The sequence below is a fragment of the Actinacidiphila cocklensis genome (assembly GCF_907177275.1).
In the GTDB taxonomy this organism is placed as follows: domain Bacteria; phylum Actinomycetota; class Actinomycetes; order Streptomycetales; family Streptomycetaceae; genus Actinacidiphila; species Actinacidiphila cocklensis.
Genome location: NZ_CAJSLV010000049.1, coordinates 31,326 through 88,996, shown reverse-complemented (window position 1 = coordinate 88,996; position 57,671 = coordinate 31,326). Strand labels below are relative to the sequence as shown.

The following is a 57,671-nucleotide window of genomic DNA, read 5'->3' as shown; positions in this document are numbered from 1 at the left end:
GTGATCTCGGGGCCGGGCTGCCCGGCGGTCGGCTCCGTCATGGGGCACACGGTACCCGCGCTCCGCGCCGCAACGACAGCACCCCCGGAGCCGCGGGAGGCGGCTCTGGGGGTGCTCCTTCCCGGGGAGGGGAAGGGTCAGGTGGTGGTCCAGACGAAGGTCGCCGAGCCGGTGGCGCCGGCCTGGTCCTTCGCGGTGACCGTGACGGTGTAGCTGCCGGCTCGGCTTGCCGCGCCGGTGAAGCGCCCGCTCGCGCTGAGCGAGATACCGGGCGGCAGCCCGGCCGCGGTGTAGCTGTGCTGCGCGGCGGCCCCGGCCGGGTCGACGACCCAGTCGACTGCGGAGTGCACCGGGCTGCTCATGCCGTGCGGGTTGGGCACGGCCGGCGCGGCTGCGGTGGCGGGCGCCTGCGGGGAGAGGGCCGCGGCGATGGCGCCGTTGACCGTGGTCGGCACGCTGAGCGTGCCGGTCTGCGGCAGGTTGCGGGAGGAGTCGCCGACCAGGATCTGGTAGGTGCCCGCGGCCGTGGTCCAGTTGTTGCTGCCGGTGTTCCAGGAGGCCAGGTCGTGGGTGCTGACCGTGAAGGTCAGCGTCTGCGACTGGCCCGGGTTGAGGGTGACGCGCTGGTAGCCGCGCAGCTGGTGCACCGGCTCGCCGGTGGACGCCGGGTCGCCGACGTAGAGCTGCGCGACGTCGGTGCCGGCCCTCGACCCGGTGTTGGTCACCGTGACGTGGACCGTGGCGTTGCCGCCGCTGAGCGCGCCGACCTGCAGGTTGCTGTAGCCGAAGGTGGTGTAGGACAGGCCGAAGCCGAACGGGAAGAGCGGCTCGATGTTCCTGGCGTCGTACCACCGGTAGCCGACGTTCAGGCCCTCGCTGTACTGCACCTGCCCGTTGGCGCCCGGCCACTGGGCTGCGGTGTTGGCGGGCACGTCGGCCAGCGACTTGGGGAAGGTCACCGGCAGCTTGCCCGACGGGTTGACGTCGCCGAAGATCAGCGCCGCCATCGCCGCGCCGATCTGCTGGCCGGGGTAGAAGCCCTCGAAGACGCCCGCGACCTGGTTCAGCCACGGCATGTTGATGGCCGAGTTGTTGTTGAGCACCACGATCGTGTGCGGGTTCGCCGCGGCCACCTGGGCGATCATGTCGTTCTGCTTGACCTGGCTGCCGCCGTTGTCGGGCAGGTCCAGGGTCGTGGTGTCGTGCTCCTCGTTGCCGTAGTTGTCGCTGGCGAAGACGATCGCGACGTCGGAGCCGCGGGCCAGGGTGACCGCCGCGTCCAGGTTCGTCGCGTCGTTGTATTGCACGGTCGTTCCGGTGCCCGCGACCCGGTTCTGGATGCCGGTGATCGGCCAGACCGTGCCCGAGCTGGTCACGGTGGCGCTGCCGCCGCCGATCGACTGCACTCCGGCGCCGCCGTCCCAGCCGATCACCGCGATCGAGTGGGTGGTGGCCGTGGACAGCGGCAGGATGCCGTTGTTCTTGAGCAGTACGGTGCCCTCCTCCGCGCCCTGGAGCGCGACCTGCACATGCGCGGGAGTGGTCACGGTGGCGTCCCGTGAACCGCTGGGCGTCTTGTCGAACAACCCGAAGGCGAAGAACTGCGTGAGCAGCCGGCTGACCATGGTGTTCAGCGTGGTCTGGCTGACCGTGCCGTTCGCGACGGCCTGGGCCAGGAAGTCGGCGAAGAAGTAGCCGTTGGGCATCTCCACCGTCAGGCCCGCGTTGGCGGACTCCACCGTCGAGTGGGTGCCGCCCCAGTCACTGGTGATGAAGCCGCCGAAGTTCGCCTGGCTGTAGAGCCCGGTGTTCATCAGGTCCGGGTTCTGGCAGGCCGGGACGTTGTTGACGATGCTGTACGCGCACATCGCCGCGGCCGGCGACCCCTGCTGCACCGCCGCCTGGAAGGCGGGCAGGTAGAGCTCCTGCATGGTCCGCTTGTCGACGATGACCGTGCCCACCGGGTTCTCGATGTTGTAGACGGCCACGTGCTTCATCTCGGCCATCACACCCTGGCTCTGGATGCCCTTGATGTCGGCGGCGGCCATCTGCCCGTTGAGGTAGGGGTCCTCGCTGAAGGTCTCGAACGAGCGGCCCCAGCGCGGGTCGCGGACGATGTTCAGCGTCGGGCCGAGCGCCACCTGCACACCCTTGCCCGCGAACTCCGCACCGATCGCGGCGCCGTACTGCTGCTCCAGCGCGTTGTCGAAGGTCGCCGCCGCGGAGTTGGCGGACGGCATCTGGGTGACGCCGCCGAGCCCGTCGCCGACACCGTGCGGGCCGTCCTGCAGGCCGATGTTCGGTATGCACAGCGACGGGATGCCGGTGATGTTGCCGATGTACGGGGTGGCGTTGTTGTTGCCGTGCAGGATGGACACCTTCTGCGCGGTCGTCATCTGCGCCATGACCTGCGCGACGCGGGTGGCGACCGGCGCGGTGGACCCGACCCAGGGGCAGCTGCCGTCGCCGCCGCCGGGCGGCGGGGTGGTGGTGCCGCCACCGGCGGTCAGCAGGGTGAACTCCCACAGCGAGTAGCCGTACTGGGTGGCGCGGGCCGTGCCGTACATCCGCACGTAGCGGCCGGTGGTGTTGAAGGAGAGGTTCTCCACTCCGCCGGGGCCGTTGGCCGTGGAGTAGACGGTGTTCCACGTGGAACCGTTGTCCGAGACCTGGATCTGGTACGCCTTCGCGTAGGCGGTCTCCCAGCTCAACTGGGCGCCGCAGAGCGCCTGCGAGGAGCCGAGGTCGACCTGTACCCACTGCGGGTCGGACGCGGCGCTCGACCAGCGGGTGCCCGCGTTGCCGTCGAAGGCGGCGGAGGCGGGAGTGCCGGCGTTCTCCGTCGAGGAAGCGGTGGCGGGCTTGCCGAGCGCGGCCGTGGTCGTGGCGCACGTGGCGGGCGGGGTGCCGCCGCCGGAGCCGCCGTAGACCTGGAACTCCCACAGGGAGTAGCCCCACTGGGTGGCGCGGGCCGTGCCGTACATCCGCACGTAGCGCCCGGTGCCGGTGACGTTCAGGGTCTGGACGCCGCCGGTGCCCGTGGTCGTGGAGTAGATGCTGTTCCACGTCGAACCGTTGTCCGACACCTGGATCTGGAAGGCCTTGCCATAGGCGGTCTCCCAGTTCAGCACCACCTGGGTGATCGGCTGGCTGGAGCCCAGGTCGACCTGGAGCCACTGCGGGTCGGACGCGGCACTGGACCAGCGGGTGCCGGTGTCGCCGTCGACCGCCGCGCCGGCGGTGAAGGCGTCCTGTACGGACGAGGCGGTGGCGGGTTTGCCCTGGGAGAGCAGCACCGGCGCGGCCGCGCGGGACGAGGTCGCCACGATCGACAGGTACGCCGAGGCGATCATGACCAGGATGAGCAGGACGATGGCCTGCGGTGACTGTCGGAAACGTTTACGGGACAGGGAGAGCCCTTGTGGGGTGACCCTCATGTGTCTGCTCCTACGTGTCGATGCAACTCGATGGTGTGGGGGGTGGTAGGAGGAACCGCCAGCGGGCTGAGAGCGCTCTCTGGCAGACGTGATATCTACGCCCGGCCCTGAGGGGTGTCAACCTTTCTGACACGTAGCGTCCGGTGAAACCGCTTGCCTTGACGGGCAGTTGACCTGGGAGCGCTCCCGTCCCGCACATCGGGCCGCCCGAGTGGCAGCCTGAGGGGATGGACGAGGACAGGGAACGGGACAAGGTCGCCGTCGAGTTGGAGGGCGTCCCCGAGACGCTGCTGTGGAATCTCTACCAGCGGTCCGTGGAGGCCGGGCGCCCCGGCCGCCGGGTGCTGGACGACCCGCGGGCGGTGGAACTGGTCGAGCGGATCGACTACCCCTTCGAGCGCTTCGGCGGCGACGGCATGTCCCAGTGGCACGCGCTGCGGGTCGCCTGCCTCGACGGCGAGGTGCGGCGCTTCCTCGCCGCGCACCCCGGAGGGACGGTGGTGGCACTCGGTGAGGGCCTGGAGACGCAGTTCTGGCGGGTGGACGACGGCCTGGTGCACTGGCTGACGGTGGACCTGCCCGAGACGGTCGCGGTACGCGAGCAGCTGCTGCCGCAGGACCCGCCGCGTCGCCGTACGGTCGCCTGCTCGGCGCTCGACCTGCGGTGGATGGACGAACTCGACGGCGGCACGCCCCCGCAGGACGTGCTGGTGACCGCCCAGGGCCTGCTGATGTACCTGCCGCCGCGCGAGGTCAGGCGGCTGATCGCCGCCTGCGCGGAGCGCTTCCCCGGCGGGTCGTTCCTCTTCGACGCGCTGCCGCGGGGGATGGTGGCCCGCAACCAGGCCGGTGCCATGGACACCTCGGGCGGCTACCGCGCCCCGCGCTGGCAGTGGGGCATGGACACCAGGGAGTACCCGAAGGTGGCGACCGCCTCGCGTCGGATCGCCGAGGTCCGCAGCCTGCCGCTGCCGCGCGGCCGCGGCCTCTACGCGATCGCCCCGATCTCGCATCTGCTGCCCGGGGTGCGCTCGATGCGGATGTCGATCGTGGCGGTGCGCTTCGGTCCGGCCGACTACCGTAACGACGCGCGGGCCTGACGCCCGCGCTGCAAGCGACGGTGGAAGGGCGTGAGTGCGGGTGACCGTGAAGACCGGATCGGGAGCCGGACCGGCAGTCGGATCGGGCGGTGACGAACTGCTGCCCGCCACCCGGCGGTCGCTGCTGCACCGGGTGGCGGTGGGTCAGCGTGACGGGCGCACCCCCTCGCTGGTCGGAGCGGTGGTGCGGGACGGGGCGATGGTGTGGTGCGGTTCGCGCAGCATGATCGAGGGCCACGCGCCCGACGCTGACACGCAGTACCGCATCGGCTCGATCACCAAGTCCTTCGTCGCGGTGCTGGTGATGCGGCTGCGGGACGAGGGGCTGCTGGACCTGACCGACCCGCTGAGCCGCCATCTGCCGGAGACGGCGGAGGCCACGGCCGAGACGGCGGCGGGGGGCGCGGCGGCCGGAGCGGACCCGGGTGGGTCCGGGCTCGACGCGGCGGGGCTGCGGGCCGCCGGGCGGCTGACGGTGGGCCAGCTGCTCAGCCACACCTCGGGTCTCGCCTCGGAGACCCCTGCTCCCTGGTGGGAGCGCACTCCGGGCTCCCTGCGCCCCGAGCTGGCCGATGTGCTGGGCGCCGACCCGGTCAAGCACCCTGCGGGCCGCCGGTACCACTACTCCAACCCCGGCTTCGCGCTGCTCGGCGCCCTGGTGGAGCAGGTGCGCGGAGTGCCGTGGGGCGAGGCGCTGCGGACCGAGATCCTCGAACCGCTGGGCATGACGCGGACGACGCTGCTGCCGCAGGCCCCCGCCGCCGGCGGCTTCGCCGTCCACCCGTGGGCGGACGTGATGCGGCCCGAGGCCGTACAGGACACCGGGCGGATGGCGCCGGCCGGGCAGTTGTGGTCGACGGCCGGCGATCTGGCGTGCTGGGCCGCGTTCCTGATGACGGGTCGGGAGGGAGTGCTGAGCGCGGCGACGCTGGAGGAGATGCGGCAGCCCGCGTCGCCGCCGGAGGCCGCGGACATGGACAGCGGCTACGGGCTCGGGCTGCAGCTCAGCCGGCGTGGCGGGCGCCTGCTGGTCGGCCACGGCGGTTCCATGCCCGGATTCCTGGCGACGGTCTGGGTGAGCGTCGAGGACGGTGTCGGGGCGGTCGTGCTGGCGAACGCGACCTCGGGGCCGCAGGTCGGTGCCGTCGCCGCCGACCTGCTGGCGATCACCGCCGACGCCGAGCCGGGGCTGCCTGTTGCCTGGCGCCCCGCCGACACGCTCGGCGCGGAGCTGCTGGAGCTGACGGGGCCGTGGTTCTGGGGCACCAGCAGCTACCTGCTGCGGGTCGACGCCGAGGGCCTGCCGAGGCTCGCGCCGCTGACCGGCCAGGGCCGCGCCACGCGGTTTCACGTGGAACACGACGGCACCTGGACCGGTCGCGAGGGTTACTACGCGGGCGAGACGCTGCGGGTGGTCCGCGGGGCGGACGGCCGGATCAGCCATCTCGACCTCGGGTCCTTCGTCTTCACACGCGAGCCGTACGATCCGTCGGCACCGGTGCCGGGCGGCTTCCCCGGCTGGCACTGACCTGCGGGGCGGCGCCGGCCTTCGGGTCGGCATCGAGCCGGTCGGCGGCCGCGGAGGCCGGTGACGGGGTGCCCGAGCCGGAGCCCGCGCTGCCTCCCGGCGCCCTGAGCAGCACGGACGCCGCCAGGGTCGCCACCGCGAGCAGGCCGGCGGCGACCAGGAAGGCCAGATGGTAGCCGCCGGTCAGGGCCGCGGCCTGCGAGTGGCCGGCGGCGGTCAGGTGATCGGTGCGGGCCGATGCCAGGGCGGCGAGCACGGCCAGGCCCAGCGCGGCGCCGATCTGCTGGGCGGTGTTGAAGACGCCCGAGATCAGACCGGAGTCGGCCGGTGTGGCATCGGACATGCCGAGCGTCATCAGGGCCGGCATCGCCAGGCCGAAGGCCACCCCGAAGACCAGCGTCGCCGGGAGGACGTCGGTGAGGTACGAGGCGTGTCCCGCGGGTACCCGGGCCAGCAGCAGGAAGCCGCCGGCGAAGAGCGCGAGGCTGGGCAGCAGGACCGCGCGCTCACCGAAGCGGGCGCCCAGCCGGGCCGACAGCACGAGCGACATCACGCCGATCACCAGTCCGGTCGGCGCGATGGCCAGGCCGATCCGCAGCGGGTCGTAGCCCAGCACCCGCTGGAGGTACAGGGTGACCATGAACTGGAAGCCGAAGCCGCCGGCCACCATCAGCGCCTGCACGACGTTCGCGCCGGTCACCAGCCGGGAGCGGAAGAGCCGCAGCGGCATCAACGGCTGCGCCGCCCTGGCCTGCCGGACCAGGAAGCCGGCCAGCAGCGCGAGCGAGACAGCGCCGAAGGTGCCGGTGGACGCCGACGCCCAGCCGTGGTCCGCGGTGCCGACGATGGTGTAGACGCCCAGCATCAGGGCCGCCGTGACCAGTACCGCGCCGGGTGCGTCGGCGCCGCGCACCGGGTGGCCCGACCCGCGCGCGGGTCCGTCGTCCGGCAGCAGCCGCAGGCTCAGTACCGCGGCTGCCGCGCCGATCGGCAGGTTGACGAAGAAGATCCAGTGCCAGTTGACGGCCTGCGTGAGGACGCCGCCGGCCAGCAGCCCGAGCACACCGCCCGCCGACTGGACGAAGCTGTAGACGCCCATCGCCCGGCCGCGCCCGCTGGGGTCCGGGTAGAGGGCGATCACCATGCCGAGGCTGACCGCCGAGACCATCGCCCCCGCGGCGCCCTGGACGAAGCGGGCGGTGATCAGCAGCCCTGCGGAGTCGGCGAGGCCGCAGGCGAGCGAGGCGGCGGTGAAGGCGGTCAGCCCGCCGACCAGGATGCGGCGGCGGCCGATGAGGTCACCGAGCCTGCCCGACAGCAGCAGCAGACCGCCGAAGGCGATGAGGTAGGCGTTCACCACCCAGGCCAGCGCCGACTGGGAGAAGCCCAGGTCGTGCTGGATGGACGGCAGGGCGACGGTCACGATCGTGCCGTCCAGGATGATCATCAGGGTGCCCGCGCTGAGCACGGCGAGGGCTGCGCCGCGGGAACGGGAAGACAGTGGCATGAGGTCGCCTCCTGGCGGATGGATTGCCAGGACCGACCGTAGCAGAAGGTTTTGTTGAAGACTATCTATTACGGGCTTACGTGGCCTGCTCGTGCGCGGCTCACGTGCGGGCCTGCCGCGGGCGGCGTACCCCCTGGACGCCTTCCGGGGAGTCGGCCGGTTCCGCCAGATGCCCGTTGACCAGCCGGTTCAGAGCCGAGACGAAGGCCGTGCGCTCGGGTTCCTCCAGGGCGCCCAGCACGTGTGCGTGCACCCGGTCGACGATCTGCTGCCCGGCGGCCAGTACGTCGGCGCCCGCGGGCGTGACCCGGATGATCCGCGCCCTGCGGTCGGTCGCCGAGGGCACCCGCTCGGCGAGACCGGCCCGCTCCAGGTGGTCGACGGTCACCACCATCGTGGTCTTGTCCAGGTCGGACAGCTCCGCGACCTGCGCCTGCGTCCGCTCGGCCTGTGCGGCATGCGCCAGCACGCAGTGCGCCCGCGGCGACATGCCGATCTCGCCGAGGGCGGCCGCCATCTGCGTCGTCAGTACGTGGGCGGTGTGCTGGAGCAGGAACGACACGTCAGGTGCGTCGCCGAGAACGCTCTGGTGGGGCGCGGGAGCGGGAGCGGGGTCCGTGGTCATGAGTCGAGGGTAACAAGATAGGTCCGCTACGGGACGATCCCGTAGCGGACCTATTGTTCGGGGTAGGGGAAGCGAACCGGCGACCGCGACGGCCGGTCGGCGAACCGGCGCCGCGCGCCCTCAGCCCAGCTCGGGGCCGAGCAGTCCGAGCACGGCCTCGATGTTCGCGTCCAGGTAGTGCCGCAGCGTCAGCGGGACGATGCCCACCGAGGCGATGCCCATCCTGCTGAATGGCACCCGCACCACCTCGTACTCCCCGCAGGGGTCGTCCACCTCGGGGCCGTGCCGCAGGTCGAGGTCCATGGACTCCAGCCGGCAGGCGAAGAAGAACTGCACCTTCACGCCGTGCGAACCGTCGTCCGCGATGTGCTCGACGGTGTCGACGAAGGCCGGCACCACATCGGTGATCTTGGCGCCCAACTCCTCGTCGATCTCGCGGTGGAGGGCCGCGATGACGCTGGCGTCGTCGTCCTCGACACCGCCGCCGGGCGTGACCCAGTACGGCGCGATCCCGGGCTTGGTGCGCTTGATCAGGACGAGCTGGTCACCGTCGAAGACCAGCGCACGGGCGGTGCGCTTGACCACCGGGCGGGTGGCGGGGCTGGAATGCGGGTCCGGAGGCATGCCAGACATCTGCCGCGGTCAGACCGGGGGCAAACGTGCCCACGGCGGTCAATCGAAGCGTTCGGCCGGGTCGTGCGCGCCCGGTGAGCACGCACGACCGGCCGGTGTGCGTAACGCACCCGCCGCCGTCACGCCGTCGCCGCCGCGTCCAGCGCGCGCAGCACGTCGACCACGATGTCGTCCGGGTCCTCGATGCCCACCGAGAAGCGGACGAAGCCCGGCGGCACCGCGTCGCCGCCCCAGCGGGCGCGGCGCTCCGCGGTGCTCTGGATGCTGCCGAAGCTGGTGGCCTCCGACGTCATCCGCAGCGCGGCCAGGAAGCGTTCGGCGTGCGCCTGGTCGGGCAGCGTGAAGGACACCACGCTGCCGAAGCGGCGCATCTGCCGGACCGCCACCGCGTGCGAGGGGTCGGTCGGCAGGCCCGGGTGCCGCAGATCACTCACCTCGGGTCGTTCGAGCAACGCCGTCGCGAGAGCCATGGCGTTGCTCGCCTGCCGGTCCACCCGCAGCGCGAAGGTCGCGATCGACCGATGCGCGAGCCAGGCCTCCATCGGCCCCGGGATCGCGCCGACCGTCTTGCGCCAGTACCGCACGCCCGCCGCCAGCTCCGGGTCCCTGGTGCTGACGTAGCCGAGCAGCAGGTCGCCGTGGCCGCTGAGCGCCTTCGTGCCGCTGGCCAGCGAGAAGTCCGCGCCCAGCGACAGCGGTCGCTGACCCAGCGGCGTGGCGAGGGTGTTGTCCACGGCGACCAGCGCGCCCGCGGCATGGGCCGCGTCCGCCAGCCGCCGGATGTCGCAGACGTCGAGCCCGGGGTTGGACGGCGTCTCCAGCCACACCAGCGACGCGCCCTCCAGCGCCGCCAGTTGCGCATCCCCCGCGGTCGGCGCGAGCCGCACGGTCACGCCGTAGGACTCCAGGCGCTCCCGCAGCGCGCGGGTCGTCTGGTAGCTGTCCGACGGCAGCAGGACCGTCTGCCCCGCCTTCACCTGCGACAGCAGCACCGCCGCGACGGCCGCCATGCCCGAGGCGAAGACGGCGGTGCCGACGGCGGGGTCGCCCGGCGCCTCCAGCTCCGAGATCGCCTGCTCAAGGCGCTCCCAGGTCGGGTTGTCGTCCCGGCCGTAGACGTACGGACCCGCCGCCTCACCGGGCAGGTGGTAGTGCGAGACGAAGACCGGCCCGGGCAGCGACGGTTCGTACGCCGTCGCCGGCGGCCGGCCCGCGTGCACGCTGCGCGTGCTGTCTCCGGGACCCTCGCTCGCGGCGCCGCCCCCCGGTCCCTCGGGAAATTCCGTGCCCCCCTGACCGCCGATCACTCGTCGTCCGGCAGGACGACGTGCAGCGCCCAGGACACGATGCTGACGATCAGACCGCCGACCACCGCGGTCCAGAAGCCGTCCACATGGAAGTCCAGGCTCAGCTTGCCCGCCACCCACGACGTCAGCAGCAGCATCAGGGCGTTCACCACCAGCGTGATCAGCCCCAGGGTGAGGATGAACAGCGGGAAGGACAGCACCTTCACGATCGGCTTGACCAGCCAGTTCACGACGCCGAAGACCAGCGCGACCAATATCAGGCTGAGCACCTTGCGGGACGTGGAGTCGCCGGTCAGGGTGATGTCCTTGATCACCCAGATGGCGACGCCCAGGGCTCCGGCGTTCGCCAGCGTTTTGACGATGAAATTCTTCATGGTGTGATCGTCGCAGACCTGATCAGCAGGGCAAGAGAGTGAACAGAACCGTAGCCCGACCGCAGCGGAGGAGTGGCGATGAAGGTGTTCCGGCTGGACGACCTGGACGCGGAGCGGGCCGCCAACCAGGGCGCTTACCTGCGCTTTCTCAAGGAGCCCACCATGTCGGCCGGGCTGTACGCGCTCTCGGCGGGCCAGAGCGACCCGCAGCAGCCGCACGCGCAGGACGAGGTGTACATGGTGGTCAGCGGCCGGGCCGCGATCACGGTGGGTGAGGAGACGACGACCGTCGCGCGCGGCTCCGTGGTCTACGTGCCGGCCGGCACACCGCACCGCTTCCACCACATCACCGAGGATCTCAGGGTCATGGTGGTTTTCTCCCCGCCCGAGCCCTAGGGGAGTCTTCAGGGTCGTATCCGGCGTCCCCGAGCCCCGCACGGGGCAGGAGTGGCTCTACAGTCGAAGTATCGGCGGAGCAACCGCCGGACCGACCCCGGTGCGGGGACGAAGGAGAGTCAAGGCGTCATGGACAAGCTGCTGAAGGGCCTGCCGTGGTGGGTCAAGTGGGTCGCCGTGCCGGTGATCGCGCTGGTGGTCTTCGGTTCCCTGGTCGCGGCCCTGGTGAGCTTCGTGATCGGCCTGCTGTTCAAGGTGATCGTGTTCGTGGTTCTGGTCGGGGCGCTGGTCCTGGTCGTGAAGCGCGTCACGTCCGGCGGGTCCTCGAAGTCGTCGAAGCGCGATTGGTGACGGCCCCCACGACCTCCCGCCCGTTCATTTCCCCCGCCGCCGGTGGCCCCCGCCACCGGCGGCGAGCGTACGTACGGCGCCTCCGTGGCCTCCGCCACGTCCCGTGCTGCGGGCGGACCCCGCAGGCTGCGGCCGGTCCGCGCCGACCACCAGCGCCGCGAGCGCCGTCGTCAGGGGCACGGAGGCGACCAGGCCGATGCTGCCGACCAGGGTCCTGACGATCTCCTCCGCGACCAGTTCGCTGTCCGCCACCTGCAACACCCCGCTGCGGGCGATCGAGAAGAGCAGCAGCAGCGGCAGCGCGGCCCCCGCGTAGGCCATCACCAGGGTGTTGACGACCGAGGCGATGTGGTCGCGGCCGATGCGCATACCCGCCCCGTACAGCTTGCGCCGGCTCGCGCCCGGGTCGGCGTCCTTGAGCTCCCACACCGCCGCGACCTGGGTGACGGTCACGTCGTCCAGCACGCCCAGCGAGCCGATGATCACGCCGGCGAGCAGGACGCCCTTGATCTGGATGCCGGGGTAGAGGCTGTGGATCAGACCGGTCTCGTCCGAGGTGTTGCCGGTCAGATGCGCCCATGAGATGAACACCGAGCCGAGCACGCCGATCAGGAACAGCGAGCACAGCGTGCCGATCACCGCGACCGAGGTGCGGGCGTTGACGCCGTGGCACATGTACAGCGCGATCAGCATGATCGCGCTGCCGCCGACGACCGCCACCAGCAGCGGATCGTCGCCGTGCAGGATCGCCGGGAGGATGAACAGCGTCAGCACCCCGAAGGACACCGCGAGCGCGATCAGCGCCATCAGCCCGCGCAGCCGGCCGACCACGATGACCGCGAGCGCGAAGATCCCGGCCAGCAGCGCCAGCGGGAAGCCGCGCTGCACATCGGTGACCGAGTAGCGCAGGCCGGGCGGTGCGGAGGGGGCGTAGGCCAGGACGACGCCCTCACCCGCGGTGTAGCGCCGGGTCTGGTCGGGCTGCACGATCTCGGTGAAGGTCGTGCCCTTGTCGGGACCCGAGGCCACCTCGATGGTCGCCTTCTGGCAGGCGTCGCTCGTCGCCGTCCCGGCCGCGTCGGTGTCGGGGGCGGCCGCCGCGGCCTTGCAGGAGACCGCGACCAGCTTCACCACCTGGCCCTGCCGGGTCTGCTGGTCGAAGCCGACACCGGTACGTGCGTGCTGCGGCGCCCCGCCCGGCCAGAGCACGACCAGGCCGACGACCACCGCGGCGGCGAAGGGCACCAGGACCGCGGCGATGACCCGGCGCAGCCGCCGCGAGACCGGCGGCACCGGGCCGTGCGCATGGCCGTGGCCATGTACCGAGCCGTGACTATGTACCGAGCCGTGGCCAGGTACGTTGCCGTCGCCATGTACGCCGCCGTCGGCCTGCCCGGGAACGGTGCCGCCGGGCGGCGGGTGGTGCGCATGCTCATGGGGGGAGTCCACGGGCCGATCATCGCAAGGCCCCCTGGTGCCTGTATGCACCCAACCGCTACCGTTGGGGCCACCTTTGCAAACGCGGGAGCTCGGAGCACCGGGCTGAGAGGGCGCTGAAAGCGGAAGCGGCATCACGCCGACGCGACAGCTGCGCCGACCGACGAACCTGTTACCGGGTAATGCCGGCGTAGGGAGTAGGTCTCATGACCACGCAGGACGCACGCACGCGCGAAATCGGCTGGCACAAGGCGTATCTCACCGGGTCACGGCCGGACATCGCGGTCCCGGTCCGCCAGGTGCACCTCACCAACGGGCGCGATGTGACGCTGTACGACACATCGGGTCCCTACACCGACCCGTCGGTGCAGACCGACGTCCGGCGGGGCCTGGCCCCGCTCCGGGAGAACTGGATCATCGGCCGCGGCGACACCGAGGAGTACCCGGGCCGTCCGGTGCGCCCCGAGGACGACGGCATCAAGCACACCGCCCCCCGCGGGGGGCTGCGCAACCTGGACGCGGTCTTCCCCGGCCGCCCGCGGCTCCCCCGGCGGGCCGCCCGCGACGGGCAGCCGGTGACCCAACTCGCCTACGCCAGGCGCGGCGAGATCACCCAGGAGATGGAGTTCGCCGCCCTGCGCGAGAACGTACCGCCGCAGGTCGTGCGCGACGAGCTCGCCGCAGGACGGGCCGTACTGCCGGCGAACGTCAACCACCCCGAGATCGAGCCGATGATCATCGGCAAGCGGTTCCTGGTGAAGGTCAACGCGAACATCGGCAACTCCGCGGTCACCTCCTCCATCGAGGAGGAGGTGGAGAAGATGACCTGGGCCACCCGCTGGGGCGCCGACACGGTCATGGACCTGTCCACCGGGCGCAACATCCACACCACCCGCGAGTGGGTGCTGCGCAACTCCCCCGTCCCCATCGGCACCGTCCCGCTCTACCAGGCCCTGGAGAAGGTCGACGGCCGCGCCGAGGACCTGACCTGGGAGGTCTACAAGGACACGGTCATCGAGCAGGCCGAACAGGGCGTCGACTACATGACCGTGCACGCCGGCGTCCTGCTGCGCTATGTGCCGCTGACCGCCCGCCGCAAGACCGGCATCGTCTCCCGCGGCGGCTCGATCATGGCCGCGTGGTGCCTGGCCCACCACAAGGAGAACTTCCTCTACGAGAACTTCGCCGAGTTGTGCGAGATCCTCGCCGCCTACGACGTCACCTACTCCCTCGGCGACGGCCTGCGCCCCGGCTCCATCGCCGACGCCAACGACGAGGCGCAGTTCGCCGAGCTGCGCACCCTCGGCGAGCTGAACACCATCGCCAAGCGCCATGACGTGCAGACCATGATCGAGGGGCCGGGCCATGTCCCGATGCACAAGATCAAGGAGAACATCGACCTCCAGCAGGAGATCTGCGAAGAGGCCCCCTTCTACACCCTCGGCCCGCTGACCACCGACATCGCCCCGGCCTACGACCACATCACCTCGGGCATCGGCGCCGCGATGATCGCCTGGTGGGGCACCGCGATGCTCTGCTACGTCACCCCCAAGGAGCACCTCGGCCTGCCCGACCGCGACGACGTCAAGACCGGCGTGATCACCTACAAGATCGCCGCCCACGCCGCGGACCTGGCCAAGGGCCACCCCGACGCCCAGGACTGGGACGACGCGCTGTCCGACGCCCGCTTCGAATTCCGCTGGGAGGACCAGTTCAACCTGGCCCTCGACCCGGACACCGCCCGCGCCTTCCACGACGAGACCCTCCCTGCGGAACCCGCGAAGACCGCGCACTTCTGCTCGATGTGCGGCCCGAAGTTCTGCTCGATGCGGATCTCGCACGACATCCGCCGCACCCACGGCGAGTCCGATGCCGAGATCGAGGAAGGCATGGCGGAGAAGTCCAGGGAGTTCGCCGCGGCCGGCAACCGGGTCTATCTGCCCCTGGCTGAACCGGCGCAATGAGCTTCGCCGTTGCCCTGGCCGCGGGTGCCGCGGTCAGGGCAACGGCACGGAGCAGGGCCTCGGTTCGGCGGGCGCGGTCAGTTGGGGTTCACCGGCGGGGGCCAGCCGACGGTGGAGAAGCTGTGCCACAGGCCGAGGGAGATGACGGCGCTCGCGGAGTAGGTCGTGCCCAGGTAGGAGCTGGGGCGGCCGGCGGGGTCGGTGCAGCCGAAGCCCTTGTGCAGGACGATGTCGATGCCGGTGTGGTTGCTGACCCGGTCCACCCCGAGCGGGGCGAAGGCCTGGCACTTGCCGTGCACGGGGTTGCTGATGCTCTGGGCGAAGGTCAGTCCGCGCGTGGCGGTGATCCGGCCTCCCGAGGAGTCCGAGCAGCCCGTGGCCGCCCACACCAGCGGGACGATCGTGCTCAGGACGGCGAGCGTACGGCGGACGCGCATGTGGACTTCTCCCGTCTGACCAGGTACGGGATGAGTCAAACAACGTCCAGGGCCGGGCGCGACCGGGGTCGGCCAACCGGGGCGCCGGGGTCACCCGGGAGGAGGCGTGGCGTCAGTCCTGCGCGTGGTCGGGGCCGCCGAAGTCCGGGCTGCCGAAGTCGGGACTGCTGAAGTCCGGGCTGCTGAAGCGCGGCGAGGTCGGCCGCGGGTCCTGCGGCGAGGAGAAGTCGGGGCGGGAGTAGCCGAGCCGCGGCATGCGCGGAGCGGCGGGCGCCTGGGCCGGCGCTGCGGGGGCCGGGGTGTCGCTCAGCGCGTCGTCCAGGAAGGGCAGCAGCCCGCGGTCGAGCAGCGCCTGACGCCACGCCTCACGGGCCTGCAGCACCTCGGGCGGCATCCGGTCGGGCGCGTCGTGGATGGCGCTCGATCCGTCCCGCAGCGCGGTCAGCAGCAGTCCGATGCCGCCGAGCAGGATCGCCGCGGCGGCGACCGCGGCGAAGAACCAGCCGGCGGTACGCAGCGGCGAGGCGATGCCCGGCTGCGGGTGCACCGCGGCCATCGAGTAGCCGATCAGCAGAAAGATCAGCGCCGCGGCTCCGGCGAGCAGCGGCGTCAGGACGGCGATGACGGCGGCGAGCCCTGCCCCTGACCCGGCGCCGTCCGCGACGCCCATGGCGGCGTAGCTGAAGGCCCGGCTGTCGCGGGACCGCGCGGCCTCCCGCACCGCCTCCCGCGTCCGGGCGCGGATCGTGCGGTAGGCGTCGTACTCGTCGGCCGCCTGCTCGCTGATCTGCTCGGCGGCGGCCAGCGCAAGGGTGCGCAACTGCTCGGCGTTCAGCGGCAGGGCGGTGCCGACCGGCCCTACCGGGCCGCGTGCGCCGTCCTCGTCCAGAACGATGCGCAGGGCCTCGTCGAGTACGTGCCCGAAATCCGGGCGGTCTTCGTTGAGCAGGTGTGGAGCGGTGGTCATGTGCATCCCCCGATGCTCCGACTCCCCGAGCGAGGCCGGTGTTCCGTCAACGGAACGGGCTCGGCCGGCCGGATGCGCGGAGAGCGGTGTGCCTACGGATAGAGCGATGGTAGAGCGGGGAGGTCAGACCGTAACAGGGTGCAACCAGGAAATGTGGAGGCTAGCCAATCAGCGGGAGTTGGGCAACCAGGAGGCGCCCTTCCATCGTGACGCCACCGTCCATCGCCACGGCGAGACTGTCCGCGTAGACCATCGGACCGCTCACCGCGTAACCGCGCTCCCCGCTGTCCTGCGGCACCTCGCCGCCCGCCTCGCCCAGCAGGTAGGGGATCGGGCTGTGGCCGTGCACCACCCGCTGGCCGCCGTAGACGCCGAGGATCTCGCGGGCGGCCTGCGGGCCGTCGTCGCCGCGGTAGGCGAAGCGCTTGGTGAGCTTGCGGAAGAGGTCCCAGCACTCGTCGGCGTCGTTGCGCTGCAGGACGCCGGTGATCGCGTCGTTCATCTCCTCGATGCTGCTGCCGTAGTCCAGATACGCGGTGGTGTCGGAGTGCATCAGCAGGTGGCCGTCGGTGAGGTGCGCGGCGTCCAGCCGGGAGATCCAGGTCAGGTGCCGGTCCTCCAGCCGCTCCATGTCGGAGGGCTGGCCGCCGTTGAGCCGCCAGGCGGCGAGGAAGGACGCGGTGCCGCCCGCGGAGTTGACGGGCGTGTCGCCGAAGCGGTGGGCGCCGAGCAGCAGCAGTTCGTGGTTGCCCATCAGGGCGCGGCAGTATCCGCCGGCGGCGGCGGCCTCCGCGGACAGCTGCATGACCAGCTCGATCACGCCGATGCCGTCGGGGCCGCGGTCGGTGAAGTCGCCGAGGAACCACAGCCGGGCGCTGCCCGCCGCCCAGTGGCCCTCGCCGTCCACGAGGCCGCGTTCGGCGAGCGCGGCGAGCAACTCGTCGAGGTAGCCGTGCACATCGCCGACGACGTAGAGCGGTCCCGGTCGCTCGGGCCGTTCGCCCGCCGTCTCCGCGGGGTCGCCGAGCACCGGCAGGTCGCGGGCGGTGGGCGTGTAGTCGGCGGGGACCAGCGGCGTGTCGCGCTCGGTGGGTTCGTACGGCCGCGGCGGCGCGGGCACGGTCGGGGCGTGCGCGGGCGGGGCGCTGCCGAAGGCGGGGACGGGCGGCGGCGCGGGATATCCGGCCGACGCGCTCTCCTGGCCGTAGGGCGCGGCGCTCTGGTGCTCACCGCGGTAGCCCGCGGCAGGTTCGTGCTCGCGGCCGTAGCCGCCGGCGGCCTCCCGCGGCTGCTCGAAGCCGGCGCCTGCCGGTTCGTGCTCGTACCCGGCGGGCGTGTCGTACTGCGCGGCCTCGGCCGGGCCGGCGTCGTAACCGGCGGCCTCCGCCGTGCCCGCGGCCTGCTCGAACGCGGGCGCGGGCGTGACGCCCAGCGCGTGCTCGTAACCTGCCGCGCGCTCAAAAGCCGCCTCGGGACGCCAGCTCTCCGCGGTCCCGGGCTCGGCCCCCTGACCTGCCCCCTGAGTCATCGACCCCTCCACGATCGCGCCGCCATCCGCCCATCATAGGAATGACGCTGTCGCGTTGTGACATACCCGGGCAGCTGGATTTCGCAGGGTACAGACAAAACACCCCGTAGCCACCACGGCAATACGAAGGCTTGACGAAGGACGGTGCCGCGCGTCGGCGCGCAGCGGCCCCGTCCGGACGTCGTTCCCGGCCCTGATCCAGGCCCTGGTGCGGGCCTGGTTCCCGCCCTAGCCCTCACCCCGGGCAGGGGTGCGGGGCGGGCTGACGGTCGTGCGGTGCGGGCGGCGTTGCGAGGACGTGCGGATGATCAGCTCGGTCGGCATCACCTGCTGCACGGGGTGGGCGGGTCCCACGCCCTCGATGGCGTCGATGAGCAACTGCACCACGGCGGTGCCGATCCGGCGCGGTTTGAGGGACAACGTGGTGATCGGCGGCTCGGTCGCGGCGTAGCCGGTGCTCTCGCTGCAGCAGACGAGCAGCAGGTCGTCGGGCACCCGCAGGCCGTAGCGGCGTGCGGCGGCGAGCAGGTCGGTGCCGTTGGGGTCGAAGAGCCCGTAGACGGCGTCGGGCCGGTCGGGCCGGGCGAGTAAGCGGTCGGCGGCGACGGCGCCGGCACACGGGTCGTGGGCCGGGTAGGCCTCGTAGACCGGTTCCTGGCCGATGCGTTCGCACCACTCCAGGTATGCGGTGGTCGACAGCCGGGTGTACGTGTCGGTGCTGGTGCCGGTGAGCAGGCCGATCCTGCGGGCGCCTGCCGCGGCGAGGTGGTCGAGGATGCCGAGCACGGCCTCCTCGTGGTCGTTGTCGACCCAGGCGTGCACCGGCAGGCTGCCGGCCGGGCGGCCGTCGCTGACCACCGGCACGCCCTGCCGGACGAGTTCGGTGACCACCGGGTCGTGGTCGGAGGGGTCGACGACGACCGTTCCGTCCAGCGCGACATTGCCCCATACGTCGTGCCGCGAGGACGCGGGCAGGATGACCAGGGCGTAGCCGCGGGCGAGCGCGGCGGAGGTGGCGGCTCGTGCCATCTCCGCGAAGTACGCGAACTCGGTGAAGGTGAACGGTTCTTCGCCGTATGTCGTCACCGTCAGGCCGATCAGGCCGGACCTGCCGGTGCGCAGTGTGCGGGCGGCGGCGGAGGGGCGGTAGCCCAGCCGGTCGGCGACCTCACGGACATGGCGTCGGGTGGCGTCGGGCAGTCGGCCCTTGCCGTTGAGCGCGTCGGAGACAGTCGTGATCGAGACGCCGGCGGCAGCGGCGACATCCCTGATCCCCGCCCGTTCCAGCCGGCGTCCGACGGGCCGGCTCGCCTGGTGATTACCTGCTGCTGTCATGGCGTGCCGATATTAGGGCGGCGTTGGTCCGCCCGGCCGCCACCCGGCGAGCCACCCCGAAGGAAGGTTTCTGCATGATCGAAGCCGTTATGCCATGTGGAATATGCAGGCGGCAGGGCGGGAGTTGAAGCGATCAGGGCACGAGGACAGCGATCCTTCGGCCATTGGCCCAATCGAAGCCATGGCGCCAACTCACTCCTACGGGGGAAGCGCGCCACCCCGCGCGCCACCGGAGCATGGGGTGGCGCACGCCTCCGGCACAAGAGCGCGCGCGCCCGGCCGGGTGGGTGCGCGGCGCTTTCGCGCCACCTCCCGCGGGGGTCCCGGCGGGCGGCCCGCGGCAGTGTGCCGGAGGGGCGCTGAGAGCGGTGGTGCACCGCACTCCCCAGGTCGGCGCGGTGCTCGTAGGGTGTGGCCATGAGCCCCGAGACCCCGAAGCTGCGCGCGGAACTGGACGGTATCCCCACCTACAAGCCGGGGCGTCCCCCGGCGGTGGAGGAGGGCGTGCCGGCCTTCAAGCTGTCCTCGAACGAGAACCCGTACCCGCCGCTGCCCGGTGTCCTGGAGGCGGCCACCGCCGCCGCGGCGTCCTTCAATCGTTATCCGGACTTGTCCTGCTCGCGGCTCACCGGCGAGCTGGCGGCGCGGTTCGGGGTGCCGGCCGAGCACGTGGCGACCGGGACCGGCTCGGTGGGAGTGGCGCAGCAGCTGCTGCAGGCGACCTCGGGACCGGGCGACGAGGTGATCTACGCCTGGCGGTCCTTCGAGGCCTATCCGATCATCACCCGGATCAGCGGTGCGCGTCCGGTGCAGGTGCCGCTGGACGCCGCGGAGCGGCACGACCTGGACGCGATGGCCGACGCGGTCACCGAGCGGACCCGGCTGATCTTCGTCTGCAACCCCAACAACCCCACCGGAACCGTGGTGCGCAGAGCGGAGCTGGAGCGCTTCCTCGACCGGGTGCCGGGCGATGTGCTGGTGGTGCTGGACGAGGCCTACCGCGAGTTCATCACCGACCCCGACGTGCCCGACGGCACGGACCTCTACCGGGAGCGGCCGAACGTGGCGGTGCTGCGGACCTTCTCCAAGGCGTATGGCCTTGCGGGCCTGCGGATCGGTTTCGCCATCGCGCACGCGCCGGTCGCGGAGGCGCTGCGCAAGACGGCGGTGCCCTTCGGGGTGAGCCAGCTCGCGCAGGACGCGGCGGTGGCGAGCCTGCGGGCCGAGCCCGCGCTGCTGGAACGGGTCGCGGGCCTGGTCGCCGAGCGGACCCGGGTGGTCGACGAGCTGACCGGGCAGGGCTGGACGGTGCCGGAGACCCAGGCCAACTTCGTCTGGCTGCGGTTGGGGGAGCGTACGGAGGCCTTCGCGGAGATGTGCGAGCGGTCCGGCACGACGGTCCGGCCGTTCGCCGGCGAGGGCGTACGGATCACGGTGGGCGAGTCGGCGGCGAACGATCTGCTGCTGCGGACGGCCGAGGCGTTCCGCAAGGAGATCTGACCCGCTCCGCGAGCCTGGCAACGGCTCCGAAAGCAGCGCTGACCTGCTCATTCGCCCTCTGACCACCCCCCGGTGGCAGGGGGCGAACACGTGTGCGCGATACTGCTTGTGAATGAGTTCACGTTCACAAGCGCGACGCAAAAGGAGACGTATCGTGCAGCTCGCACTGGAGCCACTGAACGTCGCCAGGTGGCAGTTCGGCGTGACGACCGTCTACCACTTCCTCTTTGTCCCCCTGACGATCTCGCTCTCCGCGCTCACCGCGGGTCTGCAGACCGCCTGGGTGCGAACCTCCAAGGACAAGTACCTCAGAGCCACCAAGTTCTGGGGCAAACTCTTCCTGATCAACATCGCCATGGGCGTGGTCACGGGCATCGTCCAGGAGTTCCAGTTCGGCATGAACTGGTCGGACTACTCGCGCTTCGTGGGCGACATCTTCGGCGCCCCGCTCGCCTTCGAGGCGCTGATCGCCTTCTTCTTCGAGTCGACCTTCGTCGGGCTGTGGATATTCGGCTGGGACAAGCTGCCCAAGAGGATCCACCTGGCCTGCATATGGATGGTCTCGATCGGGACGATCCTGTCGGCGTACTTCATCCTGGCGGCCAACTCCTGGATGCAGCACCCGGTCGGCTACCGCTACAACCCCAAGACCAAGCGGGCCGAGCTGACCGACTTCTGGGCGGTGCTGACCCAGAACACGGCGCTCGCGCAGTTCTTCCACACCATGTCGGCGGCCTTCCTGACCGGCGCCGCCTTCATGATCGGCATCGCCGCCTACCACCTGGCGCGCAAGCAGCACATCGCGGTGATGCGCTCCTCGCTGCGGCTGGCACTGGTGGTCGCGGTGGTGGCCGGTGCGCTCACCGCGATCAGCGGGGACACGCTCGGCAAGGTGATGTTCAAGCAGCAGCCGATGAAGATGGCCGCGGCTGAGGCGCTGTGGGACGGCCAGAAGAGCGCGCCCTTCTCGATATTCGCGGTCGGTGACGTGAACAAGGGCCACAACGAGGTCGCGATCGACGTCCCCAACCTGCTGTCCTTCCTCGCCACCGACAACTTCACCTCCTACGTCGGCGGCATCAACGACGTGAACAAGGCCGAGCAGCAGAAGTTCGGCCCCGGTGACTACCGGCCGAACATCCCGGTCGCCTACTGGGGCTTCCGCTGGATGATCGGCTTCGGCGTGGTCTCGATCGGGATCGGCGCGGCCGGCCTGTGGCTCACCCGGCGCCGGCTGTGGGTGGCGCCCGACCACCGGACCGGCGAGGACGAGGTGCCGCACCTGATGCTGACCAGAGGCATCCGCTTCGGCCCGGCAGTGTCCCGCTGGTACTGGCGGCTGGCGCTGCTGACCATGGTCTTCCCGCTGATCGCCAACTCCTGGGGCTGGATCTTCACCGAGACCGGCCGCCAGCCCTGGGTCGTCTACGGCGTGCTGCGCACCCGCGACGCGGTCTCCCCCGGGGTGTCCACCGGCGAGGTGCTGACCTCGCTGATCGTCTTCACCAGCCTCTACGCGGTCCTCGCCGTCGTCGAGATCCGGCTGATGCTGAAGTACGCCAAGGCGGGTCCGCCGGAACTGACCGACGCCGACCGGCAGCCCCCCACCCGTATCGGCGGTGACAGCGGCGGCGCGGACGCCGACGACCGCCCGATGGCCTTCTCGTACTGAGCGGCAGGAGGAGAGATCATGCATCTGCACGACGTCTGGTTCGTCCTGATCGCCGTTCTGTGGACCGGGTACTTCTTCCTGGAGGGCTTCGACTTCGGGATAGGCATCCTGACCAAGCCGCTGGCCCGCGACCGCGCCGAACGGCGCGTCCTGATCAACACCATCGGCCCGGTCTGGGACGGTAACGAGGTCTGGCTGCTCACCGCGGGCGGCGCGACCTTCGCCGCCTTCCCCGACTGGTACGCCACCCTCTTCTCCGGCTTCTACCTGCCGCTGCTGGTGATCCTGGTCTGCCTGATCGTGCGCGGGGTCGCCTTCGAGTACCGCGCCAAGCGGGACGACGAGCGCTGGCAGCGCAACTGGGAGCACGCGATCTTCTGGACCTCGCTGCTGCCGGCCTTCCTGTGGGGAGTCGCCTTCGCGAACATCGTGCACGGCGTGAAGATCGACGCCGGCAAGGAGTACGTGGGCGGCTTCTGGGACCTGCTGAACGGCTATGCCCTGCTCGGCGGCCTGGTGACGCTGGCACTGTTCACCTTCCACGGTGCCGTCTTCGCCTCGCTCAAGACGGTCGGCCCGATACGGGAGCGGGCGCGGGCCTTCGCCGGCCGGATCGGCGCGGTCGCGGCGCTGCTGGCGATGGCCTTCCTGATCTGGACCCAGGCGGACAGCGGCAACGGCCGCAGCCTGGTCGCGCTGATCGTGGCCGCCATCGCGCTCGCGCTGGCGCTGGGGGCGAACGCCGCAGGGCGGGAGGGCTGGTCGTTCGCCTTCTCGGGGGTGACCATCGCGGCAACCGTCGCGCTGTTCTTCCTGAGCCTCTTCCCCGACGTCATGCCCTCGTCGCTCAACAGCGCCTGGAGCCTGACGGTCGACAACGCGTCCGCGACTCCGTACACGCTGCGGATCATGACCTGGTGCGCGGCGATCGCGACCCCGCTGGTGCTGCTGTACCAGGGGTGGACCTACTGGGTGTTCCGCAAGCGGATCGGTACGCAGCACATCGCCGGGGGTGCGCCGGCGGGTGGTTCCGCGGGACGCCCGGTGGAAGGCGCGCACTGATGTTTCACGTGAAACACCTTCGCCGCGTTCGCCGTGTTCGTCCCGTTCCGCGCGACAGCCGCCCTCGCCGTGAAAGGGGATGTTCCACGTGAAACCCGTCGATCCGCGACTGCTGCGGTATGCGCGCACCACCCGGGTGTTCCTGGCCGGCACGGTGCTGCTCGGGCTGGCGGGCGCCGGGCTGATCGTCGCGCAAGCGACGCTGATCGCCGACCTGGTCGTCGGCGGCTTCCAGCACGGCGACGGCACCGGCGCCCTGCGCGGCGATCTGCTGTGGCTGGCGGCCGTCTCGGTGGGCCGGGCGCTGGTGGCCTGGCTGACCGAGCTGTGCGCGCACCGGGCCGGGGCCGCCGTCACCTCGCAGCTGCGCAACCGGCTGCTGACCCGGGCGACCGCGCTCGGCCCGGGCTGGCTGACCGGTCGCCGCAGCGGTGAACTCACCACTCTGGCGACCCGCGGCATCGACGCGCTGGACGACTACTTCGCCCGCTACCTGCCCCAGTTGGGGCTCGCCGCGGTGGTGCCCGCGGTCGTGCTGGCCCGCATCCTGCTCGCCGACTGGATCTCGGCGCTCACCATCGTGCTGACCCTGCCGCTGATACCGCTGTTCATGGTGCTGGTCGGCTGGGCGACCCGGGACCGGATGGACCGGCAGTGGCGGCTGCTGGGCAGGCTGTCCGGGCACTTCCTCGACGTGGTCGCCGGGCTCCCGACACTGAAGGTCTTCGGGCGGGCGAAGGCGCAGGCCGACAGCATCCGGGCCATCACCGGCGACTACCGCAAGGCCACGCTCAAGACGCTGCGGATCGCCTTCCTGTCGTCCTTCGTGCTGGAGCTGCTGGCCACCATCTCGGTGGCGCTGGTCGCCGTCGACATCGGCATGCGGCTGGTGCACGGCGACCTGTCGCTGCGCACCGGGCTGCTGGTGCTTGTCCTGGCGCCCGAGGCGTACCTGCCGCTGCGGCAGGTCGGGGCGCAGTACCACGCGGCGGCCGAGGGGCTGGCCGCGGCCGAGCAGGTCTTCGAGGTGCTGGAGACCGAGCCGGCCACGGCTCCCGGCAGCACTCCCGCGCCCGACCTGCGGACCGCCACCGTCCAGGTCCAGGACCTCGCGGTACGCAGCGAGGGCGCGTTGCCGCCGACATCCTTCACCCTCGCGCCCGGCGAGACGCTGGCGGTGACCGGCCCGAGCGGGGTCGGCAAGACCACCCTGCTCAGCGCGCTGCTCGGCTTCGCGCCGGCCGCGCAGGGCCGCATCCTCGTCGACGGCGTCGAGCTGGGCTCCCTCGAACCGGCGTCCTGGCACCGCCAGATCGCCTGGGTGCCGCAGCACCCGCACCTCTTCCCCGGCACGATCGCCGACAACGTCCGGCTGGCCCGGCCCGACGCGGACGACGCCGACCTGCACGCCGCTCTCGCCGCGGCCGGGGCGCTGGGCTTCGCCGACCCCGACGACGTCATCGGCGAGGACGGTGCCGGGCTGTCCGCAGGCCAGCGGCAGCGCATCGCCCTGGCCCGCGCCTTCCTCGCCGACCGGCCGCTGCTGCTGCTCGACGAGCCGACCGCCAACCTCGACGGCGACACCGAAGGCGCGCTCATCGCGACCCTGCGGGAGCTGAGCCGGGGTCGTACGACCATCCTGGTGGCCCACCGCCCCGCGCTGCTGCCACTGGCCGACCGCGTGCTCGCACTGGCGCCCGCGGCGCGCGAGTCCGCGCAGACCGGCTCGGGCTCGGCGGCGGAGGCACGACAGGCTCCTCCTCCGGCCGGGCAGGTGTCCGCCGCGGCCCCGTCCCCCGGCCGGGACGCCGACCTCGCCGAAGACACCGTTTCCGGGGCCGGTGGCACCGGCGGTGTGCGCGGGCTGCTCGCCACGGGGCGGGAGCGCGGCTTCCGCGGGCGGTTCGCCGCGGCCTGCGGGCTGGGCGCGCTGGCGCTGCTGTCCGCGGTCGGCCTGATGGCGACCTCCGGGTGGCTGATCAGCCGGGCCTCGCAGCAGCCTCCCGTGCTGTATCTGATGGTCGCGGTCACCGCGACCCGGGCCTTCGGTATCGGCCGGGCCGTCTTCCGCTACGGCGAGCGGCTGGTCGCGCACGACGCGGTCTTCCGCGCGCTGGCCGGCGTACGGGTCGCCGTCTACCGGCGGCTCGAACGCCTGGCGCCCGCGGGCCTGCGCGAGCGGCAGCGTGGCGACCTGCTGTCCCGGCTGGTCGCCGACGTGGACGCGGTCCAGGACCACTATCTGCGGTGGCTGCAGCCCGCCGTGACGGCCGGGCTGGTGGTGCTCACCTCGGCGGCCTTCGCCGGGTGGCTGCTGCCCGCCGCCGGCGTCGCCCTGGGGGTCGGGCTGCTGGTCGCCGGGGTCGCCGTGCCGCTGCTGGCCGCGGCCGTCGCACGTCGTACCGAGGAGCGGATCGCCCCGGCCCGCGGTGAGCTGTCCGCCCGGGTGCTCGCCCTGTTCACCGGCACCGCGGAGCTGACGGTGGCCGGCGCGCTGGACCGCAGGCGTGCCGAGGCCGCGGACGCCGACCGCAGGCTCACCGCCGTCGCCGCCAGGTCCGCCGCGGTCACCGCGCTGGGCGCCGGGCTGACCACGCTGGTCTGCGGGCTGACGGTGACGGCGTGCGGCTACGCAGGGGTGCGGGCGGTGGCCGCGCACGACCTGCCGGGGGTGGCGCTCGCGGTGCTGCTGCTCGCCCCGCTCGCCGCTTTCGAGGCGGTCAACGGCCTGCCGCTCGCCGCCCAGCAGCGGCAGCGCAGCCGACGGGCCGCCGAGCGGGTCAACGACGTCCTGGACTCGCCGCTGCCGGTACGCGAGCCCGCCCACCCCGCGGCGCCGCCCGCCTCGCCCTTCCCGCTGGTGGTGAGCGACCTGACCGCCCGCCACCCGGGCCGCACCTCCCCCGCGCTCGACGGCGTTGGCCTCACCCTCACCCAGGGTCGCCGGGTCGCGGTCGTCGGCCCGTCGGGCGCGGGCAAGACGACGCTGGCGCACGTACTGCTGCGCTTCCTCGACGCCGAGTCCGGTACGTACACCCTCGGCGGGCGGCCCGCGGACGAGTGCGAGGGCGACGACGTACGCCGGCTGGTCGGCCTGTGCGCGCAGGACGCGCACGTCTTCGACAGCAGCGTCCGGGAGAACCTGCGGCTCGCCCGCCCCGGCGCCACCGACGACGACCTGCGGGACGCGCTCGCCGCCGCCCGCCTCGACCTCGACCTGGACACGGCCGTCGGTGAGCACGGCGCCCGGCTGTCCGGCGGGATGCGGCAGCGGCTCGCGCTGGCCCGCGCGCTGCTGGCCGGCTTCCCCGTCCTGATACTCGACGAGCCCGCCGAGCACCTGGACATCGCCACCGCCGACGCGCTCACCGCCGACCTGCTGGCCGCCACCCGCGGCCGCGACCGTACGACGCTGCTGATCACGCACCGGCTGGCCGGGCTCGCGGGCGACGCCGTCGACGAGATCGTCGTACTCGACGCCGGCCGGGTCGTCCAGCGCGGCACCTACCGCGAACTGGCCGCCGCCGACGGTCCCTTCCGCCGCACCCTGGAGCGCGAGCAGCTCGCCGACACCCTCCTGCGGCCGGGCGCCCACGCGATGGCCGCCGCGGCCTGAGCGCGGTGCGGCGGCCCGCGCCGGGGCCGCCGCAGGGGTTGCGACCCCGGCGGGGCGGGGAGACGCTGGAAACGGAGCGCGACCGGGGTTTCCCGTGCGTGCGCAGGGCGCCGAGCGCCGGCCACGCGCCGCCGAGAGGATGAGACCCATGCGGATGCTGCTCACCGCGCGATTGGACACCACGACGTCGAACGAGGCCGTGACGGAAGGCACGATGTCCAAGATGGTGCAGGAAATGGTGGAGCAACTGCGCCCGGAAACGGCCTACTTCACCGCCGAAGAAGGCGACCGCTGCTGCTACATGGTCTTCGACATGAAGGACAGCTCGCAGATGCCGCCGGTCTGCGAGCCCTTCTTCCACGCCGGTGCGAAGCTCTCGCTGCGGCCGGTCATGACGATCGACGACCTGCAGACCGGTCTGGCCAGCCTGGGCCGCTGACCTGGTCCTACCACCGGTCCTGAGCGTCCGCCAGCGGAGCGCGTACGACCCGGTGCAAGGCCCGTGTTGCGCCACCCGAGTGGCGTTGGTCTGAAAATCCACGGACTCGGGGTGCGGTTCCGGACATTCCGTGCTCGTTTCCTCATCATCGGATTAGTCACTTCGACCGATAAGGAAACGAGAGAGGCCATGGCTGCTACCACTCCCCGTGTCACCGCGTTCTGGGGCGCTTTCCTGAACGTGCTCATCAGGTGCATCGCCGCGCTGGGCTTCGCGACCCCGGCCCGTACGAAGGCCGCCGCGTCCCGGCAGGCCGTCGGCTACGCCACCGTACCGGCGCAGGCCGTCGCCACACCGGCGATTCCGGCCGCCGCGCCGTCGGGTGGGTATGCCGCGCCACCCCTGCGGGCCGGCCGGGTCATGCTGCCCGCGCCGCGGCCGTCCGAGCGGGGGCGTTCGCTGCCGCCGACGATGAAGCAGCGCATCAGGGCCGAAGCACACGGCACCTCGCCCAGCTCGCGCAGCATCGCCGTCCCGGTGGACGGCCTCGGTGACGCCGTGGCCGCGGCTGCCGCCACCGCCGGCGCCGCCGACCAGCACGACGCGTCGGAGGGCAGTGCCCGCCGCCGCGACCGCTCCCTGTGCGGCTGACCCCGGCCGCGTTTTCCGCGCTCCACTGCGCGTACGGACCGGTGCTCCGCTGCTGCGGACCACGGCTCCACCGCTCGTGCAATCCGGACACTTCGCAGGTCGGCGTACGCAACCGCGCCACATCGGCGCCCTTCCCCGGCGACGGCGACCACCCTGGAACCTGATCCTCCGAGGTCGCAGCACCCCCGCACCACCCGGCTCGGCTGAGCACGTATCCGCACCTTTGTGCGGGACAAGCGCGGCGGATACGGGAGGATGGGGTATGTGACCTCAGCCATCGGTGCCCCCGGCGGGCCGTTCCGCTCGCCCGACGCGCACCCGCAGTCCCACGCACACGACGACTTCGCCGTAACCTCGCCGCGGCTGATCGCCACCGACCTGGACGGAACGTTGCTGCGCAACGACCGGTCCGTGTCGCCGCGAACGATCGCCGCGCTGGCCGCCGCAGAGGCGGCCGGAATCGAGGTCTTCTTCGTCACCGGGCGGCCCGCCCGGTGGATGGGTGTGGTCGCCGAACACCTCGCCGGACACGGAATGGCGATCCTGGCCAACGGTGCCGCGGTCTACGACCTGCGTGCGCACCGGCTGATCGAGGCCTTCCCGCTGCCCGAGGACGATGCGCTCGCGGTCGCGCACGCGCTGCGTGCCGCGCTGCCCGGCACCACTTTCGCGGTCGAGCGCGCCGAGAGCTTCCGGCGCGAGCCCGCCTACGCGGCCATCGAGCCCGACGCCGGGTCGCAGGCGCCGGTCGAGACGCTGCTGGCCGAGGACCGCGCGCAGCCGCTGCTGAAACTGCTGGCCAAGCACCCCTCGATCGACCCCGACGACTTCCTGGCGACGGCGCTCGCGGTCGCGGGCGGGCACGGCGAGATCACCCGGTCGAGCGAGACCGCGCTGCTGGAGGTCAGCGGCAGGGGCGTCAGCAAGGCCACCACACTGGCGCGGTGCTGCGCGGAGCGCGGGGTGACGGCGCAGGAGGTCGTCGCGTTCGGCGACATGCCGAACGACCTGGCGATGCTCGGCTGGGCCGGTACGTCCTACGCCGTCGCCAACGCCCACCCCGCCGTCCTGGCCGCCACCGCCCGCAGGACGGCGGCGAACGAGGACGACGGGGTGGCGCGGGTGATCGAGCGGATCGTCGCGGCCCGCCGCAACTGAGCGGCCGGGCCGTGCGGAGCCCCTTCCGCCGCGGTCAGCCCTGGTCGGCGGTGGCCACGACGGCGAAGACCGCGCCCTGCGGGTCCTGGAGGACGGCCATCCTGCCGACCTTGTCCATGTCGAAGGGCGGCACCAGCACCGACCCGCCCTTCCGCACGAGGGCGTCGACGACGCTGTCGGTGTCGTCCACCGCGAAGTTGACCAGCCAGTGCGGCGGGGTGCCCTCGGGCAGGTTCTCCATGCCCATGACGCCGCCGACGGTGTGGCCCTTGACCTGGAAGCCGGCGAACTCCGGCATCTCCGGCATCGGCCCCGCGGTCACGCCGAGCACCGCGGAGTAGAACGCGCCTGCTCCCGGGACGTCGGGGCTGTGCAGCTGGTTCCAGACCAGCGCGCCGTGCTCGTTGACGATCTCCGCGCCCTTGAAGTCGCGCGGCTGCCACACGCCGAAGACGGCGCCGTAGGGGTCGGCGGCGACGAACATCCGCCCCAGGGTCATGACGTCGGAGGTCGGCATGACCACCGTGCCGCCGTTGGCCTTGACCGCCGCCTCGGTCGCGTCGGCGTCGGCGACCGAGAAGTACGTGGTCCAGGCGGTCGGCGGGGCGGGCTGGTCGCCCATCGCCATGGCTTTCATCAGACCGGCGACCGGCTTGCCCTTCTGCGTACAGACGGAGTACCCGCCGTACTCGTCCGGTCCGATCTCGCCCTGCCAGCCGAACAGGTCGCGGTAGAAGTCCAGCCCGGCTTGCTGGTCGGGAACCATGAGGTCGATCCAGCACGGTGTGCCGGGCTCGTAGGGGCCGGTGACTTCGGACATCTGGCGCCTCCATGGGTGGCCGGGGTGCCGCGGGGGCCGGCCCCGGTACGGAACGTGCCGCCACCCCGGCCGGACGACCGGGTGGCCATGCCCCCGATAGACCACCCTCCCCGCCGCCCGGCTCTCCCGCTACCCGAACGCTCCGGACCCGGTCCGGCCCCCCGGTCCGCTACGCGAAGGCGGCCGCGTTCCTGGCCGCCCAGGCCGCGAAGCTCCCGGCCGCCCGGCCCAGCAGCCGTTCGACGTCGGCCCCCACCGCCTGCTCGGCCGGTAGCGGGTCGCCCAGGATGCCCAGGGTGGCGTCCGCGACCGGCTCCGGCATGAAGCCCAGCATCTGCGCCCTGGCCTCGGCCCTGCTCTGCTCCACGAAGTCCACCGGCTCGCCCAGCGCGGCGCCGATCGCCCGCGCCTGGTCGCGCGGCGAGAGGGCGGCGGGTCCGGTCAGCTCGTACGTACGCCCGGCGTGGCCCTCCTCGCGCAGTACGGCGGCGGCGACCTGCGCGATGTCGGCCGGGTCGACCACCGGCAGCGCCACGTCGCCGAACGGTGCGACGACTGTCCGCCGGGTGCGTACGGTCTCGGCCCAGGCGAAGGTGTTGGACGCGAAGCCGCCGGGGCGCAGCACCGTCCAGTCCATGCCCGAGCCCCGTACCACCGCCTCGAAACCGGCGTGGTGCGCGTACGCCTGCGGGCGGGTGCCCGCGCCCTGCGAGGAGAGCAGCACCACCCGGCGTACGCCGACGGTCTTGGCCGCGTCCAGCACGGCGTGCGGGTCGTCGCCCGCGACCAGCAGGAAGAGCGTGTCGGCTCCCTCGAAGGCGGGCCGCAGGCTGTCCGGCACCGCCAGATCGGCCTGCCGGTGCGCGACGCGAGGGGCTTTCGGTGGCCCCGACGCCGCCGGCTCCACCGCCCGGCGCGACACCGCGATCACCTCCTGGCCTGCTTCCCCAGCCTGTCCGGCGAGCGCCGCCACGACCTGCCGCCCCACGTTTCCGGTCGCTCCGGTCACCACGATCATGATCACTCCCAGGTCCGATGTCCCGTTGACCTGAGAAAGCTAACAGCATGGGGATAGTAGGTACCTAGAGGATAGTAATGGCCGATTCTCCCAGGTCGGCGCCGGTGTTCAGCCGGCGAGCTGCGCCAGGCCCTCCGTCGCGATGCGCTCGAAGACCTTCGGGTCGGTGGCGAAGTCCGAGTCGGGGATCGGGTGGTGCAGCACGATCTCGGTGATGCCCAGCTCCGCGTGCCGCCCGGCGAAGTCCACGAAGGCGTCGACCGAGTCCAGCGGGGTGTTCCTGTCGGGCGTGAAACCGGTGAGCATGATCCGCTCCAGCTCGCCGGGGTCCCGCCCGGCCGCCGCGCACGCCTCGCCGAGCCGCTCGACCTGCCCGCGGATCGCCGCCCGCGACTGCTCCGGCGTCCCGCTCTCGAACAGCGCCGGGTCGCCGGTGGTCACCCAGGCCTGCCCGTAGCGCGCCGTCAGGCCGAGCCCGCGCGGCCCGGTCGCCGCCACGGCGAAGGGCAGCCGCGGCCGCTGCACGCACCCGGGGATGTTGCGGGCCTCCTCGGCCGCGTAGTACGTGCCGCGCTCGCTGACCGCCCCATGCGTCAGCAGCCGGTCGAGCAGCGCGACGAACTCCGCGAACCGGTCGGCCCGCTCGCGCGGCGTCCACGCCTCCTGCCCGAGCACCGTCGCGTCGAAGCCGGTGCCGCCCGAGCCGATGCCCAGCACGACCCGTCCGCCGGAGACGTCGTCGAGCGACATCAGGTCCTTGGCGAGGGTGACCGGATGCCGGAAGTTCGGCGACGTCACGAGCGTTCCGAGCCGGACCCGGGAGGTGACCGCGGCGGCCGCCGTCAGCGTCGGCACCGCCCCGAACCACGGCTCGTCCCTGAAGGTCCGCCACGACAGGTGGTCGTAGGTGTACGCCGCGTGGAAGCCCAGCTCCTCGGCCCGCTGCCACACCTCCCGCCCCTGCTCGTGCCAGCGGTAGATCGGCAGAATCACAGTGCTCAGACGCATGAGGACGACGATACGGTCCGCGCGGTCTCCGTCGTCGGCATCAGGCCCGTCCGGGAACGGCATCCGCCACGAGAGGCTGTGGCCCCCGGCCCTGGCAGGGTACGAGGTCTGCGGCAGTCGTATCGCCCGTTCGGTGAAGCTGGCAGGAGAGCGCCTGGCACCCTGCACAATGGAATGCGTGACCAGCACAGAACCCCCTCGTGCGGGCTCGCAGGCCGTTGGCGCCGAGAGAGAGCACGGACCGTACCAGCCGTTCGCCCACCTTTCCACCGAGCACTGCGGACTGTACCGCCAGGTAATGGGGGCCTTCATCCGGGCCAAGCAGGAGTTCACCGTCCACCTGCGGCCGGAGGACGTGCATCTGGGACTGCTGCCGGAGGACCGTCCGTCGCTGGACGCGGTGGCGGCGGCGCTGGAACGGCTCGCCCGGTGGGGCAATCTGCGGGCCGACCCGGACACCAGCCGGGTGACGGCGCTGGAGGACTTCTACCGGGCACGGCACATCTACCAGCTCACCCGGGCGGGTGAAGCCGCCGAGGAGGCGCTGGCCGCGTACGACGAGGCATTGGGCCGGCGCGGGGAGCTGCAGGCGGTGGCGCTCGCCGACATCGCGGTGCAACTGCGGGCGCTGCTGGTGATGGCCGAGCGGTCCGAACGGGACCCGGCCGTGGTGCACCTGTCGCTGCTCGCACTGGTCGACCGCTTCTCCGGTCTCGCGGAGAACGCGCGGGCGTTCATGAACTCCCTCCAGCGGACGGTCGACCTGCACGAGGCGGAGGTGGAGGTCTTCCTCGCCTACAAGCAGCGGCTGATCGAGTACCTGGAGCGGTTCATCGAGGACCTGGTCACCCGGGGTGCGGAGATCGCCGGGTTGCTGGGGGAGCTGGGCGTGCCGCCGGACGGACCGGTCGGGCCGCTGCTGCGGCTGGCCGCCGAGCGCGAGGCTTCCGACGCGGCCCCGGACCTCGCCGCCGAGGCGCTGGCCGCCGCCGGGCTGCGCTGGCAGGGGCGCTGGGAGGGGCTGCGGGCGTGGTTCGTCAGCGTGCCGGGCCGCAACTCCCAGGCGAAGCTGCTCCGGGCGGCCGCACGCCAGGCGATTCCGCAGCTGCTGTCCGTCGTCAGGGCGCTGAACGAGCGGCGGGCCGGCCGCTCGGACCGCTCGGCCGACTTCCGGGAGCTGGCACGCTGGTTCGCCGAGGCTCCGCAGGACGCCGCACGGCACCGGATGTGGCGTTCGGCTTTCGGCCTGTACTCCGCCCGGCACCTGACGGTCGACCAGGAGTCGCTGATCGAGCAGGAGGCGGAGCCGGTATCGGCCTCCACGTCCTGGTACGACGCCCCGGGCGTGCGGATCAGCCCGCATCTGCGCCGTACCGGCTCGTACGAGCGGCGCGGGCGGGCCAGGTCCGTACAGGACCGGTCGGAAGCCAAGGCGTACCTCGGCGAGCTGGCACGCAAGCAGGCCGAGCAGACGGCGGCGGCCAGGGCGCGGTTGGCCACCCCGGGACCCGTACGGCTCAGTGAAGTCGACGAGTTGGACGGGGACGCCTTCCGGCTGTTCCTGCTGTTGCTCGGCGACGCTCTGGCGGCGTGGCGGCCCGGCACGGAGACGGTCTCGACCACTACCAACGACGGGACGATGGAGATCAGGTTGACGAGACTGCCCGGCGGCGGGACGGCCGAGATCCGCACCCTCGACGGCGTCTTTCGGGGGCCGGAGCACCTGGTGGAGATCGTCGACCTCACGGCGGAGCCGCAAGCGGTCGGCGCGGGCCAGTGAGTGACAACCGGCTGGGCGACGTCCTGGCGGCGCAACGCGTCGACGAGGTCAGACGGGGCGCACGGGCGTTGTTGCGCCGTCCGCTGCTGCGTGCGGGCAGCGACGACTTCCGGCTGGTCCGGCAGCACGCGGCCGAGCTGCGTACCTGGTTCGATCGCAACACGGGCTGGGCACTGCTGGTGGACTCGGAAGTGGCCCGGCTGCGTCGTGTCCCGGGCCGGGACGCCGATTCGACCCACCCGGCGCGGGACCAGCGCACCGGGCTGCCCTTCTCCCGGCGGCGCTACGTGCTGGTGTGCCTGTGCCTGGCGGTCCTGGAGCGCGCCGAGCACCAGATCGCACTCGGGCGGCTGGCGGAGCAGGTCGTCCTCTCGGCGGCCGACCCCGCGCTGGAGGAGGCCGGCGTCGTCTTCACGCTGACCGATCGGGAGCAGCGCACCGATCTGGTGGCGGTGGTCCGGCTGCTGCTGAACTGGGGCGTGCTGGCTAAGGTCGCCGGTGACGAGGACGCGTTCCTCAAGTCGGCCGGTGACGCCCTGTACGACGTGGACCGTCGGGTGCTGGCCGGCCTCCTGGTCTCCCGGCGCGGCCCGAGCACGGTGCGCGCGGTGGACTTCGAGCAGCGGCTGGCCGAGCTCAACGCCGAGGTGCTGCCGGACAGCGACGAGCTGCGCAACCGGGCGTTGCGACACACCCTGACGCGACGGCTGCTGGACGATCCGGTGCTGTACCTGGACGAGCTGTCCGATGCCGAGCGGGCGTACCTGACCACCCAGCGGGGTGCCCTGACACGCAGGATCAGCGAGCTGACCGGGCTCGTACCGGAGGTGCGCGCCGAGGGCGTCGCCATGGTCGACCCCTACGACGACCTCACCGATCTGCGGATGCCGGAGCAGGGCACTGACGGCCATATCGCCCTGCTGATCGCCGAGTACCTGGCGGGCAGGGGCGGCAGCGTGACACTGGGCGAGCTGCACCGGCTGGTGGCCGGCTGGGCGCTGGAGCACGCCGGATTCTGGCGGCGCAGCGCGAGTACCCCCGGCGCCGAGGTCGAGCTGGTCGAGCAGGCGGTGGCACGGCTTTCCGCGCTGGGCCTGGTGGCGGCGGACGACGGGGACGCGGTCCGCGGGCGCCCGGCACTGGACCGCTACCGGGTCGGCGAGACCGTCCTCCTGGAACCAGGACAGAGCACGCCGAGCAGGAAGCGACAGAAGCCCGCCAAGGGCACGAAGAGCACGAAGGGTACGAGGGCGTGACGAGCACCGTGGCCGGAACTCCATTGCCGGCCCCTGGCCGCTCCCGCTGGCAGCCGCTGCGGGTCGGCCTGGTCGACCTCTTCTATTACGACGTCGAGGAGTTCCACTTCCGCGACGGCCGCCTGCTGATGCGGGGCAACAACGGCACGGGCAAATCCAAGGTGCTCGCCCTGACCCTGCCCTTCCTGCTGGACGGCGACCTGGCATCGCACCGGGTGGAGCCCGACGCCGATCCGAAGAAGCGCATGGAGTGGAACCTGCTGCTCGGTGGCGAGCACCCGCATCCCGAACGGCTCGGGTACACCTGGGTCGAGTTCGGCCGTCTGGACGAGGACGGTACGGCCCGCTACACCACCCTCGGCTGTGGCCTGAAAGCCGTGGCCGGTCGCGGTGTCGCCCGGCATTGGTACTTCGTGACCGACCAGCGGGTGGGCGGGGAACTGCGGTTGCTGGACTCCACCGGCGCCGCGATCAGCCGCGACCGGCTGGCCGATGCGACGGACGGCCGGGGACTGGTGTACGACTCGGCGCGCTCCTACCGCCGGGCGGTGGACGAGGCGCTGTTCGGGCTCGGCGAGCAGCGCTATGCGGCCCTGGTGGACCTGCTGATCCAGTTGCGTCAGCCGCAGCTGTCCAAGCGGCCCAGCGAGAAGGCGCTTTCCCAGGCGCTCACCGAGTCGCTGCCGCCGATGGACCAGGCCGTGGTGGCGGATGTCGCCGAGGCGTTCCGCTCCCTGGACGAGGAGAAGGAGCAATTGGCCGTCATGGTGGCGGCCGAGCGGGCGGCGGACGCCTTTCTCCAGCACTACCGTCGGTATGCGCGGGTCGCCGCCCGCCGCAAAGCCCGTGCGCCCCGGGGACAGCATTCGCGTTACGAAGCCCTGCGCACCGAGCTGAACGCCGCTGAGCACGACTTCACGATGGCCGTCGAGGCGCTTGCCGAGGCCGAGGCCCGAGCGGAGGAGCTGGGGCAACAGCGCGCCGGTCTGCGGGCCAGGGACGAGGCGCTGCGGGCCGGTCCCGAGATGCGCAGCGCCCGTGAGCTGGAGCAGGCCGCCGAGCTGGCCGGGCGTACCGTGCGGGACGCCGACCGCGCCGCGGCCGACGCTCTCAGGGCGGAGGGCGAACTGGCCAGATCCGCCGACCGGCTCGGTGCCGCGCGGTCGCGTACCGAGGCCGCCGAGCGGGCCTCGGAGACTGTACTCGCCCTGTCCGGCGAGGCGGCGGAGGCGGCTGGGCTGGAGCGCGAGCACGCCGACCGGGTGGTCCTTCCCCTGGCCGAGGAGAAGACCCCGGAGACCGTACAACGCGTCGTGGACGAGTTCACCGATCGCCGGCTGCGGTCGGTTGCCCTGGTCGAGAAGCAGGTGGCCACCGCGCAGGTGGCGGCGGACGATCTCGACCGGGCGCGGCGCGTGCTGGAGGACGCGGAAGGCGAACTGGCCCACCGCGCCGAGATGAGGGCGGACTCCGAGGAGGGCGCGACGCGCGCGGGCCAGGACCACCTGGCGGCCGTCCGCGTGCATTTCGCCGGATGCTCCCTGCTTCGCCCGGCAAGCCTGGAGGGCACGCTCGACGAGCTGGCCCGATGGGTCGAGACCCTGGTCGGCGCCGACCCGTCCCGGGTGGCCGCCCAGCAGGCCGCGGCGGAGGTCGGCGCGGAACTCGCCCGGCGCCGCGCGGCGCTGGAGACCGAGCAGCGGCAGGCGCGGGAGAGCCACGACCGGCTGCTGGTCGAACTGGCCGAGTTGCGCGCCGGGGGCCAGCGCGGACCGCTCGCCCCGCACACCCGATCCGCCGAGGCCAGGCGGGACCGCCCGGGGGCGCCGCTGTGGCGCCTGGTGGACTTCGCCGACGACTCCCTGACGGCGACCCAGCGGGCCGGTCTGGAAGCGGCGCTGGAAGCTTCCGGTCTGCTGGACGCCTGGGTCGGCCCGGACGGCACGGTGGTTTCCGCCGACGTCGGGGACACCCTCGCGACCGCGGGGGCTCCGGTGGACGGCCCGTCGCTTGCGGTGCTGCTGCGCCCCGCTGCGGACCGGGCCGACCCGGCGGTGGCGGAGTTGCCGGACGAGCTGATCGCCCGGGTGCTGGCGGGCATCGGCTTGCTGGCTCCGGGCGATGAACTCCCCGGCACCGGCACCTGGCTCGCACTCGACGGCCGGTTCCGCCTCGGCGCCCTCACCGGCGCCTGGTCCAAGCCGGCCGCGGAATATCTCGGCGAGGGCGCCCGGGAACAGGCCAGACGCGCCCGGCTCGCCCTCGTCGAAGCGGAGATCGCCCGACTCGAAGGCACGTTCACCGAACTCGCTGCACGCGGCGAGAGCCTGGAGGCGGACTATCGGGTCCTGGCGGCTGAACAGGCCGCGCTGCCTGACGACGCCGCTCTGCGCGACGCCCACGCCGCCGTGTCAGCCGCCCACCGTGAGTACACCCGCGCCACCCAGCGGCGCGAAGCGGCCGATGACGTGGCCGCCGAAGCGACCGCCGCCTCCGACCGGGCAATGACCGAACTGCACTCCCTCGCCGAGGAACTCGACCTCCCCAGCACCGGCGGCTGTCTGCGTGACCTGCGCGATGCTCTCGCCCGCTACCGCGAGTCCCTGGCCGCGCTCTGGCCCGCCGTACGTGAGACCCGCGCCGCCCGTGCGACCGTGGCCACCGAGCAGGCCGACCACGCCCGCGCCGCCGAGCACACCGCCGAACTCGCCGAACGCTCCCGCGCCGCGGCCCGTGAGGCCGTCGCCGCACGGGAGCGCCACGAGACCTTGGCTGCGACGGTCGGCGCCGCCGTGGCCGACCTGCAACGCCAACTCACCGAGGTGGCCGCCGCGCTGCGCGAATGCGACGAGGGCGAGCGCGCCCTCCGCCGTGAGCAGGACGCCGCCATCGGCTTCCGGGCCGCCGCGGACGCCGTGCGCTCCCGCGTCCGTACCGAGATCGAAGAGACGGTACGGACCCGTGCCGAGGCCATCGACACCTTCCGCCGTTTCGCAGGTACCGGCCTGCTCGCTGTCGCGTTGCCCGACCTGGAGGTCACCACCGACTCCTGGGCGCCCGAACCCGCGGTCCGCCTCGCCCGCGCCGTGGAAAACGAGTTGGAAGCCGTGGATGACTCCGACCCGGCCTGGGACCAGGTGCAGCGCAGGATCACCGAGGAACTGAAGGACCTCTCCGACGCGCTTGCGCGTCACGGCCACACCGCCGCCGCCCGAATGCTGGAGGACGGCCTGGTCGTCGACATCGTCTTCCAGGGCCGCGAGCGTTCCGTGCCCGAACTCGCCGCCGCCCTGGGCACAGAGGTTGGCGACCGCAGGGAGCTGCTCTCTGCCCGTGAGCAGGAGATCCTGGAGAACCATCTGATCACCGAGGTCGCCGGGACGCTCCAGGAACTGGTCAGCGCCGCGGAACACCAGGTGCTGGGGATGAACGGGGAGCTGAGGCACCGCCCGACGAGCACCGGCATGCTGCTGCGCCTCGTCTGGCGGCCCGCCCGCAACGCCCCCGGAGGACTGTCTGCCGCCCGCGACCGCCTGCTGCGCCAGTCCTCGGACGCCTGGACGGCCGCTGACCGCACCGCACTCGGCGAGTTCCTCCAGGCCCAGATCGAACGTGCCCGCAACGACAACCCCGCGGGCACCTGGCTGGAGCATCTCACCGCGGCACTCGACTACCGCGCCTGGCACGAGTTCGGTATCGAACGCCATCAGCACGGCAAGTGGCAGTCGGCCACCGGACCGGCCTCGGGCGGCGAGCGGGTGCTGTCCGTCTCCCTGCCGTTGTTCGCCGCCGCGTCCTCCCACTACGCCTCGGCCGGCAACCCTCACGCCCCTCGCCTGGTCACTCTCGACGAGGCGTTCGCCGGCGTGGACGACGATTCCCGCGCCAAGTCCCTCGGCCTCCTCGCCGCCTTCGACCTGGACGTGGTGATGACGTCCGAACGTGAATGGGGCTGCTACCCCCAGGTCCCGGGCCTGGCGATCGCCCAACTGTCCCGCGTGGACGGGGTCGCCGCCGTCCTGGTCACCCGCTGGGAGTGGGATGGCCGGCAGCGTAGTCGTGCCCGCGATCCCGAGTTGCCGGGCCAGCGCCAGGAGACACTGCCGGCCTGACCATGGACCTTCCTCGCTTGCAACGCCTGCTCGGCGGCCCGGAGACAGCCTGGCTGCTGGAGCGTGTCCGCAACCGCATAGCCGCCGGTCGGCCCCTGGACGCCTCGGCCACCCTCCGGTCCGCCACCCCCGGGCAGCGCCGCGCGGCCGAGGCGCTGCTCGGGCGTCGACTGCGCGCGGGCGCTTCGTTGACCGTGCCGCTGGCGGAGGTCGATCGCGTCCTGCGCGAGTCCCTGGCCTGCCCGGACGGCCTGGCCGCAGCGGTCGTCGCGCTCACCGGGCCGGTTGGCGACAAGCGGGCACAGGACGCCGCGCTCGCCGCTTCCTGGCAGCAGGTGCTGGCAGAACTCGACCAACCCGCCGTCACGGACCGGCCTGAACTCGCCTCCTGGCCTGCCATGCTGGCGGCGACAGGACTGCTCAAGCGGCTCTCCGGCAGCGACCCCGCGATCGCACGGCAACTCGCCGCCGACATCGTACGGGTGCTGGCCCTGCTGCCGTCCGACGGCCTCGCCCTCCCGGTTCTCGCCGCCCGCGCCCTCGGCGACGCCCACGCGCTGGACGACGGGCGCCCTCTCACCACTCTTGTCCTGTCCGGCGTCCGGCATCTCGCCGGACTACCCGCCGCGACGACCGCCGGCGCCGAAGGCCGCCGAGCCGCATGGGCCGCCGTCGGAGTCGCCCTGGACGAGCTCTCCTCCCGGGTCCTTGTCCTGGGCCTGCCCGGCTCCCCCCGTGGCACGGTCGGCCGCGTGCTCGCCGCTGCGCGGGAAGGCGGGGAACCCTGCGTCCTGACGCTGCGCCAGTTGGTCCGGCAGGTACCCGATCTCGGACTCGACGAGCACGTCGTGCGGATCTGCGAGAACCCGGCAGTGCTCGCCGCCGCGGCCGACGAACTCGGCCCCGGCTGCCCTCCACTGGTCTGCGCGGAGGGCACTCTCTCAGCTGCCGCCCGCTGCCTGCTGCGACACCTCCGAGACCGGGGGTGCCGCCTCGCTTTCCACGGCGACTTCGACTGGGGCGGTATCCGCATCGCCACCGGCGTCCTGCGTCTCTTCGGCGCCACGCCATGGCGTTACGACGCCGTCTCCTACTTGGCCGCCGTCGAACGGAGCCTCGGGAGCCCCCTCACCACCGGATCTCCCGTTCCCACGCCCTGGGACCCGGCCCTCGGCGAGGCCATCAGCCACCATCGCGTCAGGGTCGAGGAAGAACACCTCATCGATCAGCTCCTCACCGACCTCCGCTCGCCCTAGCCTCCGATCAGCCGCAGACTCGAGGCGATTCCGCAGGTCAGACCGTGATGCATGAGCGCGGCTTGACCGACCTCACGAGCGTTCCGAGCCGGACCCGGGAGGTGACCGCGGCGGCCGCCGTCAGCGTCGGCACCTCCCCGAACCACGGCTCGTCCCGGAAGGCCCGCCACGACAGATGGTCACTATGTTGGCGAGGTCAGGGCGAGGGCGGCGGTCCGTGTGCGCCTTGCGCACGTCGTCCTCGCCCTAGGCCTGCCCGAGAGTCCGACGCAGGGAGACGACGGGCTGCGCATATCGCGGTATGCTCTCAATATGGCTGAGACGACTCGCATCACCGTCACACTGCCTACCGAGCAGGTGGCAGAGTTGAAGAAGCTCACCGACAACGTCTCCGGATATGTGGCGGAGGCGGTCGCCCGTCGGATCAGGCACCAACTCCTGGGCGCTGACCTGCAAAAACACGAGGCCGAGAACGGCGCCTTTACGAGTGAGGAACTGGCTGAAGCCCGATCCCGGATCTTCGGAGTCGATGCCGCCGATGGCGGGGCGAGCGCCGCGTGAACCAGCACATCGAGACTGTCGTTCTGGACAGCGAGGGGCTGTCTGCATGGATCGCGCAGGACCGGAAGATCCTGACTCTGTTCAAGGTATTCCACGAGATGGGTTCTGATCTGGTCATCAACGCGAACACCATCGTGGAGGTCAGTCACTCGCGCGTGAACATGCCCCGTCTGCAGTGGGCCCTTTCCAGGGTCAAGGTGGAACCGGTCACCGAACAGGCGGCGAAGGAGGCGGCGAAGCTGCTCAAGACAGCCGGTCTTCACGGACACAAATACGCGATCGACGCCACGGTCGCGGAAACAGCCATGCGGCAGGCTGGGCCTGTCGCCATCCTCACCTCCGACGTCGACGACATGACCCGGCTCTGCGGCCAGCACGTCAGGCTCATCAGCATCTGACCATCATTCCCGCAGGTCAGACCGTGATGCATGAGCGCGGCTCGACCGACGTCACGAGCGTTCCGAGCCGGACCCGGGAGGTGACCGCGGCGGCCGCCGTCAACGTCGGCACCTCCCCGAACCACGGCTCGTCCCAGCACCGCCATGCTGCCGCGTCTCGCCTGGCAGCCCGCTCGCAGGCCCCCGGAGGGCTGTCGGCCGCCCGCGACCGTCTGCTGCGCCAGGCTCGGACACCTTGACGGCCACCGACCGAGCCGTGGTCGACTACCGGGCTCGGCACGAGCCTGTATGCCCGCATAATGCACAGGTGACGATGAGTTCGTTCCCGGAGGCGGACGTTCTGGCGAGGCCGTGGCTGTCGGCGGACGCCGGGCGGTGGGTGAGCCTGCGGGTGCCCTTGTGGGCACGGCCGGTGGGGCCCGCGGCCGTGCTGCTGGTGGCGGTGATCGCCGCAATCGCCGCGGCGCCCGACGAGGTGTGTACGGCGGGTCAGCCCTGTGCGGCGGATTGGCTCGATGCGGCGGGAACGATGCTCTTCGTGCCGTATTTGCTGTCGCTGTTCGCGCTGCCCGAACTCGCCGCGGTCCTCGCCCCCTTGCTGCTCCTCTATATGGCAGAGCCCAGTCAGTGGCACGGTGGCGCCGCCGAGAAGATCGCGGACTCCGTCGTTGTCATGGTGCTCGGCTGGGGCTGGGCGGCCGTCATGGCCCGGCTGCGGGTACGCCGCCGCCAGCGCTCTGTCGTCCGCGACGCGGCCGGCGGCATCAAGGTCCTCGCCCCGGTGCCGGACGACTTCCGTCCATGGCAGCGGGGGCTCTTTCGTTGTGTCGTCGGCGTCCTCATGTGCGCGGCAGCCTGCGCCCTGATCACCACAGTCGTCCTGGACGACCGGGCGGACGACCGCACGGCCGGGACGGCCAAGTCACAGGAAGCGCCCGTCGTCGCGTACAACGGTGACGAGTACACCCTCACCGTTCGACTGGCGGACGGAACCCGCCATCAATTCGACGTGATCGGCAGCTACCACGACGACAACACCGTTCGCGTGCTGACGCACGGCTCATGGGTGCGGCTCGCCTCCGAGCCCTACGGTGACCGCACCGACCGCCAACTCGTCGCACTGAGCCTCGCCGGACTCGGTCTGCCCCTGCTTGTTTCGGGTCTGTTCGCCCGTCGTGGCGCAGCTGCCCTGCGCCGGGGCCCTGTTCCGGTATTGCGCGTGCTCAGCCGCGAACGCTGGGGACGTACGGAGATATTCGCCACCGATGACGCGGATGGCGCGAGTCCGATCCTGAACTACAAACCCCACATCAGCAACCGAACGAATCTGCGCAGTGCCCATCTGTACGGCTTGCCCAGCGAGGGCGGCGAGCTCGTTCTGGCGAGCGCGACGGAGTTCGGGAACTGGAGTGTCGATGCGACGGTGTCTCCGATACGCCTCGGGGCCGCCGCCGACCCCGACACCGGCAGCATTGACACGAAGCAGTCGGCCGCGCAGCGCCGTTCGAGCGAGTCCCTCCTTCAGGAGGCACTCACCTCCATGTCCCAGGGAGCGGGACACGTCCGGTGGCAAGCCGGCCCGGTGGCACGGTGCGTTGCCGCGGTTTTCGGCATAGCGGTGATCGCGCTGCTCGGGGTACTGGCTTCGGAGGTCTCTTCCTGGTGGCACTCGGGGTACCTATGGCTCATCGGCCTCAACGCCGTGATCTCAGCCCACCGGATGCTGAGCTGGCGAGTCACCGCCGACCCCGCCGGTCTGCACGTCCGCAAGCATTGGCGGACCCATCTGCTCCCGTGGACCGACGTCACTTCCGCCGTCTACACGGCCCGAGGCGGGCTGACCCTCTCGTGTCGACCCGGCGTCGCCCATGTCTCCCTCGGCACCGTTGGCTTCCCAGCGCTGGAGCGAGGGCTCAATCGACCGAGCCGTGCCGCGCGCGCTGCCGTCGAGATATCGGCGATGGTCCAAGAGCCGAACCTGCGCCCCAAGGACAACGCTTGACGGCGTGCGCTCACCAGCCCGGGGCACCTTCGCCGGTCTTCAGGGGCACAGATCCGCGATCGACGTGACGGTCGCGGAAACGGCACTGCGGCAGACTGCCCCTGTCGCCATCCTCACCTCCGACGTCGACGACACTGGCGAAAGGCCACCATTGGGGGAAGCAGGCCACGGAACGCGCACCTGCTCGCTACCGTGGTGGAGGTGAGCACAATGAGCGCCGCCGAACTGGATGCGCTGATCGAGGACGCAACCGTTGACACGTACGACGAGATCGAAGCGGTCAACGGCTTCCTGGCGGTCATTGACGAACACCTGGCCCTTCCGTTCTCCACGACCGTCCTGGGCGTCGAGGTGACCGTGGTCGAGGTCGACCTCACGAACGACCACCGAGTGATCGCGCGTTGCATGCGGGAGGGCTTCCGGCAGGACATCGGCTTGCTGGAACTGCCCCTGCCGCAACCGCCTCCGGACGGCGCTCACTGGGTCGAGGCGTTTCGGCGCTGGGCCGGCTGTTGAGGAAGCGGACGAGAGCCGAAGCACGTCGGAGCACGACATGACCACCGTTCCAGATCTCGCACATGCCCTGCGGCGCAGCGCCGAGCTGAAAGAAGCGCTCGTCGCATTCGGGGAGAGCCGTGCCTTCGAGCGCTTCCTCGGCCCGCTCTTGTCGGAGGCCGGCGGCCCTGAAGGCTCGTTGGACGAAGCGACCGCGATCAACGTCATCGACTACTTCCTGCTGCAGTACCGCCTGCCGGACGGCAACACGGTCGCCGACCACTTCGTCGCCCGGCGAACGGCCCTGGCCGAGGCCGACCGGCAGACGGTCCTGGCGTGGCGCGACCCTGTAGAGGGACTCTTCGAGGTACGGGGCAAGGACGGCGACGGCTTGCTCCTCCTCAACCTGCTGGACGACCTGGAGTACCGGACGTACACCAACGCCGGGCGGTCGGCCTTCAGCAGCGTCGCGAAGGGAGGTTTTCTCGGCGCCCGACTGGTCGCCCTGGCGACGGCACCCGGCGGATGGCTCGTCTCCGGCGTGATGTCCTCCTAACCCCCGGGCCGCCGCGCCGGAGATCGCCCGTGCGGCCCTCGACCTGGCCACCAGCCGGCCCGAGCTCGTCTTCCGCAACCCGGAGAAGGTCGAGCAAGGATGGCGCTCGATGCGTGAGGACCGGGTCGCGTTCGCCGAGTTCTGCGGCAGCGACGAACTGATCCTCACACCAGAGGAAGCCGAGGACCGCCTCAACGCCTATTACCGCCACCGGCGCGAGGTTGCCGCCGTGCAACGGCCAGGACCTGCGCGGGGCAAGCGGCGCCCCGCCCCGAACCTGCCCCTCTTCACACTGCCGCCCGAACTGGCGGACTCGGACACCGTCGGTGTCATCTACGACCAGGTCGACGGGCTCAACTTCTACGCGGATTACGGAATGCTGCGGGACCTCTTTGCGAACCCCGCCCTCACAGGCCGCAAACGGCACCAGGACGTGCTCCGCTCCTACTTGCGCGAGGAGTCGATCACTCCACTGCCGATCCGCCGGCTGGCCGCGGCATACCCGGAGACGGCCGACGCGGTGTTCCGCAGCTTCCTGCGGCAGCCCGGATTCACCTGGAGCGAGCACGGCGATGCGCTGCTGCGCCGGCGCAAGCCCTGGTACTACGAGAACGAGCCACGCCCCGGTGTGTCCGTGATCGGCGACCGGCTCAGTGAACTGCTCCGCGTCCGGTCGCCCTGAACGCGTGTCGAAGAGCCCTCACTGTCGTCCCCGAACGGCGCCGGCGCCGAGCGGTGATCTACGTCAGGTGCGACGGGCCGGACCGGTCACTGTGCTCCTGGGCCGGCCGTCGGGTCAGGCGGTGCCGGGGTCCGGGGTGGCGCCGGAGGTGAGGGCGTCCATGCGGCGGGCGGCGACCTCGCGGTCGGCTGCGGCGGCGACGAAGGCCGGGACGGCCGCCGGGCCGACCAGGGCGCGGACCGCGGCGACGGTGGCGGCGGGCAGGGTCACGGGGACCTCCTGCGGGCCGGGCTCTCCAGGCGGCCCCGGAGGCTCGACCGGCTCGGCGGGCGGGGCCGGCCGGGCGGTGGGCGGCAGGGCGTCACCGAGGTGGCGGCGGACGTGCTCGGTCGCCCGCAACCGCATCGCGCGGGCCAGCTCCGCGTCGACAGTCTGCTGGGCCAGCGGCCGCAACCGGCGGACCAGGGCTGCGGCCTCGGCCGCCTCCTCGTCGCTGGGCGGATGCTCCAGGAAGCGCTGGAAGACGTACTCGGTGGTGAACTCCAGGAAGCGCTCCGAGATGTACTCCACCTGCCCCCGCAGCTCCCGCAGATGGCCGGTGATCGCGCCCAGCGGCACCCCGGCGGCGTGCAGCTCCACCGCGACCGCCAGCTCCTGGGGGCTGGGCACCTCGAACTCGTCGTCCTTGCCCGGCACCGCCACGAGCACCCCGAGCTGCAGCGCGTCCTCCACCGCCGACAGGTCGGCGACCCCGCCGAACGCGGCCATCAGCTCCGGCAGGCCGATCCGCACCGGCTGCTCGTCCGACCACGGCCGGTCCACCTCGCCGACCAGCCCGAGCACCCCGCCGAGCCCGGTGCCCGCGTCCCACGCGGCCAGCAACTCCTTGATGCTGGCCAGGGTGTAGCCGCGCTCCAGCAGGTCGGCGATCTGCCGAAGCCGCTCCAGATGCGCGTCGTCGTACACGTTGGCCCGGCCGAGCCGCTCCGGCTTCGGCAGCAGCCCGCGGTCGGTGTACGCGCGGATCGTACGGACCGTCGTCCCGCTGAGCCGGGACAGGTCCTCGATCCGGTACTCGCCCTGCCCGGCGTCGGAGGCGGTGCTCACCTGGTGGCCCTCATTTGCTCGTACCCACGTGCTCGTCGTCCCTCGGTCGTCAGGAGGCCGCCGCACGTCCGGTCGGCCCGGTGGCGGCCCGGGCCGCGGGGGAGACGGCCAGATAATCCACCGCCTTGCTCAGCGAACCCTCCTGCGTCGGATGGTACGACCGGCGCAGGTAGCGGGGCATCGCGGTGTGCAGCGACATCCAGGACGGCAGCAGCCCGCGGCGGGCCGCGGCCCGGTGGTCCCCGAAGCGGTACCTGCCGTGCGCCAGCTGCGGGTCGTGCCGCAGCAGATACCGGGCGCCGACCGTCCACAGGTAGAACAGCGTCGGCCAGGCCAGCGCCATCCCCTCCACCCGGCGCAGATAGCGCAGCGCGCTGCCGCCGCCAGTGTGCTGGTACATGTCGAACGCCACCGCCCGGTGCTCGACCTCCTCCGCGCCGTGCCAGCGCAGCAGGTCCAGCATGACCTCGTCGGTGCCGGCGCCGTCCAGCGCCTCCGCGTCCAGGATCCAGTCGCCGAGAACCGCGGTGAAGTGCTCGATCGCCGCTATCAGCGACAGCCGGAAGCGCAGCCACTCCCGCCGCGGTATCGGTATGCCCCACGGCGGCTTCTCCCCGAGCAGCACGTCGAACATCCACTCCACGTGGCGGGTGTAGGCGGTGGTGTCGAGGTGCTGCTCGGCCAGATGCTCCAGCACATACGCGTGCTGCACGCTGTGCGTGGCCTCCTGGCCCATGAAGCCTTTGACGTCCTTGAGCAGTTGCTCATCGGTGACCAGCGGCAGCGCCTCCTTGAACACCTTCACGAACCACCGCTCGCCGGCCGGCAGCAGCAGATGCAGCACGTTGATGACATGCGTCGCGGTCGGCTCGTCCGGAATCCAGTGCAGAGGGGTCTGCTTCCAGTCGAACGCGACCCGGCGCGGCTTGATCGGATGGCTCACGGGCACGGCCTCCCTTCCGGTGGCGGGGGTGGGGTGGTGCGGGTACGGAGGGGCGGGAACAGCTGCTACAGCGGCGGGTCGACCCGGGCGAACGCCCGAAGCGCGCCGGGCGAGAGCCGGGACAGCAGCCGGGCGCCGCGCGCCTCGGAGGTGACCGGGACGACGGCGGTGTCCCGCAGTACCGCCTTGACGACCGCTCTGGCCACCTTCTCCGGCGGGTAGTTGCGCAGCCGGTAGAGCCTGGCACTCTTCGCGCGGCGGCGCTCCTGCTCCTTGTCGCTGACCCCCGCGTGCCGGGCGCTGCCGGTGATCGCGGTGTTCACCAGGCCGGGGCATATCGCGCTCACCCCGATGCCGTGCGGTGCCAACTCGGCCCTCAGGCACTCGCTGAGCATCAGCACCGCGGCCTTCGACGTGCTGTACGCGGGAAGCGCGCGGGACGGCAGGAAGGCCGCTGCCGATGCGGTGTTGACGATATGGCCGCCCTCCCCGCGCTCGACGAGCTGGCGCCCGTAGAGCCGGCAGCCGTGGATGACCCCCCACAGGTTGACGTCGAGCACCTGCTTCCAGTCCTCGGGTGTGGTGTCGAGGAAGGAGCCGGCCAGGCCGATACCTGCGTTGTTGACGACCACGTCGGGCACGCCGTAGCGGTCGAGGGTCCGGGCGGCGAGCGCTTCCATCGCCGGGCCGTCGGAGACGTCGACGGTCTCGGGCCAGGCTTCGGGCGCTCCGATCCGCAGGGACAACTCGGCCGTTCCGGCCGCGCCTTCGGCGTCCCGGTCCACGGCCACCACCCGGGCGCCGGCCTCCGCGAACGCGAGCGCGATGGCCTTACCGATGCCGCTGGCCGCGCCAGTGACCAGCACCAGCTGGCCGCCGAACCGCTCCCTGGCCGCCGGGAGCAGCTTGCCGAGCGCGGTCGGTGGCAGCCTTCCCGACGCCCCGGCCCGTACGGCACCCGTTCCCGCCACCGCCCGTACGACCGGGCCGGGTGCCGTACCCGCCACCGCTCCGGCCGCCGTCCCGCCGGTGTCCTCGACCCCGGTGACGAAGTCGGTGATCCAGCGGGCCAGTTGCTGCGGCCGGGAGCGCGGCACCCAGTGCTTGGCGGGCAGCGTGTGCCGGGTCAGCCGCGGCACCCAGTGGTCCAGGTCGTCGTAGAGCCGCTCCGACAGGAAGGCGTCCCCGGTCGGGGTGATCAGCTGCACGGGTACGTGCGCGTAGGGATCGGGCCGCGGCCGCCCGAGCCGCTGCCGCACGTTGTCGCGGTAGAGCCAGGCGCCGCGCGCGGCGTCCTCGGGCAGCGAGGCGGTCGGGTAGCTGTCGGCGGGCAGCTTCTCCACCCTGGCCAGCATCCTGGGCCACTGCTTGCCGAGCACCCCGCGCCAGGCCATTTCTGGCAGCACAGGGGTGTGCAGTGCGTAGACGTACCAGGACTTGAAGCCCTGGCCGAGCACCTGGGCTGCCCTGCGGGGGGTGGGGCGGCGGACCCGCCGCCTGATCCAGTGGCCGAAGTGGTCGAGGCACGGCCCCGAGACGGAGGTGAACGACGCCAGCCGGCCCGCCGTGCCGGGCACGGTGGCGAACTCCCAGCCCTGCACGGATCCCCAGTCGTGGCCGACCAGATGGACGGGCCGGTCTGGACTCACCGCGTCGGCGACCGCGAGGAAGTCCTCGGTCAGCTTCTCCAGCGTGAAGCCGCCCCTGAGCGGATCGGGCACGCCGGAACGCCCGTGCCCGCGCACGTCGTAGAGGACCACATGGAAGCGGTCGGCGAGCAGCGCGGCGACGTCGGACCACACCTCCTTGCTGTCGGGGTAGCCGTGCAGCAGCACCACCGTCGGCCGTGCTGCTTCTCCGTGTTCCGCCACGCACAGCCGGACCCCGTCCGCGCCGGTCACGAACCGCTCGCCCGCGCCGGTCGACCCTTCCGTCCCGTCCATCCCGCCCACCGCCCCTCCCCACACGCCGGCACCGCCGGCCGAAGCTGACATCGATCACTGTGACATCGCTCGATGACACGGTCAAGGCCCGGTCACGCCCTGTGGAAAACTCTCCGCCTCCACCCGACAGCAGACTGTGGTCGTACCGACCCCTACGGGTGGTCAGCCACGAGGAGTACACAGATCCAGCACCCCGGACTGACGCCAGGCTGTGGTCCGGGCCACTACGGTCGGCATGTGACTGTGATCGCTACCGAAAGCCTGAGCAAGCGGTACCCGAGGGTGACCGCTCTCGACCGGCTGTCCGTGGACGTCACCCCCGGTGTGACCGGGCTGGTGGGGGCCAACGGGGCCGGGAAGTCGACCCTGATCAAGATCCTGCTGGGGCTGTCCCCGGCCACCGAGGGTCGTGCCGCCGTGCTCGGACTCGACGTGGCCACCGACGGTCCGCAGATCCGCAGCCTGGTCGGCTACATGCCCGAGCACGACTGCCTGCCGCCCGACGTGTCGGCGACCGAGTTCGTCGTGCACATGGCCAGGATGTCCGGGCTGCCGCCCACCGCCGCGCGCGAGCGCACCGCGGACACGCTGCGGCACGTCGGCCTCTACGAGGAGCGGTACCGTCCGATGGGCGGCTACTCGACCGGCATGAAGCAGCGGGTCAAGCTCGCCCAGGCGCTGGTCCACGACCCGAAGCTGGTGCTGCTGGACGAGCCGACCAACGGGCTCGACCCCACCGGCCGGGACGAGATGCTGGGCCTGATCCGCCGGGTGCACACCGACTTCGGCATCTCGGTGCTCGTCACCTCCCACCTGCTCGGTGAGCTGGAGCGCACCAGCGACCACATCGTCGTCATCGACGGCGGCAAGCTGCTGCGGGCCTCCTCCACCAGCGACTTCACCCAGGCCACCGCATCCCTCGCGGTAGAGGTCACCGACCGGGAGAGCGAGCTGCTCGCCCTGCTGACCGGTGCAGGACTCACCGCGCAGGCCAACGGGCACCTGCTGCTGGTCGACATCGCCGACGAGTCGACGTACGACACGGTCCGCGACGCGGTCGCCGGCCTCGGGGTGGGCCTGGTGCGGATGGAGCAGCGCAGGCACCGGATAGCCGAACTGTTCATCGACGACACCACCACCGCGAGCCGGGACGACGCCCCGAGCAAGGAAGGAGACGGCCGTGACGCAGCCTGACGTCGCCGCACCCGGCGGCCCCGGTGCGGACGCCCGCGCCGGTTCACCCCCCGATGTCATCCACAACATCGGCTACCGCAGCTACTCCGGCCCCCGTCTCGGCAGGAGTTACGCGCGGCTGGCGCTTTTCTCGCAGAGCCTGCGCGGCGCCTACGGCCTCGGCCGCAGCGCCAAGTCCAAGGTGCTGCCGATGATCCTGTTCGGCGCGATGTGCGCGCCCGCGCTGATCATGGTCGCGGTGGCGATCTTCGCCGACCGGAACGACCTGCCCGTCGCGTACACCCGCTACGCGGTCATCATGCAGGCGGTCATCACCCTCTTCGTGGCCGCCCAGGCCCCCCAGTCGGTCAGCCGGGACCTGCGCTTCAAGACCACCCCGCTGTATTTCTCCCGCCCCATCGAGCGGGTCGACTACGTGGCGGCCAAGTACGCGGCCCTCACCGTCGCGCTCTTCCTGCTGACCGCCATACCGCTCGTCATCCTCTACGTCGGCGCGCTGCTGGCGAAGCTGAGCTTCGCCCACCAGACCGCCGGGTTTGCGAAGGGCCTGGTGTCCGTACTCCTACTTTCCCTGCTCTTCGCCGGGATCGGCCTGGTCATCGCCGCGGTCACCCCGCGCCGCGGATTCGGCGTAGCGGCGATCATCGCGGTGTTCGTGGTCAGCTATGCAGCCGTCTCCGCCGTGCAGGGCGTCGCGTCGGCGCAGGAGAACTACGACGTCATCGGCTGGCTCGGGCTGTTCTCGCCGATCACCCTGGTCGACGGCTTCCAGACCTGGTTCCTCGGAGCGCGCTCCGCCTTCCCGGACGCGTCCGGCCCGGCGAACGCCGGGATCGGCACGCTCTACCTGGTGGTGCTGGCGGTGGTCATCGCAGGCACCTTCGGCCTGCTGATGAACCGCTACCGGAAGGTGGGCCTGTCGTGACCACGATCAGCATCGACAACGTCTCGCGCTGGTTCGGCAACGTGGTGGCGGTCAACGACGTCACCATGACGATCGGACCCGGCGTGACCGGACTGCTCGGCCCCAACGGTGCGGGCAAGTCCACCCTCATCAACATGATGGCCGGTTTCCTCGCGCCCTCCAACGGCAGCGTCACCCTGGACGGCGCCGTCATCTGGCGCAACGAGCAGGCCTACCGCGAGATCGGCATCGTGCCGGAGCGCGAGTCGATGTACGACTTCCTGACGGCACGCGAGTTCGTCGTCGCGAACGCCGAGCTGCACGGCCTGCCCGACCCGGCGGCCGCGGCCCAGCGGGCGCTGGCCACCGTCGAGATGGAGTACGCGCAGGACCGGCGGATCGAGACGTACAGCAAGGGCATGCGGCAGCGCGCGAAGATGGCGTCCGCGCTGGTCCACGAGCCCTCGGTGCTGCTGCTCGACGAGCCCTTCAACGGCATGGACCCCCGTCAGCGGCTGCACCTGATGGATCTGCTGCGCCGGATGGGCGCGGAGGGCCGCACCGTGCTGTTCTCCTCGCACATCCTGGAGGAGGTCGAGCAGCTCGCCCACCACATCGAGGTGGTGGTGGCAGGCCGGCACGCCGCGTCGGGCGACTTCCGCAAGATCCGCCGCCTGATGACCGACCGCCCGCACCGCTATATCGTGCGGTCCAGCGACGACCGGCAGCTGGCGTCCGCGCTGATCGCGCACGCGTCCACCGCGGCGATCGAACTGGACCTGCGGGAGGACGCCTTGCGCATCCAGGCGGTCGACTTCGCCGGATTCACCGAGTTCCTGCCCCGGATCGCCCGCGACCACGGCATCCGGCTCTTCACGGTCTCGCCCTCGGACGAGTCCCTGGAGAGCGTCTTCTCCTACCTGGTCACGGCGTAAGGAGCCGAGCGACATGTCCGTCACCACCGCCCCGGCCGGCCGCGGCGCCCTGCAGCCGGTCGCCGGACCCCGGCTGTACCACCCCACCGTGGCCCGGCTCACCTACCGGGCGCTGCTCGGCCGGCGCCGCGCCCTGCTGCTCTTCCTCCTCCCACTGCTGCTGCTGGTCATCGTCAGTGCGGTCCGCGGCCTGGCCCATGCCGACGACTCCACCGCCAACGACGTGCTGCAGGGCTTCGCGCTCAGCGCGATGGTGCCGCTGGTCGGTGTCATCGCCGGCACCGGCGCGATCGGCCCGGAGATCGACGACGGCGCGATCGTCTACCTGCTGGCCAAGCCGATCAGACGCGGCACGATCATCTTCACCAAACTGCTGGTCGCGATCGGCGTGACCATGGCCTTCTCCGCGATTCCGACCCTGCTGGCCGGATACATACTCAACGGGAACGGTCAGAACATCGCCGTCGCCTTCACCGTCGGCGCAGCGGTCGCGTCCGTCGCCTATGCCGCGATCTTCCTGCTGCTCGGCGTGCTCACCCGGCATGCCGTGGTGGTCGGCCTGGTCTACGCGCTGGTGTGGGAGGGCGTGGTCGGCAACGTGGTGCCGGGGGCGCGCACGCTGAGCGTTCAGCAGTGGGCGCTGGCCGTGGCGCAGAAGGTGGCCCACGGGGACCTGGTGAGCTCCGACGTCAGCCTCACGACGGGCGTCGTGCTGCTGGCCGCGGTCACGGTGGCGGCCACCTGGTTCGCCGGCCGCCGGCTGCGCAGCCTCAAGCTCGCCGGGGAGGAGTGACCTGAACCGGCGGTGATCCGCGGGCGGTGACGGGCGGCAGCCGCCGAGGCGTCGGCGGGCAGTGCACAGCGCCGCGGTGAAGACTGAGGGCAATGGCCCAGCAGACCACGCAGGCGGCGCGGACCGTACCCACCCGGTTCCGCGCCGCGGCGCACCGGCTCCGCCGCGTCACCCCGCACGACGCGTGGCGCTTCGCCGCGCACTGGGTGCGGTCGTCGCCCGGCACCCACATCTGGCTGGCGATACTGGCGGTCACCAGCACGGTCATGGCGCTCGTCCCGCCCGAAGCCCGCTCGTACCTGCTGCACCACTTCAGCACCAACCTGGTCGAGCTGCACCGTCACCCGATCCGCGTACTGATCGGCAGCGCCTTCTGGATCGAGACGCCGTCCGGCTTCGCCTTCTACGCGGCGCTGTTCGAGCTGGTGCACGCGCCCGCGGAGCGCTGGCTCGGGACCTGGCGCTGGCTGTTCACCGCGGCCACCGCCCATGTCGGCGCCACGCTGCTCAGCCAGAAGGCGGTCTTCTTCGGGATCAGGGAGGACCGGCTGCCGCACTCGCTGGCGCACGCCGTGGACATCGGGGTCAGCTACGGACTTGCCGGGGTGGTCGGGGTGCTCGCCTACCGGGTGCCGCGGCCGTGGCGCTGGGCGTATCTGGCGGCGGTCCTGGGCTTCTTCGTCCACCCGATGCTGGCCGGCGGCAGCACCTACACCGACCTCGGCCATCTGACCGCGGCGCTGATCGGCCTGTGCTGCTACCCGGCGACACCGGTCGCACCACGCGGCCCTGCCCGCCCGCCGACCGGGCCGCGTACGGAGGCCGAAGAGGTCAGAACGGGCCGAAGAGCCGGGTGAGGACGGAGACGATGCCGTCGTCGTCGTTGGAGCCGGTGACCTCGTCGGCGACCTGCTTCAGCTCCTGGTGCGCGTTGGCCATGGCCACGCCGTAGCCGGCCCAGGCGAACATCGGCAGGTCGTTGGGCATGTCGCCGAAGGCGATGGTCTCAGCGGGGGCCACCCCGAGCCGCCGGGCGGCCAGTGACAGGCCGGTGGCCTTGGTGAGGCCGAGCGGCAGCAGCTCCACGATGCCCGCCCCGGCCATGGTGGCGCTGACCAGGTCGCCGGCGACGTCGGAGGCGACCTGGGTCAGCTCGTCGTCGGACAGCTCGGGGTGCTGTATGTAGAGCTTGTTGAGCGGCTCCGCCCACAGCTGGTCGGTGCCGCTGATGTGGGTGACCGGCAGCTCGGGGTTGTAGACGTAGCCCGGCCCGACCAGGATCTGGCCGGCCAGCCCGTCCTGGCTGGCGGCGACCGCGAGCGTCCCGACCTCGGCCTCGATCTTGGCCAGCGACAGCGCGGCCACCTGCCGGTCGAGCGTGACCGAGGTCAGCAGCCGCCCGGCCCCCGCGTCGTAGACCTGCGCGCCCTGCCCGCAGACGGCGAGGCCCTCGTAGCCCAGGTCGTCCAGCACGTGCCGGGTCCAGGGCACCGCGCGGCCGGTGACGATGATGTGCGCGGCCCCCTTCGCGGCGACCGCGGCGAGCACGTCACGGGAGCGCTGCGAGACGGTGGCGTCACTGCGCAGCAGGGTTCCGTCCAGATCGGTGGCGACGAGCCGGTAGGGCAGCCCGGCCGCCCCGGCCCCGGCTCCTGCGCCGCTCACTTGGCGTTGGTGGAGAAGGCGGCGGTGGGGGAGGCGACCGGTTCCAGTACCTCCCGGCCGCCGAGATACGGCCGCAGCACCTCGGGCACGCGCACCGAGCCGTCCGGCAGCTGGTGGTTCTCCAGGATCGCCACGATCGTCCGGGTGACCGCGCACAGGGTGCCGTTGAGCGTGGCCAGCGGGCGCGTCCCGTCGGTGTCCCGCATCCGCACGCCGAGCCGCCTGGCCTGGAACTCCAGGGTGTTCGAGGTGGACGTCAGCTCGCGGTACTTGCCCTGGGTCGGGACCCACGCCTCGCAGTCGAACTTCCGCGACGCGGAGGCGCCCAGGTCGCCCGAGGCCAGCTCGATCACCTGGAAGGGCAGTTCGAGCGAGGACAGCCACTGCTTCTCCCAGGCCAGCAGCCGCTGGTGCTCGGCCTCGGCCTCCTCGGGAGTGGTGAAGACGAACATCTCGACCTTGTCGAACTGGTGGACCCGGAAGATGCCGCGGGTGTCCTTGCCGTACGAGCCGGCCTCGCGCCGGTAGCACGACGAGAAGCCGGCATACCGCAGCGGCAGCCGGGACGCGTCGATGATCTCGTCCATGTGGTAGGCGGCCAGCGGGACCTCGGAGGTGCCGACCAGGTAGAGGTCGTCCTTGTCGAGGTGGTAGACGTCGTCCTCGACCTGGCCCAGATAGCCGGTGCCCGCCATGGCCGCGGGCTTGACCAGGTTCGGCGTCAGCATCGGGGTGAATCCGGCCGCGGTGGCCTGCGCGATCGCCGCGTTGACCAGGGCCAGCTCCAGCAGGGCACCGATGCCGGTGAGGTAGTAGAAGCGCGAGCCCGACACCTTGGCGCCGCGCTCGGTGTCGATGGCGCCGAGCAATTCGCCCAGCTCCAGGTGGTCGCGGGGGGTGAAGCCCTCGGCTGCGAAGTCGCGCGGTGTGCCGTGCTGCTCCAGGACGACGAAGTCCTCCTCGCCGCCGATCGGGGCGTCGGGGTGGACGATGTTGCCCAGTTCGAGCAGCAGCCGCTGGGCCTCCTCGGCCGCTTCGTGCTGCTCGGCGTCGGCCGCCTTGACCGCGGCCGACAGCTCGCCGGTCCGCCGCAGCAGCTCGGCCTTCTCGTCACCCTGAGCCTTGGGGATCAGCTTGCCGAGCCGCTTCTGCTCGGAGCGCAGCTCGTCGAAACGGGTCCCGGACGCCCTGCGGCGTTCGTCGGCGGAGAGCAGGGAGTCGACGAGTGCGACGTCCTCTCCACGGGCGCGCTGGGAGGCGCGCACACGGTCGGGGTCCTCACGAAGCAGGCGAAGGTCGATCACGGCTACAGGCTACCGGGGCGAGGCCGCCGCCCGCGACAAGTTAGGGGCTTTATGACCGATATGAGCACTTCACGGCAAAAGCGGGGGAAATCCATATAGTGGCCGGAAAAATGGCTCGTCAACCCTATTGTGGACGTCCCTCTCGCGGGGCATCCGGCTTGTGGAGAACTGGAGTTGATCATCGCCCGGGCGCCGAGTTATCCACAGGGTGCCCCATGATCTCCACGACTTGTCCACAGGGTGTGGGGAAGGTCTGTGGAGGAGGACCGAGATCATTCCGGGGGTCCGATGTTCGGCTATGGATTCCCCGTCAAAACCCGCTCCACACTCACTTTCGAGTGAGAAATCCTCCCTCGGAGGAGTGGGTTGGACGAATTGGGGTGACGAGGGGGGTCCTGCGTCACTCTGTGGCGTCCTGGTGTCTGTGTACCTATTTGTCGACTAGGTCGGCTTCTTCTGTCGACTTGTCCCCAGTTACCCACAGGCTGCGGACACTGCCTGTGGATAACTCGTCAGTAGCTGTGCAGAACCTGCAGAACGCTTCAGCCGCGCCCGTCGAGTGTACGGTTCAGCCAGTCCGAGGCATCGGTGAACTCCGCGTCCCCCGTACCGCGGGCCACCGGCCCCGCCACCTCGTCGGCGCGCGGGTACGAACCGAGGAAACGCACGTTCAGACACCGCCGCCGCAGGCCCATGAGCGCCTCGCCGACCCGCCGGTCGGTCAGATGGCCCTCGGCGTCGACCGAGAAGCAGTACTGCCCCAGCCCCTCGCCGGTGGGCCGGGACTCGATCCGCATCAGGTTCACCCCGCGGATCGCGAACTCCTGCAGTAGTTCGAGCAGCGCACCGGGGCGGTCGTCGCGCAGCCAGAAGACCGCGGAGGTCTTGTCGGCCCCGGTCGGCGCCGCCAGCCGCGCCGGCCGGCCGACCAGCACGAAGCGCGTCGTCGCGTTCTGCGCGTCGTGGATCTCGGTGGCCAGCGCTTCGAGGCCGTACGTCGGCGCCGCGAACTCCCCCGCGAAGGCGCCGTCGAAACGGCCCTCCTGCACCAGCCGGGCGCCGTCCGCGTTGGACGCTGCCGACTCCCACACCGCGTCGGGCAGGTGCTCTGCCAGCCACTGCCGCACCTGGACCTGGGCGGCAGGGTGCCCGGTGACGGTCTTGACCGCGGCCAGGTCCGTGCCCGGCCGTACGAGCAGCGCGAACGCGATCGGCAGCAGCACCTCGCGATAGATCATCAGCGGTTCGCCGAACGCCAGCTCGTCGAGGGTGGCGGTGATGCCGCCCTCCACCGAGTTCTCGATCGGCACCAGCGCCCCGCCCGCCTCGCCGCCGCGCACCGCGTCCAGCGCGGCGGGCACCGACACCATCGGCACCAGCTCACGGGTCGCGGACTCCGGCAGCGAGCGCAAGGCGGCTTCGGTGAAGGTGCCCTCTGGCCCCAGATAGGTGTAGCGGCTCGCCGGCGACATACCGTCAGCCTAACGGTCCGCCCACCCCGAGCCGTCCGGGTTTCAGGAGGCCGCCGGCTCGGCCGACCGCTGCGGGGACTCGTGCGTCAGCTCTGCCCTCTGCGGGTCGGTCTTCCTGCTCGTTCCCTTCGCGGGCGGCCTCGTGCCTCGGTCGACCGCTGCGGGGACTCGTGCGTCAGCTCTGTCCTCTGCGGGTCGGTCTTCCTGCTCGTTCCCTTCGCGGGCGGCCTCGTGCCTCGGTCGACCGCTGCGGGGACTCGTGCGTCAGCTCTGTCCTCTGCGGGTCGGTCTTCCTGCTCGTTCCCTTCGCGGGCGGCCTCGTGCCTCGGTCGACCGCTGCGGGAACTCGTGCGTCAGCTCTGTCCTCTGCGGGTCGGTCTTCCTGCTCGTTCCCTTCGCGGGCGGCCTCGTGCCTCGGTCGACCGCTGCGGGAACTCGTGCGT

The 57,671-nt window shown here is 71.7% G+C and carries 48 protein-coding genes and 2 pseudogenes (1 of these 50 only partly in view); 27 read left to right on the top strand and 23 right to left on the bottom strand.

Translation table 11 applies throughout. The features are described from left to right. On the bottom strand, positions 1–41 hold the 5' end (the start) of the coding sequence (locus tag NFU81_RS13335) for a DinB family protein (protein WP_251489254.1). Its footprint begins 481 nt before the window's first position; only the first 41 of its 522 coding nucleotides appear in the window; it begins with the start codon at positions 39–41; its stop codon lies beyond the left edge, outside the window. A gap of 96 nt (positions 42–137) precedes the next feature. After that, positions 138–3,437, bottom strand: coding sequence for a discoidin domain-containing protein (locus tag NFU81_RS13330; protein ID WP_251489252.1), 3,300 nt, complete (start codon positions 3,435–3,437; stop codon positions 138–140). Between the two features lie 227 nt (positions 3,438–3,664). On the opposite strand from NFU81_RS13330, the gene NFU81_RS13325 reads away from it, so the two are divergent. Together NFU81_RS13325 and NFU81_RS13320 are read left to right on the top strand one after the other, a co-directional pair. Then, positions 3,665–4,537 (top strand): class I SAM-dependent methyltransferase, encoded by an 873-nt coding sequence (locus NFU81_RS13325; RefSeq protein ID WP_251489250.1) that lies wholly within the window; start codon positions 3,665–3,667, stop codon positions 4,535–4,537. A gap of 40 nt (positions 4,538–4,577) precedes the next feature. Beyond that, positions 4,578–6,065: a serine hydrolase domain-containing protein gene (locus NFU81_RS13320; protein WP_251489248.1), complete on the top strand. Its 1,488-nt coding sequence runs from the start codon at positions 4,578–4,580 to the stop codon at positions 6,063–6,065. Here NFU81_RS13320 and NFU81_RS13315 read toward each other — a convergent pair. The 5 genes from NFU81_RS13315 to NFU81_RS13295 form a co-directional block, all read right to left on the bottom strand. Beyond that, positions 6,004–7,572 (bottom strand): DHA2 family efflux MFS transporter permease subunit, encoded by a 1,569-nt coding sequence (locus NFU81_RS13315; protein WP_251489246.1) that lies wholly within the window; start codon positions 7,570–7,572, stop codon positions 6,004–6,006. The genes NFU81_RS13320 and NFU81_RS13315 overlap by 62 nt on opposite strands. 100 nt (positions 7,573–7,672) lie before the next feature. Next, entirely contained in the window at positions 7,673–8,197 is a 525-nt protein-coding gene (locus tag NFU81_RS13310) for a MarR family winged helix-turn-helix transcriptional regulator (protein WP_251489244.1), read from the bottom strand. Between the two features lie 120 nt (positions 8,198–8,317). Beyond that, on the bottom strand, positions 8,318–8,821 hold the full coding sequence (locus tag NFU81_RS13305) for an NUDIX domain-containing protein (protein WP_251489241.1): 504 nt from the start codon (positions 8,819–8,821) through the stop codon (positions 8,318–8,320). Positions 8,822–8,949: 128 nt separating this feature from the next. Further along, complete coding sequence (locus NFU81_RS13300; RefSeq protein ID WP_274037013.1) at positions 8,950–10,134, bottom strand: cystathionine gamma-lyase; 1,185 nt, start codon at positions 10,132–10,134, stop codon at positions 8,950–8,952. Further along, positions 10,134–10,511 carry a phage holin family protein gene (locus NFU81_RS13295; RefSeq protein WP_251489237.1) on the bottom strand — a complete coding sequence of 126 codons (378 nt, stop codon included), beginning with the start codon at positions 10,509–10,511 and terminating at the stop codon, positions 10,134–10,136. The genes NFU81_RS13300 and NFU81_RS13295 overlap by 1 nt, the downstream gene beginning before the upstream one ends. A gap of 78 nt (positions 10,512–10,589) precedes the next feature. On the opposite strand from NFU81_RS13295, the gene NFU81_RS13290 reads away from it, so the two are divergent. Together NFU81_RS13290 and NFU81_RS13285 are read left to right on the top strand one after the other, a co-directional pair. After that, complete coding sequence (locus NFU81_RS13290; protein ID WP_251489236.1) at positions 10,590–10,907, top strand: cupin domain-containing protein; 318 nt, start codon at positions 10,590–10,592, stop codon at positions 10,905–10,907. 129 nt (positions 10,908–11,036) lie between these two features. Further along, the gene (locus NFU81_RS13285; RefSeq protein ID WP_251489234.1) at positions 11,037–11,258 is read left to right on the top strand and encodes a DUF5326 family protein; all 222 of its coding nucleotides are present in this window, start codon (positions 11,037–11,039) and stop codon (positions 11,256–11,258) included. 24 nt (positions 11,259–11,282) lie between these two features. On the opposite strand, the gene NFU81_RS13280 is transcribed toward NFU81_RS13285, so the two are convergent. Next, a complete protein-coding gene (locus tag NFU81_RS13280; protein ID WP_422665194.1) occupies positions 11,283–12,830 on the bottom strand; it encodes a YibE/F family protein in 1,548 nt (515 codons plus the stop codon). Positions 12,831–12,901: 71 nt separating this feature from the next. Here NFU81_RS13280 and thiC point away from each other — a divergent pair, with 71 nt between their 5' ends. Beyond that, positions 12,902–14,659 carry a phosphomethylpyrimidine synthase ThiC gene (gene thiC / locus NFU81_RS13275; protein WP_251489230.1) on the top strand — a complete coding sequence of 586 codons (1,758 nt, stop codon included), beginning with the start codon at positions 12,902–12,904 and terminating at the stop codon, positions 14,657–14,659. A 77-nt stretch (positions 14,660–14,736) separates the two neighbouring features. Here the strand turns inward: thiC and NFU81_RS13270 are convergent, their stop codons facing one another. From NFU81_RS13270 to NFU81_RS13255, 4 genes are all read right to left on the bottom strand, one after another. Beyond that, a complete protein-coding gene (locus NFU81_RS13270) occupies positions 14,737–15,096 on the bottom strand; it encodes a hypothetical protein (RefSeq protein WP_251489228.1) in 360 nt (119 codons plus the stop codon). Between the two features lie 112 nt (positions 15,097–15,208). Continuing rightward, positions 15,209–16,069, bottom strand: a complete 861-nt coding sequence (locus NFU81_RS13265; protein WP_251489226.1) for a hypothetical protein — start codon at positions 16,067–16,069, stop codon at positions 15,209–15,211. 154 nt (positions 16,070–16,223) lie between these two features. Beyond that, on the bottom strand, positions 16,224–17,495 hold the full coding sequence (locus tag NFU81_RS40815) for a metallophosphoesterase (protein ID WP_422665198.1): 1,272 nt from the start codon (positions 17,493–17,495) through the stop codon (positions 16,224–16,226). Between the two features lie 324 nt (positions 17,496–17,819). Next, positions 17,820–18,926, bottom strand: coding sequence for a LacI family DNA-binding transcriptional regulator (locus NFU81_RS13255; protein ID WP_251489225.1), 1,107 nt, complete (start codon positions 18,924–18,926; stop codon positions 17,820–17,822). 417 nt (positions 18,927–19,343) lie between these two features. On the opposite strand from NFU81_RS13255, the gene hisC reads away from it, so the two are divergent. From hisC to NFU81_RS13220, 7 genes are all read left to right on the top strand, one after another. After that, positions 19,344–20,426 (top strand): histidinol-phosphate transaminase, encoded by a 1,083-nt coding sequence (gene hisC, locus NFU81_RS13250; protein WP_251489223.1) that lies wholly within the window; start codon positions 19,344–19,346, stop codon positions 20,424–20,426. A gap of 154 nt (positions 20,427–20,580) precedes the next feature. After that, positions 20,581–22,098, top strand: a complete 1,518-nt coding sequence (locus NFU81_RS13245) for a cytochrome ubiquinol oxidase subunit I (RefSeq protein ID WP_251489221.1) — start codon at positions 20,581–20,583, stop codon at positions 22,096–22,098. An 18-nt stretch (positions 22,099–22,116) separates the two neighbouring features. Then, positions 22,117–23,160 (top strand): cytochrome d ubiquinol oxidase subunit II, encoded by a 1,044-nt coding sequence (cydB, locus tag NFU81_RS13240; RefSeq protein ID WP_251489219.1) that lies wholly within the window; start codon positions 22,117–22,119, stop codon positions 23,158–23,160. Between the two features lie 88 nt (positions 23,161–23,248). Beyond that, positions 23,249–26,776 carry a thiol reductant ABC exporter subunit CydD gene (gene cydD / locus NFU81_RS13235; protein ID WP_251489217.1) on the top strand — a complete coding sequence of 1,176 codons (3,528 nt, stop codon included), beginning with the start codon at positions 23,249–23,251 and terminating at the stop codon, positions 26,774–26,776. A gap of 148 nt (positions 26,777–26,924) precedes the next feature. Beyond that, positions 26,925–27,215, top strand: a complete 291-nt coding sequence (locus NFU81_RS13230) for a DUF3303 family protein (protein WP_251489215.1) — start codon at positions 26,925–26,927, stop codon at positions 27,213–27,215. A gap of 189 nt (positions 27,216–27,404) precedes the next feature. Next, on the top strand, positions 27,405–27,866 hold the full coding sequence (locus tag NFU81_RS13225; RefSeq protein WP_251489213.1) for a DUF6344 domain-containing protein: 462 nt from the start codon (positions 27,405–27,407) through the stop codon (positions 27,864–27,866). Positions 27,867–28,121: 255 nt separating this feature from the next. Next, positions 28,122–29,024 (top strand): HAD family hydrolase, encoded by a 903-nt coding sequence (locus NFU81_RS13220; RefSeq protein ID WP_251489211.1) that lies wholly within the window; start codon positions 28,122–28,124, stop codon positions 29,022–29,024. A gap of 34 nt (positions 29,025–29,058) precedes the next feature. Here NFU81_RS13220 and NFU81_RS13215 read toward each other — a convergent pair whose 3' ends face one another. The 3 genes from NFU81_RS13215 to NFU81_RS13205 form a co-directional block, all read right to left on the bottom strand. Next, the gene (locus NFU81_RS13215) at positions 29,059–29,844 is read right to left on the bottom strand and encodes a VOC family protein (RefSeq protein WP_251489209.1); all 786 of its coding nucleotides are present in this window, start codon (positions 29,842–29,844) and stop codon (positions 29,059–29,061) included. 169 nt (positions 29,845–30,013) lie between these two features. Beyond that, positions 30,014–30,862, bottom strand: coding sequence for an NAD(P)H-binding protein (locus tag NFU81_RS13210; protein WP_251489207.1), 849 nt, complete (start codon positions 30,860–30,862; stop codon positions 30,014–30,016). Between the two features lie 108 nt (positions 30,863–30,970). Next, positions 30,971–31,870: an LLM class flavin-dependent oxidoreductase gene (locus NFU81_RS13205; RefSeq protein ID WP_251489205.1), complete on the bottom strand. Its 900-nt coding sequence runs from the start codon at positions 31,868–31,870 to the stop codon at positions 30,971–30,973. Between the two features lie 169 nt (positions 31,871–32,039). Between NFU81_RS13205 and NFU81_RS13200 the strand changes: the two genes are divergently transcribed. The 4 genes from NFU81_RS13200 to NFU81_RS13185 are packed head-to-tail and all read left to right on the top strand — an operon-like array spanning position 32,040 to position 40,274. Next, a complete protein-coding gene (locus tag NFU81_RS13200; protein ID WP_274036930.1) occupies positions 32,040–33,650 on the top strand; it encodes a TIGR02677 family protein in 1,611 nt (536 codons plus the stop codon). Next, on the top strand, positions 33,647–34,906 hold the full coding sequence (locus NFU81_RS13195) for a TIGR02678 family protein (protein WP_251489201.1): 1,260 nt from the start codon (positions 33,647–33,649) through the stop codon (positions 34,904–34,906). The genes NFU81_RS13200 and NFU81_RS13195 overlap by 4 nt, the downstream gene beginning before the upstream one ends. Further along, positions 34,903–39,018 (top strand): TIGR02680 family protein, encoded by a 4,116-nt coding sequence (locus NFU81_RS13190; RefSeq protein WP_251489199.1) that lies wholly within the window; start codon positions 34,903–34,905, stop codon positions 39,016–39,018. Before NFU81_RS13195 ends, NFU81_RS13190 begins: the two co-directional genes overlap by 4 nt. A 17-nt stretch (positions 39,019–39,035) precedes the next feature. After that, positions 39,036–40,274, top strand: a complete 1,239-nt coding sequence (locus tag NFU81_RS13185) for a TIGR02679 family protein (protein WP_251489197.1) — start codon at positions 39,036–39,038, stop codon at positions 40,272–40,274. A 40-nt stretch (positions 40,275–40,314) separates the two neighbouring features. On the opposite strand, the pseudogene NFU81_RS13180 reads toward NFU81_RS13185, so the two are convergent. After that, positions 40,315–40,455 (bottom strand): annotated as a pseudogene (locus NFU81_RS13180) (LLM class flavin-dependent oxidoreductase); the annotation flags it as partial. Between the two features lie 131 nt (positions 40,456–40,586). Between NFU81_RS13180 and NFU81_RS13175 the strand changes: the two are divergent. Then, on the top strand, positions 40,587–40,835 hold the full coding sequence (locus NFU81_RS13175; RefSeq protein WP_251489195.1) for a hypothetical protein: 249 nt from the start codon (positions 40,587–40,589) through the stop codon (positions 40,833–40,835). Further along, a complete protein-coding gene (locus NFU81_RS13170; protein WP_251489193.1) occupies positions 40,832–41,233 on the top strand; it encodes a PIN domain-containing protein in 402 nt (133 codons plus the stop codon). Before NFU81_RS13175 ends, NFU81_RS13170 begins: the two co-directional genes overlap by 4 nt. 19 nt (positions 41,234–41,252) lie before the next feature. Here the strand turns inward: NFU81_RS13170 and NFU81_RS13165 are convergent. Then, positions 41,253–41,390, bottom strand: a pseudogene (locus NFU81_RS13165) (LLM class flavin-dependent oxidoreductase); the annotation flags it as partial. 150 nt (positions 41,391–41,540) lie between these two features. Here NFU81_RS13165 and NFU81_RS13160 point away from each other — a divergent pair. The 4 genes from NFU81_RS13160 to NFU81_RS13145 all read left to right on the top strand — a co-directional run bounded on the left by NFU81_RS13160 (position 41,541) and on the right by NFU81_RS13145 (position 44,968). After that, positions 41,541–43,235 (top strand): hypothetical protein, encoded by a 1,695-nt coding sequence (locus NFU81_RS13160; protein WP_251489191.1) that lies wholly within the window; start codon positions 41,541–41,543, stop codon positions 43,233–43,235. A gap of 210 nt (positions 43,236–43,445) precedes the next feature. Continuing rightward, positions 43,446–43,751: a hypothetical protein gene (locus NFU81_RS13155; protein ID WP_251489189.1), complete on the top strand. Its 306-nt coding sequence runs from the start codon at positions 43,446–43,448 to the stop codon at positions 43,749–43,751. 37 nt (positions 43,752–43,788) lie between these two features. Further along, a complete protein-coding gene (locus NFU81_RS13150) occupies positions 43,789–44,286 on the top strand; it encodes a hypothetical protein (RefSeq protein ID WP_251489187.1) in 498 nt (165 codons plus the stop codon). Positions 44,287–44,395: 109 nt separating this feature from the next. Next, positions 44,396–44,968, top strand: a complete 573-nt coding sequence (locus NFU81_RS13145) for a hypothetical protein (RefSeq protein WP_251489185.1) — start codon at positions 44,396–44,398, stop codon at positions 44,966–44,968. 114 nt (positions 44,969–45,082) lie between these two features. Here the strand turns inward: NFU81_RS13145 and NFU81_RS13140 are convergent, their stop codons facing one another. From NFU81_RS13140 to NFU81_RS13130, 3 genes are read right to left on the bottom strand one after another with little or no spacing between them, the layout of a single operon-like run. Continuing rightward, complete coding sequence (locus NFU81_RS13140) at positions 45,083–46,075, bottom strand: MerR family transcriptional regulator (RefSeq protein ID WP_251489183.1); 993 nt, start codon at positions 46,073–46,075, stop codon at positions 45,083–45,085. Positions 46,076–46,124: 49 nt separating this feature from the next. Continuing rightward, entirely contained in the window at positions 46,125–47,024 is a 900-nt protein-coding gene (locus NFU81_RS13135) for a metal-dependent hydrolase (protein WP_422665193.1), read from the bottom strand. A gap of 59 nt (positions 47,025–47,083) precedes the next feature. Continuing rightward, on the bottom strand, positions 47,084–48,961 hold the full coding sequence (locus NFU81_RS13130; protein WP_251489180.1) for an SDR family oxidoreductase: 1,878 nt from the start codon (positions 48,959–48,961) through the stop codon (positions 47,084–47,086). Positions 48,962–49,198: 237 nt separating this feature from the next. Here NFU81_RS13130 and NFU81_RS13125 point away from each other — a divergent pair, with 237 nt between their 5' ends. From NFU81_RS13125 to NFU81_RS13105, 5 genes are all read left to right on the top strand, one after another. Beyond that, positions 49,199–50,155: an ABC transporter ATP-binding protein gene (locus NFU81_RS13125; protein ID WP_251489178.1), complete on the top strand. Its 957-nt coding sequence runs from the start codon at positions 49,199–49,201 to the stop codon at positions 50,153–50,155. Next, positions 50,142–51,080 (top strand): ABC-2 transporter permease, encoded by a 939-nt coding sequence (locus NFU81_RS13120; protein WP_422665192.1) that lies wholly within the window; start codon positions 50,142–50,144, stop codon positions 51,078–51,080. The genes NFU81_RS13125 and NFU81_RS13120 overlap by 14 nt, the downstream gene beginning before the upstream one ends. Then, positions 51,077–51,994, top strand: coding sequence for an ABC transporter ATP-binding protein (locus NFU81_RS13115; RefSeq protein WP_251489176.1), 918 nt, complete (start codon positions 51,077–51,079; stop codon positions 51,992–51,994). Before NFU81_RS13120 ends, NFU81_RS13115 begins: the two co-directional genes overlap by 4 nt. A gap of 73 nt (positions 51,995–52,067) precedes the next feature. Further along, positions 52,068–52,787 (top strand): ABC transporter permease subunit, encoded by a 720-nt coding sequence (locus NFU81_RS13110; RefSeq protein WP_251489368.1) that lies wholly within the window; start codon positions 52,068–52,070, stop codon positions 52,785–52,787. Between the two features lie 92 nt (positions 52,788–52,879). After that, positions 52,880–53,644, top strand: a complete 765-nt coding sequence (locus tag NFU81_RS13105; protein ID WP_251489175.1) for a rhomboid-like protein — start codon at positions 52,880–52,882, stop codon at positions 53,642–53,644. Here NFU81_RS13105 and NFU81_RS13100 read toward each other — a convergent pair. From NFU81_RS13100 to pheA, 3 genes are all read right to left on the bottom strand, one after another. Then, complete coding sequence (locus tag NFU81_RS13100) at positions 53,619–54,452, bottom strand: HAD family hydrolase (protein WP_251489174.1); 834 nt, start codon at positions 54,450–54,452, stop codon at positions 53,619–53,621. The genes NFU81_RS13105 and NFU81_RS13100 overlap by 26 nt on opposite strands. Next, the gene (gene serS / locus NFU81_RS13095; RefSeq protein WP_251489172.1) at positions 54,449–55,756 is read right to left on the bottom strand and encodes a serine--tRNA ligase; all 1,308 of its coding nucleotides are present in this window, start codon (positions 55,754–55,756) and stop codon (positions 54,449–54,451) included. Before serS ends, NFU81_RS13100 begins: the two co-directional genes overlap by 4 nt. A gap of 542 nt (positions 55,757–56,298) precedes the next feature. Next, positions 56,299–57,228 carry a prephenate dehydratase gene (pheA, locus tag NFU81_RS13090; protein WP_251489170.1) on the bottom strand — a complete coding sequence of 310 codons (930 nt, stop codon included), beginning with the start codon at positions 57,226–57,228 and terminating at the stop codon, positions 56,299–56,301. Between the last annotated feature and the right edge of the window lie 443 nt (positions 57,229–57,671).

Bases quoted from the DNA above. Each gene is read 5' to 3' on its own strand.
- NFU81_RS13330 (WP_251489252.1), bottom strand. From the start codon at position 3,437: ATGAGGGTCACCCCACAAGGGCTCTCCCTGTCCCGTAAACGTTTCCGA.
- NFU81_RS13325 (WP_251489250.1), top strand. From the start codon at position 3,665: ATGGACGAGGACAGGGAACGGGACAAGGTCGCCGTCGAGTTGGAGGGC.
- NFU81_RS13315 (WP_251489246.1), bottom strand. From the start codon at position 7,572: ATGCCACTGTCTTCCCGTTCCCGCGGCGCAGCCCTCGCCGTGCTCAGC.
- NFU81_RS13310 (WP_251489244.1), bottom strand. From the start codon at position 8,197: ATGACCACGGACCCCGCTCCCGCTCCCGCGCCCCACCAGAGCGTTCTC.
- NFU81_RS13305 (WP_251489241.1), bottom strand. From the start codon at position 8,821: ATGCCTCCGGACCCGCATTCCAGCCCCGCCACCCGCCCGGTGGTCAAG.
- NFU81_RS13295 (WP_251489237.1), bottom strand. From the start codon at position 10,511: ATGAAGAATTTCATCGTCAAAACGCTGGCGAACGCCGGAGCCCTGGGC.
- NFU81_RS13290 (WP_251489236.1), top strand. From the start codon at position 10,590: ATGAAGGTGTTCCGGCTGGACGACCTGGACGCGGAGCGGGCCGCCAAC.
- NFU81_RS13285 (WP_251489234.1), top strand. From the start codon at position 11,037: ATGGACAAGCTGCTGAAGGGCCTGCCGTGGTGGGTCAAGTGGGTCGCC.
- NFU81_RS13280 (WP_422665194.1), bottom strand. From the start codon at position 12,830: ATGCCGCTTCCGCTTTCAGCGCCCTCTCAGCCCGGTGCTCCGAGCTCC.
- thiC (WP_251489230.1), top strand. From the start codon at position 12,902: ATGACCACGCAGGACGCACGCACGCGCGAAATCGGCTGGCACAAGGCG.
- NFU81_RS13270 (WP_251489228.1), bottom strand. From the start codon at position 15,096: ATGCGCGTCCGCCGTACGCTCGCCGTCCTGAGCACGATCGTCCCGCTG.
- NFU81_RS13265 (WP_251489226.1), bottom strand. From the start codon at position 16,069: ATGCACATGACCACCGCTCCACACCTGCTCAACGAAGACCGCCCGGAT.
- NFU81_RS13255 (WP_251489225.1), bottom strand. From the start codon at position 18,926: ATGACAGCAGCAGGTAATCACCAGGCGAGCCGGCCCGTCGGACGCCGG.
- hisC (WP_251489223.1), top strand. From the start codon at position 19,344: ATGAGCCCCGAGACCCCGAAGCTGCGCGCGGAACTGGACGGTATCCCC.
- cydB (WP_251489219.1), top strand. From the start codon at position 22,117: ATGCATCTGCACGACGTCTGGTTCGTCCTGATCGCCGTTCTGTGGACC.
- NFU81_RS13230 (WP_251489215.1), top strand. From the start codon at position 26,925: ATGCGGATGCTGCTCACCGCGCGATTGGACACCACGACGTCGAACGAG.
- NFU81_RS13225 (WP_251489213.1), top strand. From the start codon at position 27,405: ATGGCTGCTACCACTCCCCGTGTCACCGCGTTCTGGGGCGCTTTCCTG.
- NFU81_RS13220 (WP_251489211.1), top strand. From the start codon at position 28,122: ATGGGGTATGTGACCTCAGCCATCGGTGCCCCCGGCGGGCCGTTCCGC.
- NFU81_RS13215 (WP_251489209.1), bottom strand. From the start codon at position 29,844: ATGTCCGAAGTCACCGGCCCCTACGAGCCCGGCACACCGTGCTGGATC.
- NFU81_RS13210 (WP_251489207.1), bottom strand. From the start codon at position 30,862: ATGATCGTGGTGACCGGAGCGACCGGAAACGTGGGGCGGCAGGTCGTG.
- NFU81_RS13205 (WP_251489205.1), bottom strand. From the start codon at position 31,870: ATGCGTCTGAGCACTGTGATTCTGCCGATCTACCGCTGGCACGAGCAG.
- NFU81_RS13200 (WP_274036930.1), top strand. From the start codon at position 32,040: ATGGAATGCGTGACCAGCACAGAACCCCCTCGTGCGGGCTCGCAGGCC.
- NFU81_RS13175 (WP_251489195.1), top strand. From the start codon at position 40,587: ATGGCTGAGACGACTCGCATCACCGTCACACTGCCTACCGAGCAGGTG.
- NFU81_RS13155 (WP_251489189.1), top strand. From the start codon at position 43,446: ATGAGCGCCGCCGAACTGGATGCGCTGATCGAGGACGCAACCGTTGAC.
- NFU81_RS13150 (WP_251489187.1), top strand. From the start codon at position 43,789: ATGACCACCGTTCCAGATCTCGCACATGCCCTGCGGCGCAGCGCCGAG.
- NFU81_RS13145 (WP_251489185.1), top strand. From the start codon at position 44,396: ATGCGTGAGGACCGGGTCGCGTTCGCCGAGTTCTGCGGCAGCGACGAA.
- NFU81_RS13130 (WP_251489180.1), bottom strand. From the start codon at position 48,961: ATGGACGGGACGGAAGGGTCGACCGGCGCGGGCGAGCGGTTCGTGACC.
- NFU81_RS13105 (WP_251489175.1), top strand. From the start codon at position 52,880: ATGGCCCAGCAGACCACGCAGGCGGCGCGGACCGTACCCACCCGGTTC.
- pheA (WP_251489170.1), bottom strand. From the start codon at position 57,228: ATGTCGCCGGCGAGCCGCTACACCTATCTGGGGCCAGAGGGCACCTTC.